This is a genomic window from Bradyrhizobium manausense (assembly GCF_018131105.1).
Classification (GTDB): Bacteria; Pseudomonadota; Alphaproteobacteria; order Rhizobiales; family Xanthobacteraceae; genus Bradyrhizobium; species Bradyrhizobium manausense_B.
The window spans coordinates 4,050,748-4,106,527 of sequence record NZ_JAFCJI010000001.1; the positions used below are offsets into that span (position 1 = coordinate 4,050,748).

A 55,780-nucleotide genomic window follows, 5' to 3' on the forward strand; every position below is an offset into this window, starting at 1 on the left:
ATCATGAAGGCCTTGGAGAAGCCGCCGATGAAGTCGGAGCCGCCGGTGAAGGCGAGGCTGTAGCCGTACACGGCCCAGATCACGGTGACGACGCAGACGGTGTAGAATACCTGCATCAGAACCGAGAGCATGTTCTTGGAGCGAACGAGGCCGCCGTAGAACAGCGCGAGGCCCGGGATGGTCATCAACAGCACGAGCACCGTCGATGTCAGCATCCAGGCGTTGTCTCCCTTGTTGACCGTCGGCTCGGCATAGGCTGCGGTCGCAGCGAACAGGCCGACTGCGAGAGCCGCCAGTCCCGCGCCATAGGGACGCTTGAACGTCATTTCATTTACTCCTGATTGGATTTTGGTTGAGCGCGAAATCAAAGGGCCGCGGCGTCGGCCTCGCCGGTGCGGATGCGAACCGCGTGATCGAGATTGATGACGAAGATCTTGCCGTCACCGATCTGTCCGGTCTTCGCGGCAGACGTGATCGCGTCGATGGTCTTGTCGACCTGCTCGGAGGCAACGGCGACTTCGATCTTGATCTTGGGCAGGAAGCTCACGGCATATTCGGCGCCGCGGTAGATTTCCGTGTGGCCCTTCTGACGGCCATATCCCTTGACTTCCGTCACCGTGAGACCGTGAACGCCAATGGCGGTCAGGGCGTCACGGACTTCTTCCAGCTTGAATGGCTTGATAACCGCCATAACAATTTTCATGGGTCCTATCCCCGCTTGGCCCGGTCCGGACATGGCCGGGCACTTCTCGACTGGTTCGCCACGAGGGAGAAAGTTCACTACGCGGGCACAGCCGGACCCTTTAGAATCAAATGCCGTGCCAGATCGGCCTGCGTGCCTAACGCGTTATGAAAACGGAGCTTTTTGCGGGTGACGGGTGTTCCGCTGCAGTGCGCTAATACGTCGCGCTTAATCCATGATCATGCCTGATCAAAAAGCAGGCATGACAGGCTGCCGACACAATTGCTGCTCAAGCGTCGGGCAATCATAGGGTATCTGATGACGGAGAGCGCCTGTCGGCGGCTCTCACTGCTGGGCGGCTTCGCGCTCTGCAAAAACCCGGTCGACGAGGCCCCATTCGACCGCCTGCTGCGCGGTCATGAAGTGGTCGCGGTCCAGGGTCCGTTCGACCTCTTCTTCGGTCCGTCCGCAATGCTGCGCGTAGAGCCTGGTAATGCGGCGCTTGGTCTCCTGCATCTCGTTGGCGTGGATCAGGATGTCGGAGGCCTGGCCCTGGAAGCCGCCGAGCGGCTGATGCACGTGAAGGCTGGCATTGGGCAGGGCTGCGCGGTGACCGGCCTCGCCGGCCATCAGCAGGAACGAGCCCATCGAGCGCGCGGTGCCCATGCACAGCGTGTGCACCGGCGCCTTGATGAACTGCATGGTGTCGTACATGGCGAGACCAGAGGTGACCACGCCGCCATAGGAATTGATGTAGAGATTGATCGGCCTGTTCGGATTCTCCGCCTCCAGGAACAGCAGCTGCGCGCAGACGAGGCCAGACATCGCGTCATTGACCTCGCCGTTGAGGAAGATGATGCGCTCGCGCAGCAGTCGCGAATAGATATCGAAGGATCGTTCTCCGCGCGCGGATTGTTCGACGACCATAGGGACGAGCTGAAGCATGTCGCGCATCGGCGACCTCCATGTCTGCAGGTGATGAAGTTCGTGTGCTGCTAGGCTGCTGCGCGCATCAGGCAGCAATTGCTGTTGGCCGGCTGCGGCAGCTTCGTGCTGACCTCGCAGGCCTGCTGGATGATGCGAAAGCGGGTGCCGCCTGACACGTTCGGCTCGATCCGGAAGATGACGTGGCTCTCGCGAAACGGCGGTTCGGAATCGCGCATCCGGTAGCGCACCTCTTTGCCCGGGATCGATGTTTCAGGTTCGGCGCCCGCAAGGTCGCAATCCGGCAGCCAGCGCTCGCGAAATTCCGGAATGGTCACGGCGCGCCAGACTTTTGTCGGCGGTGCATCGAAATCGAATTCGAGCACCAGCTTTGTATCGGGGCGATCAGGCTTTATGGCATCGCTCATTGATCCAGATCCTTACTGATCCATGTCGTTCAAGAGATCGGCGAGTGCTTCCATGCGCTTCGGCCAGTAGGCGCGGTAGCGCGCAAGCCAGGCCCCGATGGCGACGATTCCGTCGGGATCGACTTCGTAATTCACAAAGCGGCCCTGCCGCTGCTCGCGCACGAGGCCTGCCGCACGCAGCACGGACAGATGCTGCGACATCGCCGGTTGGCTGATCTCCAATCCGTCGCGCAAGGCGCTGGCATTCAGGCTTCCGCCAGCGAGCTTCTCAAAGACTTTTCGGCGCGTCGGGTCGGCCAGCGCCTTGAAGATGTCAGCTTCGATCATGGCAACACATAAGCACGTGCTTATGTGTTGCGCAAGCCCCGATTATTGCAGCGCTTCGCCATGCTGGGTGATGTCGAGACCCTCGAGCTCCTGCTCGCGCGAGACGCGCAACGGCACGAACAGGCCGACCAGCTTGAGCAGGACAAAGCTCACGCCCGCCGACCAGACAAAGGTGACGGCGATACCGTAGAACTGGATCAGTAATTGCTGCGGATGGCCCTCGAGCAGGCCGGCGGTGCCGCCGATCGCGCTGGTCGCGAACACGCCGGCGAGCAGCGTGCCGGTCAGTCCGCCGATGCCGTGGACGCCGAACACGTCGAGCGAGTCGTCATAGTTGAAGCGGTGCTTCAGCCAAGTACAGGCCCAGTAGCAAATCCCGCCGGCGGCGATGCCGATGACGACGCCATGCCACGGCGCCACGAAGCCCGAGGCCGGCGTGATGGTGCCGAGGCCGGCGACAGCGCCCGAGATCATGCCGAGCACGGACGGCTTGCGCCGTGTCGACCATTCGATCGCGCCCCAGGTCAGCGCGCCGGAGCAGGCCGCGAGATGCGTTGCGATGATCGCCATTACCGCGCGCGAATTGGCCGCGCCCGCCGAGCCGCCGTTGAAGCCGAACCAGCCGACCCACAACAGGCCCGTGCCTATCACCGCGAGCGACAGATCGAACGGCGACAGGTTTTCGCTGCCGTAGCCGTGACGCCGTCCCATCACTTTTGCCGCGACGAGACCGCCGGTGCCGGCCGACAGGTGCACGACGAGGCCGCCGGCGAAATCCAGCACGCCCGTGCTGTTGAGGAAGCCGCCGCCCCACACCCAGTGCGCCAGCGGAATGTAGACGAAGATGAACCAGGCCGCCGAGAACAGGAGATAGGCGGAGAACCGCATCCGGTCGGCGACGGAGCCTGCGACCAGCGCCACCGTGATGATCGCGAACGTCATCTGGTACAGCATGAACAGCGCTTCCGGAATCGTCTTCGCCGCCGGATTGACGCTGTCCATGGTCATGCCGGCGAGGAACCAGCGGTCGAGCGAGCCGATCCACGGACCGTCGCCGACGAAGCAGAGCGAATAACCGAACGCGACCCAGAGAATGGAGATCATCGCCACCGCAGCGAGGCTCTGCGCCATGGTCGCGAGCACGTTCTTCTTGCGCACCATGCCGGAGTAGAACAGCGCGAGCCCCGGGATCGTCATCATCAGCACCAGCGCCGTGGCGACGATCATCCAGGCGGTGTCGGCGGCGCTGATTTCGGAGGCCGCGGCGCGCGCCGGCGAAGCCATGACGGACACAAATCCGATCGGCGCAGCCATAGCGGCCACGCGGCGCAACAATCCCGCCATGTCATTTCCCCCCGGCATAGTGATGGCATCGCACGTGCGGCGTCGTTGCCCGTGCGATCGAAAGACGTGTCTAGAGCGCGTCGCTGTCGGTCTCGCCGGTGCGGATGCGCAAGGCGTGGTCGATCGGCGTGACGAAGATCTTGCCGTCGCCGATCTGCCCGGTGCGGGCCGAGGCGGTGATCACGCCGACCGCCTTGTCGGCGATGTCGGAGGCAACCGCGATCTCGATGCGCAGCTTCGGCAGGAAGTTCACGACATATTCCGCGCCGCGATAGATCTCGGTGTGGCCCTTCTGGCGGCCGTAGCCCTTCACCTCGGTCACAGTCATGCCGTGGACGCCGATCGCCGTCAGCGCTTGGCGGACTTCATCGAGCTTGAAGGGTTTGATGATCGCGACGACGAGTTTCATGGTTAGGCCTATTCCCCGGGGATGCGCCCGCCGTATGTCCCCGGCGCTGCGTCAATCTGGCATCTTTCCGGGCAAATGGCACAAAAAACTTGCAGATTGAAGCGGAAAAACGTTTGGCCAAGGATGGTCATGTGAACGGCCACCTCTGTACAGGCCAAGCGTTCATCCGCCACAATGCATTTTTGGCATGGATGCGGTGAACCCGCGCCGGCCGAGCGGTACATAAGTATTTTGGGGGGCGCATCATGGCGAATTGGTTCTACGCATCCGAGGGCAAGCAGCAGGGGCCCTATCCGGAGGGGCAATTCCGCGACCTGATCGCGCAAGGCGTCGTTCGTCCCGATACGCTGGTGTGGTCCGAGGGCATGGCCGGCTGGCAGAAGGCCGCCGAAATTCCCGGTCTGGTCTCGGGTGGCGGCGCGCCGCCGATCATTCCCGCCGGTGGCCCGCCGATGATGGGCGGCGGAGGCTATGCCGGTGGCGGCTACGCCGGTGCCGGGAGTGCTGCGGGCGGATCGCTGTCGATCGATTTCGGCATCGTCGACTTCATCTGGCGCACGCTCGTGCTGCTGATCGGCTCGTGCTTCATCATCCCGATTCCGTGGCTGTTCGTCTGGTACACGCAATGGATCGTGTCCTGCGTGAACGTTCCGGGACGGCCGAACCTCTCCTTCACCGGCACCGCGATGACGATCGTGCCCTGGTTCTTCGGCTTCTTCGTTCTGGCCGTCGTCGTCGGCTACACCGGCATCCAGGTGCTGAACCTCGTGCTCTTTATCGTCGAGATCGTCCTCTACTGGATGCTGATCAAGTGGATGGTGTCGAACATCGCCTCCAACGGGCAGCCGCTCGGGCTCAGCTTCACCGGCTCGATCGTGGGCTATATCGGCTGGAACCTGCTGTTCGCGATCTCCATGATCACCATCATCGGATGGGCCTGGGTCGCCGCCGCCCAGCTGCGCTGGATCTACCGCAATATCCAGGGCACGCGTCGCGAAATCATCTTCAAAGGCAGCGGGCTCGGGATTCTCTGGCGCGGAATCGTGGCTGCGATCCTGTGCAGCCTGATCATCCCGATTCCGTGGGTCTACCGCTGGATCATGAACTGGTTCGCATCCCAGACTGAACTCGCACCGCGCAGCGCGATGTAAGCGCGATCAGAACATCTCAAGCGCGAGTGAACTCGCGCTTGAGATCATCAGCTGCGCCGCTCGCGCACGGAGCCTTCCTGCGCGACGGAGGCGACCAGCGTGCCGTCGGGCTTGAAGATCGAGCCACGGGTCAGGCCGCGGCCGCCTTGCGCGCTCGGCGAATCCTGCGCGTAGAGCAGCCATTCGTCGGCGCGGAACGGGCGGTGAAACCACATCGCGTGGTCGAGGCTCGCCGGCATCATCCGCTTGTCGAACAGCGTGCGGCCATAGCGCGCCATGATCGCATCCAGCAGCGAGAAGTCCGACGCATAGGCCAGCGCGCACATGTGCAGCGCCGGATCGTCGGGCAGCGTGGCCGCGGTCTTGATCCAGACATGGATGCGGCCGTCCTCGATCTTCTGACCGAAGTAACGGCCGAGCTCGACCGGGCGCAGCTCGATCGGCCGATCGGATTCGTAATAGCGGCGGATGAAATCAGGCATCTCGCGGAACATCGGCTGCTTCGCCACCTCCTCCGCCGTGAGCCTCTCCGGCGGCGGCACGTCAGGCATCGTCTCCTGATGGTCGAACGCGCTCTCCTCCCCGGCATGGAACGACACCATGATGGAGAAGATCGCGTTGCCATGCTGGATCGCGGTGACGCGGCGCGTCGAATAGCTCTTGCCGTCGCGCAGCCGCTCGACCTGGTAGATGATCGGGATCTGCGGATCGCCCGGCAGGATGAAATAGCAATGCAGCGAATGCGGCAGCCGGCCCTCGACGGTGCGGCAGGCCGCCACCATCGCCTGTCCGATCACCTGCCCGCCGAACACCCGCTGCCAGCTCGTCTTCGGGCTGTTGCCGCGGAACAAATTCACCTCGAGCTGCTCGAGGTCGAGGATCGAAATCAGATCGATCAGGCTTTTGGACATGGTGGTGCTTTCTTGCCGTCATTTCGGCGCGGGCTGTCGCCCCGGAATGACACAGTCGGGCCGTTCCGCCCTTGTTTCACCGCACTGTTTCGCCCACCTCAAGTCTGCTAGCAAGACCAAGAGTGAGCCAGGGATTTGGGATGTCGGCACAGGGTAGCATTGTCATCGGCGGCGGCGCATTTGCGGGCCTGGCGCTCGCGCTGGCGCTGCGCCAGGGGCTCGGCCCCGAGATCCCCGTCATTGTCGCCGATCCCGCGCTCGCCACGCGCCCGAGCCGCGATCCCCGCGCGACGGCGATCGTGGCCGCCTGCCGCCGCCTGTTCGAGGCGCTCGGGGCCTGGGACGACGTCAGCGCCGAGGCGCAGCCGATCCTCGACATGGTCGTCACCGATTCCAAGCTGGAGGACGCCACCCGTCCGGCGTTCTTGAATTTCGCCGGCGATGTCGCGCCGGGCGAGCCCTTCGCGCACATGATCGAGAACCGCCGCCTGATCGATGCGCTGGTCGTCCGCGCCGAGGCCGCCGGCATCGATCTCCGTGCGACGATTGTGGCGTCGTACGATGCGAGCGCCGCTGGCGTCGACGTGACGCTCGGCGATGGCAGCAAGATTGCCGCCAGTCTGTTGGTCGCGGCTGACGGCGCGCGGTCAAAACTGCGCGAGCGCGCCGGCATCGCCACTCATGGCTGGGAATACGACCAATCCGGCATCGTCGTCACCGTCGGCCACGAGCGCGATCACGAGGGCCGCGCCGAGGAGCATTTCTTGCCCGCGGGACCGTTTGCGATCCTGCCTCTGTCAGGCAAGCGCTCCTCGCTGGTGTGGACCGAGCGTCGCGCCGAGGCCGCGCGCATCATTGCGCTCAGCGACGAGGAATTTCACGGCGAGCTCGAGCAGCGTTTCGGCCTGCATCTCGGCGAGGTGAAAGCGCTCGACAAGCCGCGCGCGTTCCCGCTGTCGTATTTCGTCGCGCGCTCCTTCGTCGCCGAGCGCCTCGCGCTGGTCGGCGATTCCGCGCACGTCATCCACCCGATTGCAGGGCAAGGCCTCAACATGGGGCTGAAGGATGTCGCTGCGCTAGCCGAGGTCGTGGTCGATGCCGCGCGGCTCGGCATGGATCTCGGCGGCGCCGACGTGCTCGAGCGCTACCAGCGCTGGCGCCGCTTCGACACCATGGCGATGGGCGTCGCCACCAACTCGCTGAACTTCCTGTTCTCGAACCAGTCGACCTTGCTGCGCACGGTGCGCGACATCGGCCTCGGCATCGTCGACCGCACGCCGCCGCTGAAGAACCTCTTTATCCGCCAGGCGGCGGGTCTGACGGGAGAAATTCCGCGGTTGTTGAAGGGCGAGGCGCTGTAAGGCGGTCGCCTTAAGCGTCGCACGCGCCACGTTATGCGTCCCCGCGTTCGCGGGGGCAACAGGAGAGTGTGTAGCGCAGCCATCGCGCTACGAATTCCTCAATCGATCTTCCGCGCCTCTTCCGGCAGCATGATCGGGATGCCGTCGCGGATCGGATAAGCGAGCTTGGCGCTGCGCGAGATCAGCTCCTGCCCGGCTGAGTCGAATTCCAGCGGACCCTTGGTCAGCGGGCAGACCAGGATCTCCAGCAGCTTGGGATCGACGCTGTTTTCGGGACGTTCGGTCGGCGCGTTCATGAGGGTCTCCGGCGATCGGCTGCCTGTAGCACAGAAAATCGCCTCCGCCCATGGCGTCGGCGCGGGCGTTCAGGCGGAGACCATCTTCTGGATCTCGTCGAGCAGGAGCTGGAACCGCGTGGCTGGCACCGGCGCAGCCGAAAGCGCAAAGCCGAGAAAGGTCCAGTACAGGATCTGCGCGCGCGCCTGCGCGGCTGCTGCAGGGAATCCGCGTCGTTCCAGCAGCGCCTCGATATAATCAAGCCGGCGGCGGTCGATGGCGCGGACGGCCGCTTGCGCCGCCGGATCGAACGCCGCCCAGTTGCGCACCGCGCGCTCGAGATCGAGCCGGGCGCCAAAGGTCCGGCGCAGCAGCGCCTTCAGCGGCTCGTCGCTGTCGGCCTCGACGCGCGCAATGATCTCTTCGGCCGCGATCTCGCGCCAGCGCTTCAGCACGGCCGCGTGGAACGCGCCGAGATCGGCGAAATGCCAGTAGAAGCTGCCGCGCGAGACGCCCATGGCCTTGGCCAATGGATCGGCCTTCAGCGCGGTAAAGCCGCTTTTGGTGAGCGCCTTGATGCCCTGGTTGATCCAGTCATCGGCGGAGAGCTGCTCGGTCATGTCGGGTTCCGGTGTCCGGCCATACACTAGTGTATTGACAGGCGGCAGGCCAGCGTCTATCTCACCATACACAGATGTATGGAGAACTCGATGCGTGATCTCTTGCTCCAATGCGCCGGCGTCGGGGCCGTCATCGTGGCCCTCATCCATGGTATCCTCGGCGAGACCAAGGTCTTTGCCCGCGCCACCATCGAGCCGGAACGGCTCCGCACCCTGATCCGTCTGGTCTGGCAGGCCTCGACCGTGGCCTGGATCGGCTGCGGCGTGCTGCTGGTCGCGACGCCCTGGATGGAGTCAGGCACGGCGCGCCACTGGATCGTCATCACCATGGTCTGCGTGTTCGGTTTCTCCGCCTGCGCCAACGCATGGGCGACGCGCGGCCGGCATTTCGGCTGGATGGCGCTGAGCGTGGTCGTCGTGCTGGCGATCGCCGGCTACTGATCGCCGCGACGGCGAGCCACGCGTTCAAGCGGAGTGACGTCATGGAAGACCGTGTTCGACTGACCATCGCGGACGATGTGGCCCACGTCCGCCTGAATCGTCCGGACAAGATGAATGCCCTCGACCCCCCGATGTTCGAGGCGCTCATTGCCGCGGGCACGGAGGTCGGTGCGCGCAAGGATGTCCGCGCCGTCATTCTCTCCGGCGAAGGCCGGGCCTTCTGCGCAGGCCTCGATCTGGATCGACTTCTGGCGACAACGCGAGGCGAATCCCTGATCCCGACCGTCGACCTGACGCAGCGAAGCCGCGACATGGCGAACTATGCACAGCATCTGGTCTGGCTCTGGCGCGCGCTGCCGGTGCCTGTCATTGCCGCAGTCCATGGCGTCGCCTTCGGTGGGGGCTTCCAGCTCGCGCTTGGCGCGGACCTCCGCTATCTGGCGCCGACGACACAGCTTGCCGTGATCGAGGCCAAATGGGGTCTGGTGCCCGACATGGCGGGCACGCAATTGATGCGCCACCTCGCGCGCGAAGACGTCGTGCGCGAGCTGACCTATACCGGCCGTGTGTTTCCGGCGGACGAAGCGCTGGCCTATGGTTTCGCGACGGGGGTCGCCGACGATCCGCTGGCTTCGGCATTGAAGGTCGCACACGAGATCGCAAGCCGCAGCCCGGATGCCGTCCGTGCCGCCAAGCGTCTCCTCAATCTGGCCGCGACCTCGGACGTCGCCACCGGTCTTGCCGCCGAGACCGCCGAGCAGGCCGCGCTGCTCGGGACGCCCAATCACATCGAGGCGGTGAACAGCAATATCGAGAAGCGGCCACCACGATGGAGCTGCGCATGAGTACCCAAGTCTCGAATACCCAAGGTTCTGTTACGCAAGGCTTCGATCTCCAGACTCTCCGGGCCGTCAATTCGTCTGCCGCCTTCAACCGCATGGCCAGGTTCGATGTTGCTGCGGCCGGCGGTGGCGAGGTGACGATCCGGATGACATGGCACGACGAGTTCTCCCAATATTCCGGACACCTCCACGCCGGCATGATTGCAGCCCTGCTTGACACCGCCTGCGGCTTTGCCGCTGCGACACTGGTCGGCTCGGTCACTGCGTCGCACTTTGCGATGAACTGTCTCAGGCCGGCCACCGGCCGTCATTTCATCGCCAAGGGGTCGACAGTGCGCGCCGGGCGCCGACAGGTGTTCGCGCGTGCCGAGTTGTTAGCTGCCGATGAGCATGACCAAATGTCTCTCGTCGCAACCGGAGAAACCGTGCTCGTTCCTGTCGGCGGACCGTCGGGCAAGGCTGACGGGAGCTGAAGCATGACGCTGACGCTCGTCACCGGAGGCACAGGGCATCTCGGCCGCGACATCGTCGATCGTCTCGTCGGCGACAGGCGTCATGTCCGCCTGCTTGCGAGATCTGCAGGCACGCGCTCGGATGTCGAATGGGCGGTAGGCGATCTCGCCACGGGCGCCGGCTTGCGGGAGGCCTTGCACGGCGTCGACACGGTCATCAATGCGGCGACATATTCGCCGATCGCCCGGCGCGGGGGCGTTCGGCCGGTCGATTTCTTCAAATCGCCCGCCACCGTGGATGTCCAGGGAACGGAGCGCTTGCTGTCGCTCTGCGAGCAGCAATGCATCCGGCACTTTCTGCATGTGTCGATTGTCGGGCTCGATGAAGCCACGCTGCCCTACGCGAGGGTCAAGCTTGCCGGCGAGCGACTGGTTCGCGCCTCCGCGGTATCATGGTCGGTCGTTCGTGCGATGCCGTTCTATTACCTGCTCGACAGGATGCTTGCTGGCCTCGCCTGGCTTCCGCTGTGGCCGATGCCGATGACGCCCTTCAATCCCGTCGATACGAGCGATGTCGCCGATCACGTCGTGGCCTGCGCCTTCGACGGGATACGCGGCGAGCGCGCGCAGATTGGCGGGCCTGAAGACCTTAGCGTTGCCGTGCTGGCCGGCCAGTATCGGGATGCGCGCGGGCTGCATCGAAAAATCCTTCCGATACCGATGTCCGAGACAAGAGCGCGCGGCATGGGCTTTGTCGTCAGTCAGGGTGCGCGCGGGCGCCTTGCCTGGGCGGACTGGCTGCAACGCCGGTACGCCGGTTCTTGCGACGAAGCCTAGCGCAATTCGCGGCACACGCGGACGAATCCGGTCCGTGAGGCTTAAGGCCGCAGTGAGCTGCGAAACACGTATTGTGCGCGGAGCGCGCTGATGTTTTGGCTGCCGTTAGAATATCTCTAACACAGCGATAGTCTGCACCCCGATTGACTTCACCTCGTCCTTTGCTTCCTTCGGGCGCGCTTCGCGCACACGACAGAGGAGGAGATATCAGTGAGAGTCATTCGTGTTCTTGCCATCGCGCTGACGGTCGGGATCGGCATGGGGTCGACGGCGATGGCCGACGGCTTCAAGAACTGCACCAAGCTCGACAAGGCGTCGTGGAAGCCGGCCACCGAGGCTGAAGCCAAGGCCAAGGCCTTGGGCTATGAGGTGCGCCGTTCCAAGATCGAAGGCTCGTGCTATGAGGTCTATGGCGTCAAGGAAGGCAAGCTTTACGAGTTGTTCTACAGCCCTGAAGATCTCAGCCTGAAGCACACGATCGCCAAGTAAGGGCCCGGCTTGAACGACAAAGCAGTGCGAGACGCGCGCGGGGTGTCCAATCGGACCCCCGCGGATCGAACGGTCGCGGTCTGGGACCTTCCCCTCCGCCTCTGGCACTGGGTTCTCGCGGCGTGCGTCCTGGCCGCGTGGTTCACGCCGACCGTCTACGACAGTCTTCATCGCATCGTCGGCTATGCTGTCATCGGGCTTCTCGTCTTTCGCCTGATCTGGGGTTTCAGGGGCAGCCGCTATTCGCGCTTTCGCATGATCGGTGTCAGGCTTCGTGCCGCGCCATCCTACCTGTGGAATCTGCGCCGCGGCATCACCGGCCGCTATATCGGGCTCAATCCCGCCGGCACGTTGATGCTGGTGGCGCTGCTGCTGTCACTCGCCGTCTCCGCGATCACGGGCGCGCTGTCGGTGACAGTCACCTTCTTCGGCGTCTGGTGGATCGAGGACACCCACGCCTACGCATCGGACGCCGTCATCGTCCTCGTCGTGCTGCACATCGTCGGCGTGGTGGCGATGGGCCTGCTACAGCGCGAGAACCTGATCCGCGCCATGATTTCCGGACGGAAGCACATCCGTCGGCACCAATGAAATTAGGCCGCGCCACCGAGTCGCGGCCTCGCGCACCCGCGTAGTTTCACGGAAATTCTTACCAGGTTACCCGCAAGGAGCGCCGGCTGGCGTCATTGCCGCGCAACGTTTACCCCGCGATAGGCATGCAACTGGGCATTGCGGAAAATTAACGCGGAACAAGCCCGACCCGATCAATCCTCGGTAGCATTGACGAGGGAGCGGTAGTGCATGTTCCGCGTTTTTTCCTGCCTGACGGCCGAGCACGATTGGCGGCTCGTCGTGCTCGCTGGCCTGGTTTGCTTCGCTGCAAGCATCGTCGCCGTCAGCATCTTTCATCGCGCGATCGCGTCGCGCGCCTGGACGCGGCTGATCTGGATTGCGATCGCCGGAGCCGCCATCGGCTACGGAATCTGGGCGACGCACTTCGTCGCAATGCTTGCCTACGAGCCCGGCGTCTCGACCGGCTACGGCCTTGTCCTGACGGCGCTGTCGCTCGCCGCGGCGATGATTCTGACGTCGGTCGGGTTCGGAGTTGCCGTCAGCAATTCCGGCCGCTGGCGCGCAGCTGCCGGCGGCGGCATCATCGGCGCCGGCATCGCAAGCATGCACTATATCGGCATGTGGGCCCTCGAAGTGCCGGGTCGTGTGACCTGGTCGCCGGGGCTGGTGCTCGTCTCGATCTGCCTCGGCATGGTGCTTGGCTATGCGGCGCTTGCCGTGGCCATGGGCCGCAAGGACAAGCGGGGGACCCTCGCCGCGGCGCTGCTGCTGACGCTCGCCATCGTGTCGCATCATTTCACGGCCATGGGCGCCGTGCAGATCGTTCCCGACCCGACGCTGGAAAACGACACGTTGTCGCTTTCGCCGAACTTCCTCGCCGTTGCGATTGCGGGTGTGGCCCTGTCGGTGCTCGGGATGAGCTTCGTCGGCGTCCTGGCGGATCGTCGCCTCGCGACAAGAACCAGCAGATTCGAGGAAATCATCAGCGAACTTTCGCGCGCCAGGCAACAGGTGGAAGAGTCGCAACAGGAGATCCAGGACCAGAAGCTCAGGCTGGATACGGCCATCAACAACATGGTCGAGGCCTTGTGCATGTTCGATGCGGAGAAGCGGCTTGTCGTCTGCAACGAACGTTATGCCCGGCTCTACCGATTGCCGCCGGAGCTGCTGAGAACAGGGACCCCGCACGCCGACATCATCAGACATCGCGTCCTGACTGGCATCCTCAAGAGCGACACCAGCGAGGGCGCCGCCGCGCAATTCCTCTCGAAACTGGCCGCGCTGCCGTTCGATGCAGTATCGAGCAGAATCGACGAGTTCACGGACGGCCGGTTGATCTGCGTGACGCGGCAGCCAATGGCCGGGGGCGGATGGGTGGCCACGCATCTCGATGTTACCGAGCAACGCCGGTCCGAGGCCAAGATCGCTCATATGGCGCAACACGATGCGTTGACCGATTTGCCAAATCGCGTGCTGCTGCGGGAGCGGATGGAGCATGCACTTGCCGTCACGCGCAATGGCGGCCTCGATCTGGCGGTGCTCATGCTCGACCTCGACCGGTTCAAGGAGGTCAACGATACGCTGGGACATCCGGCGGGCGATTCCCTGTTGCGCGCCGTCGCCGCGCGTCTGCGCGAATGCACCACGGAGACCGCGTTGATTGCCCGATTGGGCGGCGATGAGTTCGCCGTGATCGATTACGTGACCAATCCGGCCGTTGAAGCGGCCGCCCTCGCCGAGAACATCAGAAAGGCGCTTTGCGAGCCCTTCGATCTCGACGATCATCGCGTCACGGTCGGCACCAGCATCGGCATTGCCATCGCGCCGCGCGATGGCGACGATTCAGACGTGCTCATGAAGGGCGCGGATCTCGCACTCTACTCGGCCAAGAGCGGTGGACGCGGTGCATTCCGCTTCTTCGAGCCGGAACTCGACGAGCTCATGCATGCGCGACGCAACCTCGAGCGCGACATGCGGGATGCGCTTGCCGGCGGCGAATTCGAGCTGCACTACCAGCCGTTCGTCAGTACCGCGACCGGTGAGCTCCGCGGGTTCGAAGCCCTGCTACGCTGGCATCACCCGCGGCGGGGCCTGGTCATGCCCGGCGAATTCATTCCGCTCGCGGAGGAGGCCGGCCTGATCGTGCCGCTGGGAGAATGGATCTTGCGGACCGCCTGCAGCGAAGCCGCCAAATGGCCCGCCCATCTCAGGATCGCGATCAACCTGTCCCCGGCCCAATTCAGGAGCAAGGAGCTGGTCCCTGTGATCGTCGGCGCACTGGCGAGTTCGGGAGTCGCGCCACACCGGCTCGAGCTCGAGGTGACCGAGACGGTCATCATGCACGACAGCGAAGCCGTCTTCGCAACACTTGGTCAACTGCGCGAGCTCGGCGTGCGAATCGCGCTGGACGACTTCGGCACCGGCTATTCATCGTTGAGCTTTCTGCAGAGATTCCCGTTCGACAAGATCAAGGTCGACCGCAGCTTCGTCAACGAGTTGTCCAGCGCGAGCGCGGATGCGCACCATCTCGCGCGAGCAGTCGTTCGTTTCGCGGTCAGCCTCGGCAAGACGACGACTGCCGAAGGCGTCGAGACGAAGGAGCAGCTCGATATCCTGCGTGAAGAAGGCTGCGCCGAAACGCAAGGCTATTTTTTCGGCCGGCCGATGCCTGCATCCGGCATCACGAAAATGCTGAGGCGAGGCATCCGGGCAGCCGTCCGCGCGGCGTGAACCCTCGCATCCCTACTGCAATGGTGGATCGCCGCTGGTGCGCTTCTTGGCGAGGTCCATCTCGGTGACCGCGATCAGGATCTCGGCGCGTGTCTTCAGGTCAGGCGCTTCCAGCATCGCCTGCTTCTCGGCCGGGCCGTAGGGCGACATCATCGCCAGCGCATTGACCAGCGCCTCGTTGGGCGCGCTCTCGACACCTTCCCAATCGACCTTGAGATTGTTGGCCTTCAGGAAATCCGCCAGCGCCACCAGCAGCGCCTCGCGGTTGACCTCGTCCTCGCCTATGCGCGCGGTGAAATCGTCCGTGAAGGCGAAGAAATCGACCTTGCACTGCCGGTAGGCCGTGAGCACCTCGAGCTCCTCGACCACCTTGAAGCGCGCAACGCCGGTAAGCTCGAGGATGTAGCGGCCGTCACCGGATTCGGCGAGCTGGGTGATGCGGCCGACGCAGCCGACGCGGAATAATGTCGGCTTGTCGGAATTCTTCGGCGAATGCGCCACGTCAGGCTGGATCATGCCGATCAGGCGATGACCGTCGCGGAAGCAATCGTCGACCATCGAAAGATAGCGCGGCTCGAAGATGTTGAGCGGCATCTGCCCGCGCGGCAGCAGCAGCGCGCCCGGCAGCGGAAACACGGGAAGGATTTCCGGAAGGTCGGCGGGGCCGCGATATTCGATGTTGATCGGCATCTGGTCCCCGCGTGGCTAGAGCATGATCCGGAAAAGTGTGAAGCGGTTTTCCGACAAGATCATGCTCCGAAATGACCTGCGCTTACGAAAACAGGACCGTCGACAAGCGCTTTCGACCCTCGACGGTTGCATCATCCGCGCCGCCCCAGGCCTCGAAGAACTGCACCAGTTGCTTGCGGGCGCCGTCGTCGTTCCATTTGCGGTCGCGCTTGACGATCGCGAGCAGCTGCTCGGTGGCGGCCGCGCGGTCGCCCTTCGCGTTCAGCGCGGTGGCAAGGTCGAACCGCGCCTGATGATCGAGCGGGTTTGCGGCGACTTTCTGTTCGAGCTCGGCAACGGGTCCCAGCTGCTCGGCCTGCTCGGCGAGGTCGATCGCGGTCTGCACGGCCTTCACGGCCGGGTCGTTGCGCTTGGATTCCGGCACCATGGCCAGCGTCTGCTTGGCCTGCTCCATCGCGCCCGAGACGGCGTAGCATTTTGCGAGGCCCGCGAGCGCCGCGATGTTGGTGGCGTCATGCTGGAGTGCTTCCGCGTAGATCTGCGCGGCCGCCGCGGCATCGCCTTCGGCGAGCACGGCATCGGCTTCCTGCACGATCTCGGCAACATTGACCTCGCCCGGCGCGGTCACGCCCTTGGTCAGCTTCTCGATGAAGGCGTTGAGCTGGCTCTCCGGCACCGCGCCCATGAAGCCGTCGGCGGGCTGGCCGTTGACGAAGGCGATCACGGCCGGGATCGACTGGATGCCCATCTGGCCCGGGATCGCCGGATGCTGGTCGATGTTCATCTTGACCAGCTTGACCTTGCCCTTGGCGGCCTTGACCGCCTTTTCGAGCAGGGGGGTGAGCTGCTTGCAGGGGCCACACCACTCCGCCCAGAAGTCGATCAGCACCGGCTGGCGCTTCGATTCCTCGATGACGTCCTTCACGAAGGTCTGGGTGGTGGTGTCCTTGATCAGATCGGCCGCAGCCGGGCCCGCTCCGTTACCCTGGTCGATGATCGTCACGGGATCCCCTCGTCTGATGTCTGGAATGGCGGGTCTTTAGCACGTCGCCATCACATATGCTTCGTTACAGGCCCTAAAATTGGGCCGGGACGGCCGAATTTCAATGCATGGCAGCCGATTCGGCGGTTCCGGGCCGATTTCGGTCGGTTTGGCCGGGATCGGGCTCATATTGGGGCTCCGAATACGAGATGATGCTGCCGGTAGCTGTTGCATTCGCCTCCCGCTTTTGGCATACGACAGCCGTTGCCGGCGCGTCACGCGACCGACACAGGATGCGGGTGTAGCTCAGTGGTAGAGCACGACCTTGCCAAGGTCGGGGTCGAGGGTTCGAGCCCCTTCGCCCGCTCCAATTTTTCCCAAAGCATCCAGCCAGATCCGGTCGGACCGTGGTTTTCCACGCCGCTGGCGGCTGGCTTGGGTCTGACATGACAATTCTGGTCACTGGCAGTGCCGGCCACCTCGGCGAGGCGATCCTCCGGACGCTCCGGCGTCGCGGCTCACCTGCGCGCGGGATCGATCTGAAGACATCGCCCTTCACCGATGTCGTCGGCTCGATCGTCGATCGCGCCTTCGTCCGGGCGCAGATGGACGGCGTCACTACCGTCATCCACGCCGCGACGCTGCACAAGCCGCATGTGGCGACCCACAGCAAGCGGGCCTTTGTCGACACCAATGTCACCGGCACGCTCAATCTGCTCGAGGCGGCCAGCATCGTCGGCGTGACCAGCTTCGTCCTCACCAGCACCACCAGTGCCTTCGGTTCGCAGCTCCGGCCCGAGCCGGGGCAGGCGGCGGTGTGGGTTACCGAGGAGTTACCGTCGGTGCCGAAGAACATCTACGGCACCACAAAGCTGATGGCGGAGAATCTGTGCGAGCTGTTCTTTCGCGAGCGGGGCTTGCCCGTCGTGATCCTGCGGACATCGAGGTTCTTTCCGGAGGACGACGACGATCCCGCGATGCGGTCGGCCTATGCGCAGGACAACGCGCAAGCCAATGAATTGCTCTATCGACGGCTGGATATAACGGACGCGGTCAGCGCGCATCTGCTCGCCGCGGCGCGTGCGCCCGAGCTCGGCTTCGCCCGCTACGTCGTCTCGGCCACCAGCCCGTTCGCGCAGCGTCATCTCGCGGCGCTCGCCCGTGACGCGGCCGGTGTCGTGCGCGAGCTCTATCCGGATTGCGCACAGCTCTATGCCGCGCGCGGCTGGCGGCTCTTCCCCGAGATCGACCGTGTCTATGTCAACGAGCGTGCGCGGCGTGACCTTGGATGGGATCCCGAATTCGATTTCGCCCATGTGCTGCGCAGCCTGCGCGAGGAGCGCGATTTTCGCAGCGCCCTGGCGCGCGAGGTGGGAGCGAAGGGCTATCACGATGCGCTGTTTGACAACGGGCCTTACCCGATCGCCCAATAGTCGCCGCTTTTGTCAATTCGCACGATGAATCAGATGCGTGGCCGGCGTCACCGCGCAGCATCCGGTCTCGGCCGTTCTACGGTGCATGGGGTTGTTTTCGCATTTTTGTATTGATCGGCTCCTTCTGCCGTTCGCAATGAGGTGCGCGTCATTTCGATTCCGCGCTGCAGCGTAGGCGTTGTCGTCGCCGCGCGCGCCTGGAGAGACAATCAGTCTCAATTTTTACTGAGCGCAATCGCAGCGCACGCGGCGCGCTTTTCACCGCTCCCAGATGTGCTAACCTTTTTGCGTCTGCCACTCGACAGACTCCAACTTCGCCTCTCGACTATCAGAACAAAATAACGTGCAGCCCTGACGGCTGCCTTAGGGGAGTGACGCGATGAAATCGATGATCCATCGATCCGTGTTGGCGCTTGCAGCCGTAGCCCTTCTTGCAGGGACAACCGCTGGCCACGCGCAGGACAAAAGCAAGCCGCTGAAGAAATACGAATCCGGCAACAAGGAATTCTGGACCCATCCGCCGGATGACTGGTTCCTCGGCGACGAGACCGAGGCGCAGAAGGGCCTCGCTCCGCCCTCGGGTCCGCCGACCGGCGCCTCCGATGCCGAGCTCGCCAACATCATCAAGAAAGTGAAGCTGCCGGCGGGCTTCAAGATGGAGGTCTACGCCTCCGGCGTGCTGGCCGCGCGACAGATGGCCTGGGGTGACAAGGGCACGCTGTTCGTCGGCTCGTTCGGCCTCGGCAACGTCTATGCCATCAAGGACAACAACGGAAAGAAAGAGGTCAAGACCATCCTCAAGGGGCTGAACATGCCCACGGGTCTGGCCGTCAAGGATGGCGCGCTCTACGTCATCGCGGTCGACAAGCTGATCCGCTACGACGACATCGAAAACAAGCTCGACAATCCCGGCGAGGGCAAGGTCGTCTATGACGACATGCCGTCCTATGCCGCGCATGGCTGGAAGTATCTCGCGGCCGACAAGGAAGGCTGGTTCTACATTCCGTTCGGACCGCCCTTCAACATCGGCATCCCGCCGACCAGCGTCTCGCAGATCCGGCGCGTCGATCCCAAGACCGGCAATGCGGAAGTCTGGGCGCTCGGCGTTCGCAACTCGGTCGGCGGCGACGTCGATCCGCGCACCGGCAAGTACTGGTTCACCGAAAATGCCCGCGACTGGGTCAGCGATGATCTCCCGTCAGACAAGCTCAACATGATCAGCAAGATGGGCGAGCATTTCGGCTATCCCTACTGCCACCAGGGCGACCTTCCCGATCCGAAGTTCGCGATGGGCCACAAATGCTCCGAGTTCACGCCGCCCGTGCTGAACCTCGGCGCGCACGTCGCTCCGCTCGGCATGAAGTTCTATACCGGCGACCAGTTCCCCGCCGAGTACAAGAACAACATCCTGATCGCCGAGCATGGCTCCTGGAATCGTCACAAGTACCAGGGCGCCCGCATCATGCGCGTGATCGTCGGACCCGACGGCAAGAACGCCAAGCAGGAAGTGTTCGCCTCCGGCTGGATCGAGGGTGACCAGGGCTATCTCGGTCGCCCCGATGACATCATCCTCGCCAAGGATGGTTCGATCCTCGTCGCCGACGACTGGGCCGGCGCGATCTATCGCATCAGCTACAGCAAGAAGTAGCGCACGACGACACGGGGCTGCGACCGGACGACGGCCGCAGCCTCTTTTATTTCAAGGACACGCCGTCGTTCCGGATTGCGCGCCAGCCCAAGTCCGGAACCCATAACCCCGTGTCGCGGTTATGGAGTCCGGGCTCGTGCTCCGCACGCCTCGGAATGACGAGCTAGATGGATCGGAATCCTCATCATGCGCCGGCAGTTCATCTCGCACCTAATCAGCGCGGCTGCGCTCCTCACGCTCGGCGCGCTCTCTGCAAGCGCCGCCGACAATACCGCGGTCCAGGAGAAGGCAGCCGTCTGTTCCGGCTGTCACGGCGAGAACGGAATTTCGCAGACCGAGAATATTCCCTCGCTGGCCGGCCAGCCCGATCAATTCCTGCAATGGCAGCTCGTGTTCTTCCGCGCCGGCTCGCGCAAGAACGAGCAGATGCAGCCGATTGCCCAGGAGATCAGCAACGAGGACGTTCGCAGTCTCGGCGCCTATTTCGCGGCCATGACGCCGCCGAAGGCCGCCGAAGACAAGGATCCGGACCTGTCGAAGAAAGGCGCGCAAGTCGCCGTCGGCCGCCGCTGTGCCTCATGCCACACGGATAGCTTTGCCGGCACCAAGGCTGTCGCGCGGCTTGCCGGGCAGCGCGAGGAATATCTGGTCAAGGCGCTGCATGACTACAAGAACAGCCAGCGTGTGGGTGGCGGCGGAGCCGCGATGGCCGATGTCGCCTATCACATGAGCGATGAGGAAATCACGGCCGTCGCGCACTATCTCGCGTACTTCAAATAGCGCGAAGTTCGAGCGGTAAACTCCGCCGTCGTCCCGGACAAGCGAAGCGCAGATCCGGGACCCATACCCACAGGACGTAGTTTGACGAAGGCTCGGAGCGGGAGCATCGCATCACGCTGCTCCCTGTGGTGATGGATCCCGGGCTCGCGCTGCGCTCGCCCCGGGATGACGCGGTTCTACCCTGCCCGCTGCTTCTCATACGCCTTGAGGTGCGTGTACGCGATGCGCAGCTTCGGCACCGGCACCTTGGCGGCATCGGCCCGCGCGATGAGGTCGCCGATCACGTGATCGGCTTCGACCGGAAAACCCGCCTTGACGTCACGGAACATCGAGGCCGTCATCGGTGAGCCCTCGGTTGTGAGGTTGCCCTTCACGCGCTCGAAGAACGGTCCGCCCGGCGTGTAGCCGGACGCGGCGGCAATCGAGCTGGTCTCGTCCAGCATGCCGAGCAGAAAATCCCGGCCGCCGGGGGCGGCGAGGATGTCGCCGACGGAGGTGCGCATCAGGCTGGTGGAAGCTGCGAGCGAGGAGAGGAACACCCACTTTTCCCACATGTCCTGCATGATGTTCTGGCTGGCGGTGGCGCCGGTGATGCCGCTCTTGAAGGCCTCGTCGATCGCCTTGACGCGGTCCGACGGTTTTCCGTCGCGCTCGCCGTAATTGATCGCCTGCATCGGCTGCAGCTGCACCACTTCGCGTTTCTCGTTCAAGGTCGCCGCGATGGCGCAGAGACCGCCGAGCACGCGCTCCTTGCCGAATTTTTGGTCGAGCGTGTCGAGATGCTTCATGCCGTTGAGCATCGGGATGATCGCGGTGTCAGGGCCGACGGCTGCAGCGAATGACTTGATGGCGTCGTCGAGGTCGAACGCCTTGCAGCTGAGCAGCACGACGTCGAATTCTTCCTTGAGCGCGTCGGCCTGAACGGTCGGCGGATTCTTCAAGGTCACATCGCCATTCGGGCTCTTGATGACGAGGCCATCGCTCGCGAGTTCGCTGGCGCGCTTGGGGCGAACCAGGAAGGTCACGTCGCGGCCGGCCTGCAACAGCCTGCCACCAAAATAGCCGCCGATGGCGCCGGCGCCGACCACGAGAATACGCATGCGAAAGTCCTTATTGTTGCTTTTCCATCGTCCCGGAGAATGCCAGAACGACCTCGCGGAGACCACCCGCTTTCTGGAGGTGCTGGATCACTTCCCCAGCACCATCTCCTCGACCTCGCGCAGCTGCTCCTTGCCGAAGAACATCTCGTTGCCCACGAAGAAGGTCGGCGAGCCGAACGCACCGCGCGCGACCGCTTCCTCGGTATTCTTGATCAGCTTGGCCTTCACCTCCGGCTCCTGGGCGCGGGCGAACAGCTTTTGCGCATCCAGACCGGATGACGCCAGCGCCTTCGCTGCAATTTCCGGATCGTCCATCTTATTCGGCTCGCGCCACATGTGATGGAAGGCCGCCTCGACATATGTCTCGAACACGCCCTCAAGCTGTGCGGCGATCGCGGTGCGCATCAGGTTCAGCGTGTTGACGGGGAAGTTCGGATTCCAGACGTAGGGCTGAACGTTGAAGCGCTTGAGAAAGCGCTCGGTCTCGACCTGCTGGAATTCACGCTTGTTCTTGACGCCGGCGAGCGTCTCGGCCGGCGATTTGTTGTTGGTCGACTTGAAGATGCCGCCGAGCAGGATCGGCACATATTCGAATTTGACGCCGATGCGCTGCTCGATCGCCGGGATCGCGAGATGGCTCAGATAGGCATTCGGGCTGCCGAAATCGAACAGGAATTGCGGGGCTGTGCGGGTCAAATGCGTTCTCCCTGACGTCACTTTTCACCCATTGTGGCGCAGGGCGCGCCACAGGTCTACCGTTTAATGACGGTCATAATATCTTGACCGTCAGACCAGCCGCTTGATTGCCTGCCTGCGCCACACCAAGAGGTAATAGCCCATCTGCAAAACGAACATGGCGCAGAACACGATGGGATAGGCGGCCCACACGCCCTTGAGACCGATCATGCGGCTGAGGATGACCGCGGATGGCAACTCGATCGCAACGATGGCGAAGATCGAGAGCAGCATCGGCGTCAGCGCGACGCCCGCCGCGCGCATCGCGCCGGAAAACGTCGTCGCAAGGCCGAACGGCACCGAGCTCCACAGGGCGACGAAGAGCAGTCCTTTCGCCAGATCGAGCACGGCGCCGTCGGTGATGAAGATGCCGAGGACGGCGCGTGGTGCGAGGTAGATCAACGCCACCAACCCGCCGGTCAACACGAGGTTGAACGCAAGGCCGGTGCGGACGATGCCGTCGAGCCGCGCCCGGTCGCCGCCGCCGATCGCTTGCGCACCGAGAATCGAGACCGCGATCGAAATCGACATCGCCGTGAACTGCGTGTAGCCCATCACTTGATTGACGGCGCCATAAGCCGCCGTAGCGTCGGAGCCATAGCCGTTGACGAGGCCAAGCAGCACGAGCTCGGCAATCGCCATCACCACCATGCCCACCGCACTCGGCAGGCCAATGCTGAGGATTTGTCCGAGCACCGCGCGATTGAGCCGCACATGGCGCAGCAGCGCGATGTCCGGCGCGATCGCGTGCTTCCTTCGCAGCAAGTAGACTGCGAGAACGATCAGCGTCACGGCGTTGGAGATCGCGGCTGCCCAGGCGGGACTGGTGATGCCGACCTCGCTGCGGATCAGTATCGGTGTCAACGTCAGTCCGATAGCTGTTGACAATGCCAGTGCCAACAGCGGCGTTACTGCGTCGCCGACACCGCGGATCATCGCGGTCATCAATAGGAAGACGAAGCCGAGCGGCATCGTCAGCAGCATGATGCGCGCGTAGCGGCTGGCCTGCTCGAGAATGTCCGCGGGCGTTGCGAGCACCATCATCAGTTGCCGGCTGAACAGGCCGCCGAGCAATCCGACAGATATCGCGAGCAGCAGGCCGACTGCGAGTGTCGTGCCGACGATGGTCTTGATTCTGTCGAGCTTGCCCGCGCCAAAGGCCTGACCGATCAGCACGGTGGCGCCTGTGCTCAGGCCCATGACGAAGGCAAACAGGAAGAAGAACACCGGGAAGAAGGTCGAGACCGCCGCGAGCGCGTCGACGCCGATCATGTGGCCGAGATAGACGTTGCTGACGGTGCCGAACAACGATTGCAGCGCGTTGCTCAGCATCAACGGTGCGAGGAAGCGCAGGAAAGTTTGCCAGAGCGGTTTTGGAGCGGACATGGGTTTGCCTTTCATCAGGGCGAGCGAAGCCGTTGCCGCGCAATGCGCGGCTCGGCCGTCGATGGGGTTGTTGGAGATCGCGCCTAGGCGCGGTCGCTGTAGGCGAGCTTGACGATGTGGTCGCGGATATCGGCCGGCCAGTCGGCGATCAGCCCGGTGAAACGGCGCCGGTCATCCGCGAACAGCGCGCGCGAGGCTTCCTCGAACTGCGCCAGATTGCCGGCCATGGTCGACATGAAGTGATAGGCCGCATCGCGCGCCTGTCGTTCGCGGTCCTTGTCGCCGCTTGCGCGCCGAGCCTCATCGACGAGCTTTCGCAAGGCGACCGAGGCGCCGCCGGGCTGCGCGCCGAGCCACTCCCAATGCCGCGGCAGCAGCGTCACCTCGCGCGCGACGACGCCGAGTTTCGGTCGACCGCGGCCGCGCGGCTCGGCCGACGGTGCAGCCTCCTCATCAACCGGCGGCGGGATCAGTTTCGCCAGACGCGCCAACACCTCGCGATCGCCGCCGCGCAGATCGAAGTCGATCGACCGGCCGGTGGCATCCTCGAAGATGATGATCGCCTCGTCCGGCCGCGGTGCCACGCGCTTGACGACCAGCGCGACCTCTCCAGCCGGCCCGGACACCAGGCGACGCTGACCCTGGAAGGCGGTGAAATTCTTCTGCATTGAAATCATTGCCAAATTGACGACGTTGGCGCCTTTAATATCCGGGTAAATAACCGCCGTCAATACACCCGGGTGAAAATATCCATCCTGATGGCTCGACATTGCGTCCCCGGGCTGGCAGGTACGCGGCCGACCTGACCACGCCTACCCTGGGGATCTTGCGATGCTGACCGTCCACCACCTCAACAATTCGCGTTCGCAGCGGGTGCTGTGGCTGCTCGAGGAGTTGGGCGTGCCCTATGAGATCGTGCGCTACCAGCGTCAGCCTGACATGCGCGCGCCGAAAGAGCTGCGCGCGATCCATCCGCTCGGCAAGTCGCCCGTCATCACCGACAACGGCAACACCATCGCCGAGTCGGGTGCGATCATCGAATATGTCATCGCGACTTATGGCAATGGCCGGCTCATCCCGGCGACGAACACGCCGGAGCGGCTGCGCTTCACTTATTGGCTGCACTACGCGGAGGGGTCCGCGATGTCGCCGCTCCTCTTGAAGCTGCTGTTCACGCTGATGCCGAAGCGCGCGCCGGCGCTGCTTCGTCCACTGGTGCGCAAGGTTTCGAACCAGGCGCTCACCGCCCTGGTCAATCCGCAGCTCAAGCAGCACATGGATTATTGGGAAGGCGAGCTCGGCAAGAGCGAGTGGTTCGCCGGCAGCGAGTTCACCGCGGCCGACATCCAGATGAGCTTTCCGCTGGAAGCGGCCCAGGCGCGCGGCGGACTCGAGCAAGGCCATCCCAAGGCGATGGCGTTCCTGGAGCGCATCCACGCGCGGCCGGCCTATGCGCGTGCGCTGGAGAAGGGCGGGCCGTATCAGGTGGGGCGGTAAGCTTCTCACCGCCCTCGGGGTAACGCCACCAGCTAGTCCGCATGCAGCACGCGCCCGCGCGTCTCCGGCAGCGCGAAGGCGGCGATGAAGAACAGCGCGTAGGCCGCCACTGCGAAGATCGCGATCGCATTGGCAAGCGACGTCGAGGCCGACAGCGCGCCGACGAGGAATGGAAACAGCGCGCCGATGCCACGGCCGAAGTTGTAGCAGAAGCCCTGTCCCGAGCCGCGCAGCCGCGTCGGATAGAGCTCGGTCAGGAATGCACCGACCCCCGAGAAATAGCCCGAGGCAAAGAAGCCGAGCGGGAAACCGAGCACCCACAGGATCTCGTTGGTGAGCGGTAGCTGCGTGTAGAGCAATACGATGGCTATGGCGCCGATCGAGAAGATCAGGAACAGATTGCGCCGGCCGATCCGGTCGGCAAGCCAGGCGCCGACGAGATAGCCGACGAAGGAGCCGATGATCAGTGTCGAGAGATATCCAGTCGAGCCGACGACCGACAGGTGCCGCTCCTTGGTCAGGAACTGCGGCACCCAGAAGGTGATGGCGTAATAGCCGCCCTGACAGCCGGTCGCGGCGAGCGACGCAAGGATCGTGGTCTTCAGAATTGGACCGGAGAAGATTTCCCAGAGCGCTGGACGATCGCCGCTTGCGGCCTGCCTGGCGCGCGCCTCTGCCGCGATCTCAGGCTCGGTGACGGAGCGGCGGATGTAGAATACCAGCAGTGCCGGCAGCGCGCCGATTACGAACATCCAGCGCCACGCCGTCTCCGCCGGCATCAGTGAAAACAAGATCGCTTGCGACAGCACTGCAAGGCCCCAGCCGACGGCCCAGCCCGATTGCACCGAGCCGACCGCGCGGCCGCGATATTGCGGCCGGATTGCTTCGCCCATCAGCACGGCGCCCGCGGCCCATTCGCCGCCGAAGCCGAAGCCCAGCACGGCGCGCGCGATCAGGAGCTGGTCAAAATTCTGCACGAGGGCGCAGACCAGCGAGAAGAACGAGAACCAGATGATGGTGATCTGGAGTGTTTTGACCCGGCCGATCTGATCGGCGAGATAGCCGCCGAGCCAGCCACCGACCGCCGACGCAAGCAGTGTCACCGTGCCGGCGAGGCCGGCGGAGGCTGGCGAGACCTTCCACAGCGCGATGATGGTACCGATCACGAGGGGGTAGATCATGAAGTCCATGCCGTCGAGCGCCCAGCCTGCCGCGCAGGCCCAGAAGGTCCGGCGCTCGGCGACGTTCATGTCGCGATAGAAGGCGAGAAGGCTGGTGTCGTCGATCTCGGCGCGTTCAATGCGCCCGGTCGGATCGGCTGCAGTCATGTGCGTTTCCCCGGCAAATTCTTCTGGCAGGGCGGTGGTAGCACGCACGGCGGCCGGCGCAAGCCGGTGTGCGCCCTCGTGCCATGCAGCGTCAGGACTACTGTCCCGCGGCTTCCGCACCGCGCGTGCGCGGGTCAGGCGCGCCGAGGGGCCCGTTCGGCGTCACCAGAATCGAATTCGCCGACGTCTGTCCCATCGGCTCGACGATGAGGTGGTCCATCGCCTTCAGCCCGGACAGCACGGCATCAGGAAAACCGTGCTCGACGCGCACCTCATCCGGCAGCCACTGATGATGCAGCCGCGGTGCGTCTACTGCGGCGGCGACGTCCATTTTGTAGTCGAGCACATTGACGATCACCTGGAGCACGGTCGAGATGATGCGGCTGCCGCCGGGCGAACCCGTCACCAGCACGGGCTTGCCGTCCTTCAGCACGATGGTCGGCGACATCGACGACAGCGGCCGCTTGCCGGGCCCAGGCAAATTGGCCTCGTAACCGACCAGGCCATAGGCATTGGAGGCGCCTACGGCCGCGGTGAAATCGTCGAGCTCATTGTTGAGCAGCACGCCGGTGCCGTCGGCGACCAGGCCGACGCCATAGCTGAAGTTCAGCGTGTAGGTGTTGCTGACGGCGTTGCCGCTGCTGTCGACGACCGAGAAATGCGTGGTGTTGCTGCCTTCGCGCGGGGCAGGCGGGGCCGAAGTGATCTCTTTCGACGGCGTGGCGCGTTCGGTGGATATGCTCGCGCGCAGCCTGGCCGCATAGTCCTTGGCCGTGAGCCTGTCGATCGGCGCGTTGACGAAGGCGGGATCGCCGAGATAGCGCGCACGATCCGCGTAGGCGCGCTTCATGGCCTCGATCAGCAGATGCAGCGATGCCGGTGAGCCCTGCTTCAAATCACCGAGCTGAAAACCTTCGAGGATGTTGAGCGTCTCGACCAGCACGACGCCGCCGGAGGAGGGCAGCGGCATCGAGACGATATCGTAGCCGCGATAGGTACCGCGGACCGGCGAACGGATCACCGCCCGATAGGCTTTCAGGTCGGCCGGCGTCATGATGCCGCCGGCGTCGGAGACAGCCTTTGCAACCTTCTCGGCGACCGCGCCTTCATAGAAACCCTGTGGTCCCTGCGCTGCGATTCTCGCCAGCGTGTCGGCGAGATCGCTCTGCACCAGCCGCTCGCCTTCGCGAAACGGCGTGCCATCGGGCTTCGCGAAAATTTTGGCCGAGGATGGCCAGCGTGCGAGTCGCGGGTACCAACCTGGCAGAGTATCGGCGATGTCGTCGGTGACGATAAATCCGTCGCGGGCGAGTGCGATCGCAGGTTCGAGCAATTGCGCCAGCGAGAACTTGCCCGAGCCATATTTCTCGAGCGCCAGCGCCAGTCCTGCGACCGTGCCGGGCACGCCGATGCCGAGCCCGGAATCGCGCGACTTGGCCGGATCTGGTTTGCCGTCGGGTCCGAGGAAAACTTGAGCAGTGGTCGCCGCCGGCGCGGTTTCGCGATAATCGATCGCGATGTCCTCGTTGCGTTCGGCGGAATGGATCACCATGAAGCCACCACCGCCGATATTGCCGGCGCGCGGATAGGTCACGGCCATCGCAAACCCTGTCGCGACGGCGGCGTCGACGGCATTGCCGCCGCGACGCAAGATGTCGGCTCCGACTTGCGCCGATATCTTCTCCTGGGCCACCACCATGCCGTGTTCGGCCGGGATGGCGTGTACCGTGTCGAGTGCGGGTGGGACATAGGCCCGCCGCGCATCCTGCGCGGTTGCCGATGCAAGACCAAACCCCAGAGTGGCGATGAGTGCTAAAAAAGTCCGCCGTGTCGCAAATGACGCCATCGTCAAATTTTCCGCCGAGCCCCCGGGCCAATTCAAACGCGTCGCTGCAATGCTATACGGTTTGCGCTATGAGAGGCAAAACTGTTCGTGATGAGGACCGCGTGATGACGACGATCGCCCCGGCTGCGCCCATCGCCGGCGCCCCGCGGACCTATCCGCCGCGCGCTGCCGTCGTCAGCTGGATCTTCTTCGATTGGGCCGCGCAGCCTTATTTCACACTGATCACGACCTTCGTGTTCGCGCCCTATTTCGCCACCAGCATCGCGCCGGATCCGGCCACCGGCCAATCGCTCTGGGGTTTTGCGATGGCAGCAGCTGGCATGGCAATCGCGCTGCTGTCGCCCGTGCTTGGCGCCATTGCGGATGCCTCGGGCCGCAGAAAGCCGTGGATCGCGGCGTTCGGCGCGGTGCTGGTGCTGGCCTCCTGTACGCTATGGATCGGCAAGCCCGGCGATCACGCAATCATTCCGCCGCTCCTGATCGCGGTCGCGCTGGCCAGCGTCGGCGCGGAGTTCGCCACCGTCTTCAACAACGCGATGATGCCGACCCTGGTGCCGCCAGAGCGCATCGGCCGGCTCTCCGGCACCGGCTGGGCCACGGGTTACGTCGGCGGCATCGTCAGCCTGATCATCGTGCTCGGCTTCCTCGCCGCCAATCCCGAGACCGGACACACGCTGCTCGGCTTCACCCCGCTGTTCGGTCTCGATCCCGTCACCCACGAAGGCGACCGTGCCGCCGGACCGCTGACCGGGCTCTGGTTCATCATCTTCGTGACGCCGATGTTCTTGTTCACGCCGGATTATCCGGCGAAGCGCCCGCTGCGTGAGGCGTTGCACGAAGGCCTGGCGGACCTGAAGCAATCGCTGAAGGATTTGCCGCGGCAGAAATCGCTCGCCGCGTTTCTCCTTGCGAACATGATCTACACCGACGGTCTGGTGTCGCTGTTCGCGTTCGGTGGCATCTATGCTGCCGGCACTTTCGGCTGGCACACGATCCAGATCGGCACGTTCGGCATCATCCTCGCCATCGCCGGCACGTTTGGCGCGTGGCTTGGCGGCAAGCTCGATGATTCCCTCGGCCCGAAGCGCGTCATTGCCGGCAGTATGCTGATCCTGCTGCTTTCGGTGGCGGCGATCCTCTTGGTCGACAAGGACAGCGTGCTGTTCGTCAAGGTCGCGCCGCCGGTGCCGGGCGGTCCGATGTTCGCTGCCGCCGCCGAGCGTGCCTATATCGTGTTGGGCTGCCTGATCGGCGCGGCCGGTGGCCCGCTTCAGGCTGCGTCGCGCACTCTGCTGATCCGCCTCGCGCCGAAGGATCGCATCGCGCAGTATTTTGGCCTGTTCGCACTGACCGGAAAGGTAACGTCGTTCATCGGTCCGCTGATGATCGGCGTGGTCACTGCGGCAACCGCGAGTCAAAAGGCCGGCATGGCCGTGCTGGTGGTGTTCTTCGTGACGGGGTTCGCGCTGCTGATGCGGGTGCGGGAAGAATAAATTTCATCGTCGTCCCGGCGAAGGCCGGGACCCATAATCCCGAATCGTGATTTGGCGAAGGCTGGTCGTTCCGCGGTATTGAGACCGGGACCCATCGATAAATCACGCGGTATGGGTCCCGGCCTACGCCGGGACGACAACTAACTCAGTGCCTGAAGTGCCGCGTGCCTGTGAACACCATGGCGATGCCGTGCTCGTCGGCCGCCTTGATCACCTCCTCATCGCGCATCGAGCCGCCGGGCTGCACCACGGCAGTGGCGCCGGCCTCGATGCAGGCGAGCATGCCGTCGGCAAACGGGAAGAACGCATCCGACGCCACGACCGAACCCTTGGTGAGCGGCTCGGCAAACTTCAGTTCATTGGCTGCATCCTGCGCCTTGCGCGCCGCGATCCGCGCTGAATCCACCCGGCTCATCTGGCCCGCGCCGATGCCGACGGTGGCGAGATCCTTGGCGTAGATGATGGTGTTGGACTTGACGTGCTTGGCCACCCGGAACGCGAATTTGAGGTCGCGCATTTCGGCGTCGGTCGGCGCGCGCCTGGTCACGACCTTGAAGGTCATGTCGTCGACCACGGCGTTGTCGCGGCTCTGCACGAGCAGGCCACCGGCCACCGTCTTGGCGGTGAGGCCGGGCGCCCGCGGATCAGGCAGGCTGCCGGCGAGGAGAAGGCGCAGATTCTTGCGCGCGCCGATGATCGAGATCGCCTCTTCGCTGGCGTCGGGCGCGATGATCACCTCGGTGAAGATTTTTGTGATCTCGCGCGCAGTGTCGGCGTCGAGCGCACGGTTCATCGCGATGATGCCGCCGAAGGCCGAGGTGGAATCGCAGGCGAGCGCCTTGCGATAGGCGTCGACGAGGTTCGCGCCTTCGGCAACACCGCACGGGTTGGCGTGTTTGACGATGACGCAGGCGGCGGTGCGCTTGGCGTCGAACTCGCCGATGCATTCATAGGCCGCATCGGTGTCGTTGATGTTGTTGTAGGAGAGCTCCTTGCCCTGAAGCTGCCGCGCGGTCGAAACGCCCGGGCGCTTGTCGGGGGTGGCGTAAAACGCCGCAGTCTGGTGCGGGTTCTCGCCGTAGCGCAGCGACTGGATCAGCTTGCCGCCGAAGGCGCGGAAATCGGGCGCGTCGATCTCGAGCTGGCGGTTGAACCAGTTCGAGATCGCGGCGTCGTAGGCGCCGGTGCGTGCATAGGCCTTTGCCGCAAGGCGGCGACGCAGCTTGAGTGTGGTCGCGCCGTTGTTGGCGGCGAGTTCGTCGAGCACGGCCTTGTAGTCGTCAGCTTCGACCACGACGGCTACGTCATCATGGTTCTTGGCGGCGGCGCGGATCATCGCAGGGCCGCCGATGTCGATATTCTCGATGCAATCCTCGAAGCCCGCGCCTTTGTCGACAGTCGCTTCGAACGGATAGAGGTTGACGACGAGCAGGTCGATCGGCGCGATGCCATGCGCCTTCATCGCCTCGGCGTGCTCCCTGTTGTCGCGGATCGCGAGCAGGCCGCCATGCACCTTCGGATGCAGGGTCTTGACGCGGCCGTCCATCATCTCGGGGAAGCCGGTGAGGTCGGACACGTCCTTCACCTTCAGGCCGGCAGCCGCAATCGCTTTTGCGGTACCGCCGGTCGAGACCAGCTCGACATCATGCGCGGCAAGCGCCTTCGCGAACTCGATCAGGCCTGATTTGTCGGAGACGGAGAGCAGGGCGCGGGTGACGCGGCGGGGGTGGTCAGTCATGAGCAAGATCCTCTGTTCAGGGAGTGTCTATGCCCAGGCGCGCGGCGGATATGTGTCGCGCTTCCCGATGGTGCTCCATCCAAGGTCGCCAGTCGCGCGAACGAGCGCTCGATAGCAGTTTTCGAGGCCCTTCACAACGATCAGATAGGGCCGAATCGCGGCTCTTTACAGCGGCAGTTCCGGTTCGCGCCGGGCGTTGCGGCGGGCATTGGTGATCGCCGGCGATGCGGTAGAGCGCACAAAACTCCAGCGGATCGAGGGCGCCTGGCGAGCATCCTGCCGGATCACGATCTGGGCCGTGCGGCGCGGACCGTCATTGCCGGCCAGGAATACGCTATCCTCGAGATCGACCTTGTCGTCGAGCGCTTCGAATGTCCAGACGTCGCGGTTCGGCAGCACCAGCATCACGCCGCGGGCGTCCGAGAGCCGGCTTGCCTTCACCGCGGGATGCAGATGGAAGCGCAGCGCGAAATCGGCGTCGGCACCTTTCAGTCGCGCGCCTTGCGGCGGCGAGAGCGTGTCTTCGCCGTCGATCCGCGCGCCGTCATTGGCGATCATCAGCACGCGACGGTGGATCACGCCGAACTTGGCGAGATAGCCGTCATGCGAGGTCGTCAGCAGCGTGCCGTCCTGCACGATTTCTCGATAGCTCTCCACCTCATGGGGGCCGCTGGTGATCGGCGCGCCGTGCAGCAGCCGCTTCATCGCCGACATCTCGACGAACTGGCAGGACGAGGTGTCGTGATAGGTCAGCGTCGAATGCGCCGCGGTGCTGCGCGCGAACGGCCGCCAATTATCGCGGCCCGTGGTCGGCATGCCGCAATTGGTCACGATGCGGCTGATGCCGGAGGACAGTTCGAACGACAGGCAACCGGCGTGTGCGTCGTGGCTGACGCCAGGCGGCGGCGGCGGTCCAGTGTCGATGATGAGCGTCGTCGGGCCGGCATCGAGCCGCTGGAAGCCGGTGTGCGGCATATTCGCCATCGGCGCGCCATGGGCGTCATCATAGGCGAGCAGCGTGGCGAGCAGGTCCGACGACGTCGCGCTCATGCCGTTGAATAACGCGAAATTGCCGTCGCCGTGCCGGAAGAAACGCAGCATCGGCATCATGCGGTCGATCGCGTTGAGCAGCGCCGGCGGCGGCGCGATGTTGCGCGCGGCAAAGGTCTGCCGCAGCGGCAACAGGTCGATCAGTAATTCGATCAGCGCGCCCGGATTGCGCGAGATGTGGCCGCCATCAGGGAGAATCTGCCGCTGCAATTCGTCGGAGAGCTTCTTCGACGCGCTGCGGATATGGCTGGCCTGGTTGGCGAGGCAGAGCGTCGTGTAACATAGCGCGATCAACACCTGGAGCTTCGGCACCCCGTCCGGGATGTTGACCATGGTGTAGCGCAGGAAGCGGATCTCGCGTGCGAGCGCGCGCAGGTAACGGCGGTAGAATTTGTTGTCGGTGTCGTTGAGCACCAGCGGCGCCTGCGACAGCAGCGAGATCACGCGCCGTGCCAGCACATCGGCACGGCGGGCAACGGGCCGGCGCTTGTTGGCGGGATTGCTGATCCAGTCCTCGACCAGCGCGCGCGCATTCGCCCGGGTCAGCGCGGTGTCGGCGGCACGCAGGTGCCGCAGCCAGCCGAAGCCGAGCAGCGCGACCTCCCAATCCTCCGAGGGTGGATCGAGATCGAAGATCGAGCGGCCGTGGCAGTTGACGATCTTGCCGGCGAAGACGAAGCGCCCGGCATAGATCTCGGCGGCGCGGGTCGCATCGGCGGTGCGCAAATCATGTGGTGCGATGATCAGCCGGTCGGTCCGGCCGGGCCAGACCCGCGAGAGCGCAACGGAACCGCCGCTCGCACGCGCGAGCATGTTCCGCGCGAAGCGGTTCATGACCAGCGTCGAGATACGTCTGCGTTGAGCGACCGACACGCCTTGCCTTGAAGGGGGAGAGGATTCCGACGAATCCTTATTAATCCCAAAATCGGGCGGCCGACACCACCTTGAAAGCCCTCGAATCAGGGGAGTGGTAGCAAAATCCGGTGCAAAATCAGGATTTAACGAGCCGGGCCGCGAAAAACCCGTCGAGCCCGCCGAGCTTCGGGTCGGCGTGCGGCAGGTGGCTCGGCAGGGTCCGGAGATCGCCGTCGGCCGTGATGGTCTCACTGAGCCCGGAGACCTCGCCGGTCTCGATCGGCATGCGGCGAAGCGCAGGCTCGGCCGCCAGGAGTGTAGCGACGGCCTGCTCGCCTTCTTCGGGTTCCAGCGAACAGGTGCAGTAGACCAGCGTCCCGCCCGATTTGAGCAGCGAGACGGATTTCTTGAGCAGTCGCTGCTGGAGAACGGTCATCGCGGCGACGTCGGACTCCTGTCTCAACCACGCGACATCGGGGTGCCGACGGATCGTTCCGGTCGAGGTGCAGGGCGCATCGATCAGGATTCCGTCGAAGCCTTCAGCCGGTCCCGCCCATTCGACGGCGTCGGCTACGACAGTCTCGGCCTGAAGCGACAGCCGGTTCAAATTTTCGCGCAGGCGCGCCACGCGGGCGGGCGATCGGTCGATCGCCGTGACGCGCGCGCCGGCCTGCGCCAATTGCGCGGTCTTGCCGCCGGGGGCGGCACAGAGATCGGCGATGGACTTTCCTGAGATGTCGCCGAACAGCCGGACCGGCAGCGCGGCGGCGGCGTCCTGCACCCACCATTGTCCTTCGGCAAAGCCGGGCAGCATGGTCACCGAGCCGTGCAGCAGTGTGCGAACCGATCCGGTCGACAGCACTTCGCCGTGCAGCCGGCTCGCCCATTGCGCGGCGTCGGACTTCACCGTGAGATCGAGTGACGGCTCGTGGCCGAGCGCAAGGGCCATGTCGCGTGCGGTCGCCTCGCCGTAATGCGCGCTCCAGCGCGCCAGCAGCCAGGGCGGCAGATCCAGCGATTGCGCGGCGACCTCCTCGACCAGCGCCTGGCCCTCGCGCGCGCAGCGGCGCAGCACGGCATTGACGAGGCCGGCATAGCGCGCGGCGCGCCGGTCGGATTGCACCAGGCGCACGGAGAGATCGACGGCGGCGTGATCGGGCACGTCCATCCAGAGGATCTGGGCGGCGCCGATCAGAAGCGCGCTCTGCGCCCGCGGCGCGTCGGATGGGATGCCCTTGTCGAGCAGGCGCGACAGCACGTGGCCGAGCGTGCCGAGGCGCCGCAGGATGGTCGCGACCAGGCGCCGCATCAGTGCGCGGTCTCGATCCGCGAGCGTCTTCAGTCCAGGATGGGCGCCGGAGCCGTCGAGCTGGTCGTCAAGTGTGCGGTGCTTGTGCAGGACGCCGTCGACGATGTCGGCAGCAATCCGCCGCGCCGCGAGACCAGGCACTTCGGATGGAGGGGCAAAACGTTGAGATGGCATGCGGACGTAAGGTTCTGAGCGAGCGGCAGTTCCGCCGAAATGGGCGCATGCCTTGAGATCACCTTCTGTGACATGCGAATATGCCAAATGTAAGAATGGCATCTGGCGATTTCAGCCCTCAGCCGCCATTTCAGCAATGCGTTATTGGACGTCGCGCGCATGACGATCCTGCGCTAGGACCCCGAACGATGAATGACCAACCTCCTGCTTCGAACCGCAAGCCCTTGCCACCGGCGGCCCAGCGCGCGCTGGCCGAAGCCCAGGCACGCCGGCAAGCCGCCGCGGCGCATGCGGCGGCCGCGCCGAAGGAATTGCAGGGGCCGAAGGGGCCCGAGCCCACGCGCTACGGCGATTGGGAGCGCAAGGGCATCGCCTCGGATTTCTGAGATCCGCCTTTTCAGGTCACTTGCCGGTCCGGCCGACTCAGCCATAGCGTGCGCGGATGTCGCGCTTCGACCCAGGCAACTTCTATCGGCCTCAGTACGGCGGCTCGCCGTTTGGCCGTCGCTTCTCCGGACTTTTGCCGTGGATGTTTGTGGTCGGCATTGTAACGGCGATCGTGCTCACGTTCAGGCACGGGACCAACTGGCCGGTTCCGTATCGGGCCGATGAACGCGCACAGGATGCCGAGATCATCCTGCAGCAATCCGGCAGTTCCGATATTCGCCTGCCGATCGATGTTGTCCGCACCATCGATGGCGACACTTTCCTTGCGCGCGTGCATCAACGCGACGGACGCGATCTCGTCGCGCGGATTCGCCTGCGCGGCATCGATGCACCCGAGATGAAGGCGTCTTGTCGGAACGAGCTGGACAGGGCGGAAGCCGCCACCGAGGCGCTGCGCAATCTGCTCGGCCAGGGCGGCGTCACCATCTACAATCTCGGCTCGGAAAAATACGGGCGCGTTCTTGCCGATGTCGCGACCAGGCGCACCACCAACGTGTCGGCCGCGATGCTCGCGGGCGGTTACGCGCGCAGCTACAATGGCGGCCATCGCGACGGCTGGTGTGCGCGAGGCTGGCGCTTCTGGTGACAAAAAAGCCGCGTCTGGTGACGCGGCTTTCGTTATTCCTGCTTGATCTTTCGATCAGCGCGTCACGACCACCGTCGTGCCGACCGAGACGCGGCTGTAGAGATCGGTGATGTCGTCGTTGAGCATGCGAATGCAGCCATAGGAGACGAAGCCGCCAACGGAGCCCGGCACGTTGGTGCCGTGGATGGCGTATTCGCCGCCGGCCAGCGTCATCGCTGCAACGCCCATCGGGTTGCGCGGCGAGCCGCCAGGAATGACGTCGGGGATGCTCGGCTTGTCACGCTTTACTTCGGCGGGCGGCGACCAGGCCGGGTTGCGATATTTGCCGTCGATGCGGGTGGTGCCGGCCCACTGCTTGCCGGATTTGCCGACGCCGACCGGATAGCGCATGGCGTGGCCGTCATCGAGGATGAGATAGAGCCGGCGTTCGTTGGTCTTGACCACGATGGTGCCGGGGGAATAGTCGGCCAGGTGGGCGCCCACCATTTCCGGCCGCGCCTCTGCCGCCGTCGACATCACGACCCCTGCCCCGATGGTGGCGGCCAGCGCCACGGCAATCCTCATCGACATCGATTTTCCCCTAGCCCGAACAGATCGTCCAAAAATGACGCAGAACCCGGCAATCGCCGGCTCGCCCAGATATTCTTAACCGCGCCTGTTAACCGGATGGTTTCCACGCACGGCTGCCAAGGGCGAGCCAGCAGGGGGAACAAAGGAAATGTTCGAAACAAAGTAAATGACTTGAAAACAACACTCGGCGGCAAAGATACCGCCGCGCTGGCGCGCGCTCTGACAAGTGCGTGAAAGTGTGCACGGCGGTTGTTGTGGGGGAGCTATGGCCCGGCTCGTGTCCCGGACGCGACGCAGCGCGAAGCGGGTGCGACGCGGAGCCGGCACCAAGCACTTCTTTTCCACGTGGATAGATGGGCCCCGGCTTTGCAGCGCACCGCCAAATGCGCGCTGCGCTGCGTCCGGGGCACACGGCCTTGTATTACGCCGACTTCTTGTTCTGCCGGTTCTTGACGAGATCATCGACCACGGCTGGATCGGCCAAGGTCGAGGTGTCGCCGAGGCTCCCCGGCTCGTCCTCGGCGATCTTGCGCAGGATGCGGCGCATGATCTTGCCGGAGCGGGTCTTGGGCAGGCCGGGCGAGAACTGGATCTGGTCGGGCGCGGCGATCGGGCCGATCTCCTTGCGCACCCAGGTGACGAGCTCCTTGCGCAGTTCGTCGCTCGGCTCGACGCCGGCCATCAGGGTGACATAGGCGTAGATGCCCTGGCCCTTGATGTCGTGCGGGTAACCGACTACGGCGGCTTCCGACACCTTCTCATGCGCGACCAGCGCGCTTTCGACTTCCGCGGTGCCCATGCGGTGGCCGGAGACGTTGATGACGTCGTCGACGCGGCCGGTGATCCAGTAATAGCCGTCGGCGTCGCGGCGGCAGCCGTCGCCGGTGAAGTACTTGCCCTTGTAGGTCGAGAAATAGGTCTGCTCGAAGCGGGCGTGATCGCCATAGACGGTGCGCATCTGGCCCGGCCAGGATCGCGTCAGGCAGAGGTTGCCTGACGTCTCACCCTCCAGCACCTTGCCGTCGGCATCGACGATCTCCGGCGCCACGCCGAAGAAAGGCTGCGTCGCCGAGCCCGGCTTCAGCTTGGTCGCGCCGGGCAGCGGCGTGATCAAAATGCCGCCGGTCTCCGTCTGCCACCAGGTGTCGACGATCGGGCAGCGGTCGTCGCCGACGACGCGGTGATACCATTCCCAGGCTTCGGGATTGATGGGCTCGCCGACCGAGCCGAGCAGGCGGAGCGAAGCGCGCGAGGTCTTCTTCACGGGCTCGTCGCCCGACTGCATCAGCGCGCGGATCGCGGTCGGTGCAGTGTAGAAGATGTTGACCTTGTGCTTGTCGATGACGTTCCAGAATCGCGAATTATCAGGGTAATTCGGCACGCCTTCGAACATCAGCGTGGTCGCGCCATTGGCGAGCGGCCCGTAGAGAATGTAGCTGTGGCCGGTGACCCAGCCGACGTCGGCGGTGCACCAGTAGATATCGCCGTCGTGATAATCGAACACATATTGATGGGTCATCGAGGCGAACACGAGATATCCGCCCGAGGTGTGCAGCACGCCCTTGGGCTGGCCGGTGGAGCCCGAGGTGTAGAGGATGAACAGCGGATCCTCGGCGTGCATGTGCTCGACCGGGCATTCCGTCGTCACCATTGCGGCCGCCTCGTGATACCAGAGGTCGCGCGTCGGGTTCATGTCGATCTTGCCGCCGGTGCGCTTGACGACGACGACCCAGTCGACGCCGTCTGCTTTGGCGATTGCCGCATCGACATTGGCCTTCAGCGCCACCTTCTTGCCGCCGCGCAGGCCTTCGTCCGCGGTGATGACGATCTTGGACTGGCAGTCGTTGATGCGCTGGGCGAGGCTGTCGGGCGAGAAGCCCGCGAACACCACCGAGTGAACAGCGCCGATCCGCGCGCAGGCCAGCATCGCGTAGGCCGCTTCGGGAATCATCGGCAGATAGATGGTGACGCGATCGCCCTTCTTGACGTTGCGGGTGCGCAGGATGTTGGCCATCCGGCAGACCTCGTCGTGCAGCTCCTTGTAGGTGATGTGCTTCGACTGCGAGGGATCGTCCCCTTCCCAGATGATCGCGGTTTGGTTGCCGCGCTTGGCGAGATGGCGGTCGATGCAGTTATGGGCGACGTTGAGGATTCCGTCCTCGAACCATTTGATCGAGATGTTGCCGGGCGCGAAGGAGACGTTCTCGATTTTGGTCGGCGCGTGCATCCAGTCGACGCGCTTGGCCTGCTCGGCCCAGAAGGCGTTGGGGTCTGCGATCGAGCGGGCGTACATGTCCTTGTACTTGGCCTGGTCGACCCAGGCGCGCTTGGCCCATTCCGCGGGGACGTCGTAAATCTTCTCGGACATGCTTCCCTCCACATACGGCAAGCCGGGGATCGCAGACTGGCGAGCCGACTTCATCGTTGAACGATTATGCGTCGGGCTAACCGGCCCCGACAAGGAGCACAAGCTGGACCTTCGATGAGCGGCCGGACATGCGGAGAATCCAGCCTCGACGGCCAATTGTCGTGAATCTGAAACAGGCCGGGCGCCGGCGTTTGGCTCTTTACCCAAATCTCCGGAACAGGCCCGTGCAGGGCGCCCATGCGCCGCAGGAGGTATTTAGAGACCGCCTTTCACTGATTCGGGACTCGCAATGCGGTTCGGAACACCCTAAGTGGCTAACCCGGGTCCCAAGAGACCTCCAGGCAAGGCTTGGAACAAAAAACAGAACAGCGGCATTGAACGGTAGCAAACAGGGCCAAGGCTTAAGACTATGATGGATCAGCAGAATCTCGGGACGATGCGGCCTGCTTCGGCCGATCCTGCTGCCATTGCGCTAGCCAAGGCCCTCGGACAATGGCCGAAACCGTCGGGTTCCACCCGCGCCAGCCCGAAAAAGGTGTTCGATGCGGCGCCTGCGGCGACGGTCGAAGCGCTCGCCAAGGAGCTCGGCCTGCGGCTCGGCGACCAGAACGAGCTGAAAATCCGCCGTGTCAGGCGCGGCAAGGGCTATTCCTTTGTCCGCCCCAACGGCGCCCATATCCGCGACGCCCGCACCATTCGCCGGTTGCACGCCATGGCGGTGCCGCCGGCCTATCGCGAGGTGCGCTATTCGGCCGATCCGAGCTCGCATCTCCAGGCGGTGGGACGCGATGCCGCGGGCCGTCTGCAATATCGCTATCACGCCGACTGGGAGAAGGTCCGCGAGCACCGCAAGGCGCATCGCCTTGAAAAGCTCGTCGGTGCCCTGCCGAAAATTCGACGCAAGGTCTCGGCGTTCCTGTCGGGCGAGGAGCCGACGCGCGAATTCGCGCTCTCGGCCGTGATCGAACTGATCGCGCGCACCGCGATTCGCCCCGGCAACGAATCCTATGCGCGCCTCAACGGCACGCGCGGCGCCACCACGCTGCTGAAGTCCAACGTCACGCTCGAAGGCGATAGTTTCGTGCTGACCTTCAAGGCGAAGGGCGGCAAGGCGGTACGGAAAGAGTGCGACGCGGCCAAGCTGGTGCGCGCCATCGGCATTCTGCAGAGCGTGCCCGGCAAGCGCATGTTCCAGTATCGCGATGCTTACGGCATCGTGCGCGCTGTCAGCACCACGCAGGTCAATGCGTTCCTGCGCGAGATCGCCGGCATCAAGATTTCGCTGAAGGATTTCCGCACGCTGATGGCCTCGGCTGTCGTCGTCGAATCGCTGTCGCGGATCACGCCGGCGACCAGCCAGCGCGGCCGCAAGAAGCAGGTGCTGGACGCGATCCGCGCCGCGGCGGACAAGCTCTCCAACACGCCGGCGATCTGCCGCAAGAGCTACGTCCACGACACCATCGTCACGGCGTTTGAGGACGGCATCCTCGAGCGCTTCGCCGCGACCATGAAGGGCCAGCGCTCGCAGGCTCGACGTGAGCAGCTTCTGCAGCAGGTGGTGGCGACTGCGGCAGTATAGTCCGCCTCGCTACGTCTTGTCCGAAACACCCTTGTCCGGACCGGGATCGCGGCCCGCCGCCGCGCTCGTGAGCCGTTCCAGATAATGCGCCCATCCTCTTGCGTGCGCGGCCATCTGTTCCTCGGTCGGCAGCCCGCTATGGGTCATGCGCAGCAGCGTGCCGCCGTCGCGTTCGATCAGGTCGATCTCGATCAGGCTCGACCCCGGCGGCACTTCCTGGCCGCCCTCCCAGCCGAACGTGTAGGCCAGGCGATGCACGGGCACGACCTCGCGGAAGGCGCCGCGAGCGGCACCGCCGCGCGGGCCGATTCCCTTGAGCAGATAGAGCCCGCCGGGATGCGGCTCGGTGGTCGCATCCGAGCCCATCCAGCTCAGGATTTTCTCAGGGTCGGTCAAATAGGCGAACACGGTGGCGCGCGGGGCCGCGATCTGGGTCTCGCGTCGCAATACGAACGGCTCGGTCATCGGCGATCATCCCTGCGGTGATATCAGCACATGGCGGCGCCAAAGCAGCCCGTCAAGGATTGCCCGTGACAAAGACCGCTCTCCTTCGTCATCATTGGGATCATGCAATTCTCTCCGACTCTCGCCTGGCTCGTCGATGCCGCCTCGGATTGTCCCGGCGCCGACCGCCTGCTCGCGGAACTCGGCGCGCATCTGCTCGCCGACGGCGTGCCGCTTGCGGCAGGCAGCCTGACGCTGGAGGTGCCGCATCCGCTGATCGCGAAGCGGACGTGGCTGTGGCGGGCGGACAACGGCCGGGTGATCGAGGCGCTGGGCTTTGCACCGGCCGGATTGGCGCCCGATTTACCCGATGATGCGGGCCGCCGCTGGCTGCGCGACATCGCAGGCGGCGAAGTGCATGAAGACGTTGTCGGGCGTGATGGGCCGCTGCTGGGCTGGATCGGGCCGCGCCCATTCACATCAGACCAAGTCGAGCAACTGCACCAGGCCGCGCGCTTTGCCGCGACACCGCTCGCCGTGCTCGCTGCACGCGCCACGTTGCGGGCGACGCTGGAAGCCTATCTCGGAAGGCGTAGCGCCGAGCGGGTGTTGGCGGCGCCTCTGCGGCGCGATCTCGGCGAGACCATTCAGGCGGCGCTGCTCTATGCCGATCTGCGCGGCTTCACCACCCTGTCGGAAACCAGTCGGCCGGCCGATGTCATCGCCGCGCTCGATGCCTGGTTCGACCGCATCGCCGGCGCCGTTCACGCCTTCGGCGGAGAAGTGCTGAAATTCATCGGCGACGGCGTGCTTGCGATCTTTCCGGTGGTCGAGGCCTCACCGCGCCGCGCCTGCGAGGCGGCTTTGCGTGCCGCCGGCGCGGCCGAAGCCGGGATGGCGTATCTCAACGCGGAGCGCGCTGCGCAAGGCTTGCCGCCACTCGCGTTCGGCGCCGCGCTTCATCTCGGCGAGATGCTCTGGGGCAATATCGGCGCCGCCAATCGGCTGGATTTCACCGCGATCGGTCCCGCCGTCAACCTCGCCAGCCGGCTCGAAGGCCTGTGCAAGCCGCTCGGCAGGACCGTGCTGGTCTCGGGCGCGCTCGCCGCCGAGACGGAAATGCCTTTGGTCGCGCTCGGACTGCACAAGCTGCGCGGCATTGCTTCGCCGTGCGAGGTGCTCGCGTTGCCGGAGACGCAGGCCCGGACGCCGTAGCCCTTAAATTCCGCCCATCTTGCAGACGAGCTTCCATTCCTCGGCCGTGACCGGCTGCACCGACAGGCGCGAATATTTCACCAGCGCCATCTCGGCGAGTTTCTTCTCGGTCTTGATCGCCGCCATCGTCACCGGTGTCTTCAGCGGCTTGTCGGCCTTGATGTCGACGCAGACGAACTTTTCAGTTTTGTCGGTCGGATCGGGGTAGGCCTCCTTGATGATCTCAGCGATGCCGACGATCTCCTTGCCCTCGTTGGAATGATAGAAGAACGCCTTGTCGCCCTTCTTCATGTTCACCAGATTGATGCGTGCGGTGTAATTGCGCACGCCGGTCCAGGCCTCGCCCTTGGCGCCCTTCGCGACCTGCTGATCCCAGGACCACACCGATGGTTCGGATTTCACCAGCCAGTACGCCATGTTCATTCCTCTGCCTTGAAGGGGCGCGTCAACAATCCCGAGATCGCGGCGTCGATCGTGCTCCTGCCGCTCAGGATCGAAGCGACGGCTTCTGATACAGGCATCTCGACGTTTTGCGAAGCGGCGAGCTCGATCAGCACCGGTGCGGTGGATTCGCCTTCGGCCAGCTTGCCGGCCGGCGGCTGCTCGCCGCGTCCGAGTGCCAGCCCGAGTGCGAAATTGCGCGACTGCGGGCTCGAACAGGTCAGGATCAGATCGCCGAGACCGGACAAGCCGGTGAGCGTCTCACCGCGCGCGCCGAGCGCGCGACCCAGACGGGTCAGCTCGGCGAAACCGCGCGTCGTGAGCGCGGCCTGGGCGGAGGCGCCGAGTTTGCGTCCGACCGAGATCCCGACCGCAATCGCGAGAACGTTCTTGGCGGCGCCGCCGATCTCGACACCGCGGACATCAGTGGTGTGATAGGGCCGGAAGGTCGCCGATCCCAGCGCCTGCACCATCCGGCTCGCCAGCGCTTCATCCTTTGCCGCCAGCGTCACCGCCGTCGGCAGGCCGCGCGCGACGTCGTCGGCAAAGCTCGGGCCCGACAAGATCGCGGGCTGCGCATGCGGCGCGGCCTCGGCGATCACGTCGGTCATGAATTTGTGGGTGCCGTGCTCGATGCCCTTGGCGCAGGCGATGATCGGAACAGGCGCTGTGACGTGCGAGGCCAGCATGTTGACCGCGCCGCGCAGATGCTGCGCCGGGGTCGCGATCAGCAGCATGTCGGCACGCGCGGCGAGCGCCAGCTCGCTCGTCACTATGATATCAGGTGCGAGGCGTACGCCGGGCAGTCGCGGATTGTCACGGCTCGATGCGATCCGCGTCGCGTGTTCTGCGTTGCGGGCCCACAGCGTGACGTTCCGCCCAGCACGTGCGGCGACCGTTGCCAGCGCCGTGCCCCAGGCGCCCGCGCCGATCACCGCGACGGAGCGGAACGCGGTCATGGTCAATACCCCGCCCGCGTCTTGCCGTAGCCATCAGGCGCGGTGGCGTTGGCGTCGAGCAGCCAGCGCGCGCGCGGCTGCGCCTCCATCGTGTCGGTGATGCCGAGTGCGAGTCGTTCGGCACCGGCCCAGGCGATCATCGCGCCATTGTCGGTGCAGAGCGCGGGCGGCGGCATGATCAGCTGCGTTTGAGCGTCCCTGGCAACGTCAAAAAGTGCGCCACGGATCGCCTGATTGGCGGCGACACCGCCGGCCGCGACCAGCGCGCGCGGCGCGCCGAACTGTTCGCGAAACAGCCTGAGGCCGACCCGCAGCCGGTCGGCCGTCGAATCCAGCACGGCGGCCTGAAAGCTCGCGCAGAGATCGTTGATGTCCTGCGGCGCGATCTCGGTCAGCCGGCTCGCTTCGGTGCGAACCGCCGTCTTCAACCCTGACAGCGAGAAATTGGCGTCGGGACGCCCCTGCATCGGCCTTGGAAACGCAAAGCGCGTCGCATCGCCGTTGGCCGCCGCGCGCTCGACCTGCGGACCGCCCGGATAGGGCAGACCCAGCATCTTCGCGACCTTGTCGAAGGCCTCGCCGATCGCATCGTCGACGGTGGTGCCGAGCCGCACATATTGGCCGACGCCGGTGACCGCGACGATCTGGGTATGGCCGCCGGAAGCGAGGAACAGGCAATATGGAAACTCCACGCCATCGGTCAGGCGCGGCGTCAGCGCATGCGCCTCGAGATGGTTGACCGCGACCAGTGGCGTGTCATGCACCATCGCAATCGCCTTCGCGGTGGTGAGCCCGACGATGACGCCGCCGATCAGTCCCGGTCCCGCGGCGGCCGCGACACCGTTGAGCTGGGCGAATCCGATGCCGGCCTCGCTCATGGCGCGGTCGATGATGCCGTCGAGCAGGTCGATATGGGCGCGTGCGGCGATCTCGGGAACGACGCCCCCGAAGCGGGCATGCTCCTCGACTTGCGACCGCACGACATTCGACAGGATCCTGCCGCTTCCGCTCGGCGCGCGCTCGATCACGGCCGCCGCGGTCTCGTCGCAGGTGGTCTCGATGCCCAGTACCAGCATTGGCGAATTGTTATCCAATTTGCGCCCTTGCGCTCATCCATAAAGCAGCGTTCTGGTAACGCGGTAGCATTCCGGGGTCGGCTTGCGCAATCGTCACGCGCGGTCATCCCTCGAATGCGTCACCGCCACGCGGTCCGGGAACACAAGCGATGTCCATTCTCGTCACACGGCCGCATCCCGATAATGAGGCGACGGCGGAAAATTTGCGCGCGCGGGGTCATGTGGTGCTGCTCGCGCCGGTGCTCAAGTTCGAGCCGGTCGCTTTCCGTGACGAGAGCGAGGCGGGCTACAGCGCTGTCATCGTCACGTCGGCCAATGCGATCCGCGCCGTCGCGCCGCAATTGCGCGACCTCGGCCTCGTGGAGCTGCCGCTGTTCGCGGTGGGCGAGCACACCGCTTCCGTGGCACGTGACATCGGCTTCACCGAGGTGATCGTCGCCGGTGGCGATGCCGCTTCCTTGCGCGACAAGGTGATGCAGGGCGGGCGCAACAAGCTGGTGAAGAAGAAAAGCACGCTGCTTTATCTCGCGGGCGCCGACCTGTCGCGGGATCTCGGCGGCGATCTGGGCGCGGAAGGGTTCAGCGTGGTCACGCAGACGACTTACCGCATGGCTCCGGTCAAGGTGCTCCCGCGCGAGGTCTGCGAAGGCTTTGCCGCGCACGGCATCGAGGCGGTGCTGCATTACTCCCGGCGCAGCGCGCGCGCCTTCCTGGATGCGGCGCGGGACGAAGGCGTCGAAATCTCGGCGCTGGCGATCCCGCAATGCTGCCTGTCCGAGACGGTCGCCAGCGTGTTGCGCGATGCCGGTGCGTCGCAGGTTCTGGTGGCCGCGGACCCGGACGAAAATGCCCTCTTCAACGCCTTGGAGCGTGCTTTGCGGACCCGTTTGGCGTAAGAGGACGGGCCGAATCCGACGCAATCGGGCTCGTCTCTGGTATGCAAGTGTGAGGAACCGTCACGATGGCCGACGACAAGCCTGAAGACGCAGGCAAGCCTGAAGACGCTGGAATGCCCCCCGAATCCGGCCGTGCCAAGCGCACCCCGCCCACCATCGACCTCGAAGCGACCGAAGTCTCCACCCAGCCGCAGGACGCGGCGGGCAAGCCGGAGGCGCAGCCATCGGCCGAACAGGCAAGCTCCGGGCCGGCCGCCGCTGAAGACGCCAAGGTCGAGACCGTCCAGTCTGAGCCGCAGCGCGAGGAGACGCAGGCCGCCGCTGCATCGAGCGCCATTTCTCCCTGGGTGATCGCGCCATTTTCTGGCGCCGTTGCGGCTGCCGTCGTGATTGCGGTCGGCTGGGCGCTGGGCTGGCCCGCGGTGCAGGCCCCGCCGGCCGCGCCGCAAGTGACGAGTGCCACCGTCGATGCGCTGAGCGGTCGCGTCGCTGCAGTCGAAGCCAAGGTGGGTAAGCCCGCCCCCGATCCCGCGATGGCCGCGCGACTCGACGCGCTGGAGAAATCCGTCGGAACGCTGCGCAGCGACTTCGCCAATTTGCGTGCGCAGTCCGACAAGACTGCAAGCGCATTGAACGATGCCAAATCCGCGCCGCGTGATGCGTCGGCCTCGTCCGGCCTCGCGGCTCTCGGCGACCGCATTGCCCAGCTCGAGCGCGCCAGCACGACCGCGCGCGCCGAGCTCGCGCAGCAGGGCGAAAAGATCGCCGACGCCAAGCCGATGGACGACCGGCCGTTGCGCTATGTGGTCGCCGCCACCCTGCTCGACGTCGCCGTTCGCCATAACGACCCCTATGAGGCGCAGCTCGTCACGGCGCGGTCGTTCGCAGCCAAGCCCGAGATGCTGAAGCCGCTCGATGCATTTGCATCGTCGGGAATTCCGACGCCGGTCGCGCTGACCCGCGAGCTCCTCAACATCGTGCCGAAATTGTCGCCGCCGCCTGAGGCTCCCCCCGCCGGCGCCGGCATTGTCGAACGGCTTCAGGCGGGCGCTTCAAAGCTCGTTCGGATCGAGCGCACCGATGGCGTCGGCACCGACCGCGGCGCCATCGTCGCGCGCATCACCGCAGCGGCGCTGCGCAACGATTTCGTCGAGGCGCGGCGCGAGTTGAAGGCGCTGCCCGAGGCCGATCGTGCGCCGGCGCGGGCGTGGCTCGACAAGGCCGATGCCCGCGACGCTGCGCTCGCGGCCTCCCGCAAATTCGCCGACGACGCTCTGGCTGGTCTCACCAAGCCGGCTCAATAAGATTCGCGCAACAATCCGCGCGTATAGGGATAGTCATGCTTCGCATCGTCCTCTTCCTTGTTCTGATTGCGCTCGCAGGTGCCGGCGCGGCCTGGGTTGCCGATCAGCCCGGCAATGTCGTGCTGACCTGGGGCGCGTACAAGGCTTCACCTAGCATTCCGGTGTTCGTGCTCTGCCTCGGCATATTCGCCGTCCTGATCGTGTTCCTCTGGAGCATCTTGACCGTGATCTGGCGGATGCCCGGACGGATCCGCCGCCGCCGTCACGACAAGCGTCACGCGCGCGGGCGCCACGCCATTACCCACGGCTTGCTCGCGATCGGTCATGGCGACACGGGGCTTGCCCGCCGTCACGCCGAAGCGGCGCGACGGCATGCGCCCGATGATCCGCTGGCGCTGCTGTTGCATGCGCAATCGGCCCAGCTCGACGGCAATCGCGATGAGGCCCAGCGCGCATTCCGCGCCATGGCCGAGCGCGAGGACACGCGCCTGCTCGGCCTGCGCGGCCTGTTCATCGAGGCGCAGCGGGCCGACGATGCAGTCGGCGCGGTCATGATCGCGGAGGAGGCGATCAGGCTGTCTCCGTCCTCCACCTGGGCCTCGCATGCGGTGCTCGGCTTCCGCTGTGCGCGGGGCGACTGGAGCGGCGCGCTCGCGATCCTCGATTCGAATCTGTCCGCGGGCCTGATCGACAAGCAGGCCTATCGTCGGCAGCGCGGCGTGCTGCTGACGGCGCGCGCGCTGGAACTGGAGACGATGGACCGCGACGTCGCGCGCGAGAACGTGATGGAAGCCGTCAAGCTCGCGCCGACCCTGGTGCCTGCCGCCGTGCTTGCTGCGAAATTCGAGAGCGAGGCGCATCAGGTACGCCGCGCCATGAAGCTTGTCGAAGCCGCCTGGCTTGCCAACCCGCATCCCGATCTCGCCGACGCCTATGCGCATGTGAAACTCGGCGATGCCGCCCGGCAGCGTTTGCAGCGGGTGGAGACGCTCGCGGCGAAAACGTCGGCAGACAAGGCCGGCCATGTCGAGGGTCAGCTTGCGATTGCGCGCGCCGCGATCGATGCATCCGAGTTCGCCCGTGCGCGCGAGGTGCTCGCGCCTTACGTCAACGATCCGACCCAGCGCGTGGCGCTGCTGATGGCCGAGCTCGAGCGCGCCGAGCACGGCGACAGCGGCCGTGCCCGCGCCTGGACCCTGCGTGCGGTGCGCGCCCGTCACGACCCGGCCTGGACCGCGGACGGCTATGTCAGCGAGCGCTGGCGTCCGGTCTCTCCAGTCACCGGCCGGCTCGATGCATTTCAGTGGCAGACGCCGGTGGCGAGCCTGCCCTCGGACAAGGGCACGACGATCGAATCCTCGGCGTTCGAGGAAGCCATGCTCGCCGCTCCGCCGCCGAAGCAGGTGGCGGTGGCCAATGAGGTGCCGGCGGAACCGGTCGTGATCGCGCCGGCCCCGGCCCCAACGCCAACCCCGGCTCCGGCCGCGCAGGACAACGCGCCTCCCGAGGCCAAGGAAGAGCCGGCGATGGCGCCTGAGCCGGCCCAGCCGGCCCCTGAAGCCGCCGAATCATCGCCCGTGGCTGAAACCCCGGTGTTCCGGACCCGCGCCGACCTCGGCAAGCCCGCGCAGGTGCCGATCCAGGCTGTCATCCCGATCGTCCGCGCACCCGATGATCCCGGTATCGATGACGACGGCCCGAGCGATGAATTTACGGAACAAATCGGCACGTCCAAGGCCCATGCAAAGGCCCAGGCCGGCGGCTGGCGCGGATTCTGGTCCCGCTGGGGCGCGTGAGGCGCATTTCGCCTGCCGCTTGTTCTTGCCAATTCGGGCCATGCCCGATATCAGGAGCGCGCGTATCGGGGCCGGCATCGCCGGCTCCCGGCAGGGTTCGCCGCAATAGCTCAGTTGGTAGAGCACGTCATTCGTAATGACGGGGTCGGGGGTTCGAATCCCTCTTGCGGCACCAGCTCCTCCATTGATTCCATCGTCACAGCTTGAATTCTTGTCGCATCCGACCGGCGCGCGTCTGACGCTCCGCAGGTGTCGTCGCGATGCGTTGTTGAAGTTGGAGACCGTGATCTCTCTCACATAGCCGCGCGCGACTCTCGCGTAGCTTCCCGGTCACGCAAACAAGGGGAGATTTTACATGCGCAAGATGATTCTGGTTGCCGCCATGGTCCTGGCCTCCGCATCTGCCCATGCCGGCGAGCGCAGCCTGTCGATGTCGCCCGTGACGGAGCCGACCTCTGCTCCGCAAGCCACCACGATTGCCGCTCCCGTCACGCAGACCAGCGAAGCCGTTCCGAGCAACCAAGCTTCGAATCGTCCGCCTGTTGTCTCGACTCTCGCGCCTGTTGCGTCGACGGCCCCCACAACGGCGACACGCGTGTCGACGATAAAGCCCGCCAAGCCTGCCAGGACCGCAAGGGCAAGTAAGCCGAGGCACAAGCCGTATTGGAGCGAGCGCCGCATCGTCGCCGAGCTGCATCGCTACGGCATTTATTGGTAAGCCGTTATTCGGTTAGAAAACAAAATGGCCGGGCGTGAGCCCGGCCATCATTGTATCGTCGCGGTGACGCGCTTAGCGCTGCGAGATTGTCTGCACCACGCTCGAGACCGGGCGCGCATTCGTCGCACTGCTGGACGCCGGCACCTTCAACTCCTTGAGCACCGCTTCGTCATATTCGGGCAGCGAGTCGAACGTCGTCTTGGCCTTGATCTGCACGACCTTGTAGCCGCCGGCCTTGAGACGTGCGAGCAGCGTCGGCAGCGCTTCGCCGGTGCGCTTCTGGAAGTCATGCATCAGGATGATACCCTTGCCGAGCTTGTCGAGCTTGGTCATCACGTTGCTGATGATCTTGTCCGGCGTGCTCTCCTTGCGGAAATCGAAGGAGTCGAGGTCGGTCGAGAAAATTCCGACGTTGCGGCTGCCGAGATAGCTCACCAGCGCCGGATTCTGCTGAAGTTGCGGGAAGCGAAAGAACGGCGAGGGATTGGTGCCCAGCGCCCATTTCACGGCGCTAAAGCCCTTCTCGATCTCGTCCTTGGCCTGCTGCTCCGTCATCTTCTTGCCGTTGAGATTGAGGTGCGACCAGGTGTGCGTGCCTACCGTGTGGCCCTGGGCCAGAACCTGGCGCAGGATCTCCGGATGCCAGGTGGCGTGCTTGCCGACCGAGAAGAACAGGCCCTTGGTGCATTCATCAGCCAGCGCCTTCAGGACAGCCGGCGTGTTGTGCGGCCAGGGACTGTCGTCGAAGGTCAGCACGACCTCCTTGTCGGCAAGGAAATCAAACTGCTTGTACTGCTCGAAGCCGAAGCCCGGACCGCCGGTGGTGTCGATCTCGACCACGCGCGACACGCCCAACGCATTCGGATTGGTGCAGGTCGACGTCTGCTGAACCGGTGCCACTGCCGGTACGGGCGCAGGCGCGGGAGCTGCGGCCAGAGCCGCGGGTTTGCCCGCGATCGCCGCGGTAGTCTCGACGTCGTCCTTGGCGGCGAGCTTGGCCGGCGCCGGCAGAGGATCGGCAGCGCGGGCGGCTGTTGTCTTAGGGGCGCCCTGGTCGGCGCGCGAGGAATAAAAGTACCAACCTCCGGCGATCACGACCGCCGCAAGGACACTGGCCAGCATCAGGCCTAACGCATTACGCATCGCTACTCTTTCCAAATACGCAACCAAACCAGCGGAATGTCCCGCGCGCCCGGCCATTAATGCGAAGGAACAGTTAACGTGACACCAACGCGACAGCGGTTGCGGAGGAATTTCAGGCAGGTGCGCCAAAGTGACCGATGTCACGGAGGGTGGGTCGCTTGTGACGGTCATCACAGTTGACCCAGTTTTGTTGGGGCATGGTCGCTCCCGTCAACAACGGGCCCGCATCCCGCGGCGCCAATGGGAGCTTCAAATGACCAAGTCTTTCTCTGCCAAAATCCGCGACACCGGCCTGGCTCTGGGCTTTGCCGCCATCGTCTCGATCATCTCGACCAGTTCGAGCTTCGCCTTCTCCGAGGCCACGAAGCAGGCCTGCTATAGCGACGCCTTCCGCCTCTGCGCGTCGGAGATTCCCAACATCCAGAAGACCACGGCGTGCATGATGCAGCGTAAATCCCAACTGAGCGCGGGCTGTCGCACTGCGGTCGAAAAGGAGCTGGGTGGCGGCGCCGCAAACAAGGTCGTTGACGCCTCGAACAACCAATAAGAGCGCACGCCGCAAAACCGGCGCCGTCTCACTCAAGCTCCCCGCATGATGCCCCCCGGCGTGTAGCCGGGGCCACGCGGCGGCAATAGTCTCCCTGTCAACATAGCCGTTGCGGCGTTGGCAGCGTCCCTCTAGCTTCGCGCTCACATTTTTCGGGTACGAGGCCTTATGCGATGACCAGATTTCTCTTCATTGTTTCCTTGATTCTGTGCGCATCCGCTGCGTCCGCGCAGCAGCAGCCCGGCCAAGACGCATGTGCGCGCGACGTCTCGCGTCATTGCCGCGCCGTGATGAATAATGGCGATGGCGCGGTGCTCGCCTGCCTGAAGCAGAATCGCGCCAAGCTGAGCAAGGCCTGCGACAAGGTGCTGACCGATCACGGACAGTAAGGATAAGAGCTAGCGACTGATACTGCTGCCCGCTGCGGTCGCGACGACAGGCAGCACCTCGCTTGCCGCGCGGTCCGGCGTCTCTTCCTTCCAGCGTACCGAGCCGAACGGCCGCTCCAGCATGCGGCGGATCCGCACCGGCTCGATGCCGATATGGAGCTCGTTCGCGCGCTGGTACAGCGCGCGTTCGGATTGGGTCGCACGGTTGCGCTGACGCAGATAGTCGAGCCAGGTCGGACAGTGATAGCGTTCGGTCCACAATTCCGGTTCGGCAATGTCGCGCGCGATCGACCAGCCATAGGCACCGTTACGCTGTCGCGACAACTGCACGTCCTGCATGATGTTATGGAAGGCGCGGGCGTTTTCCTGCGCGACGCGGTATTCGATCTCGACCACGAGCGGGCCGCTGCGCGCGGTGAGCGAGAGCTTGACCTCGGGGTCGGCCAGCACATCCGCGTCTTCATTGCGGGCGCCGACGCGCGGCATCGTCAGCCAGATGCCGAGCACCGGCGAGACCAGCATCAGGCCTGCCGCGGTCAGTAGCGCGACCTCGACGCCGGCAGAGTCGGTGAGGTGACCCCAGCCCCACGCGCCGACCGCGATACCGCCGGAGATCGAGGCCTGGAATGCCGCGAGCGAGCGTCCCGCGACCCAACGCGGCGCCGAGAGCTGCACGCCGATGTTGAACAGCGCCACCGCGGCCATCCAGACCGCGCCGGCCAGCACCAGCGCGGCCGCGGTGAGCACCGGCTCGGTGCTCAGGCCAATCGCCGCCATCGCAAAAGCCATCGAGATGGTGCAGGCGCGGATCGCCGCTTCGCCGCTCATGCGCTTGCGCAGCTCGTGGATGTTGAGCGCGCCGATCACGGCGCCCATGCCGAAGGCACCCAGCATGATGCCGTAGGTCTGCGCGCCGCCATGCAGGAGGTCGCGCGCGACCAGCGGCATCAGCGCCATGATCGCGCCGCCGATCAGGCCCATCACCAGAGTGCGCAGCAGCACGATCTTGATCGGCGGCGAATTGGTGATGTAGCGGAAGCCCGACACCATGGCACGGTTGAGCTTCTCCCGCGGCAAGCGGGACGGTTCGGTGGTCCGCCGCCAGAGCAGCAGCACCACCAGCAGCGGCAGATAGAGGATCGCGTTGCAGGCGAACGCCGCCACCGCGCCGAGCGCGGCGACGATCACACCGCCCACTGCGGGACCAAAGCTGCGTGCGATGTTGTAGCTGATGCCGTTGAGGGCTACCGCGGATGGCAGGGCTTCGGGTGGCACCTGCTCGCTGACAGAGGACTGCCAGGCGGGGCCGAACAGCGCATTGCCGCTACCGACCACGAAGCAGAAGGCCAGCAGCGATTCCGGGGCGATGAGCTTGAGCCCGGCGAGGATGGTGAGCGCGGACGCGCCGATCAGCGCGATCATGAGTGCGACCAGCGTCACGATGCGACGGTCATACATGTCGGCGATGGCGCCGGCCGGCATCGAGATCAGCATGATCGGCAGCATCAGGGCGGTCTGCACCAGAGCCACCTTGTCGGCCGAGGCCGCCATCTGCGTCATCGCCCAGGCCGCGCCGACGCCCTGGATCAGGAGGCCGAGATTGGAGAGCAGGCTGGCGAGCCAGATGCGCCGGAATATGGTGTACTGCAATGGCGCCGTGATGCCGTCGGCGGAACGTTGCTGGCGGTCGGTCTGCTCGGTCATATCCTCTTCCAAGTCGTCTGGCAGAAATGGCTTCAATGATTCCGGCGTCTTCAGTGATGCCTGCGAAAGTCCTTCGCTGTCCAGAGGTTAGGCCGCTATAAGCGGTGCAAAGACATGGTTTGCCGGGGAGGAACAGATGAAGTTGTCACGACGGACGATCCTGCAAGGTGCGGGTGGCCTGGCTTTCGCGGTTGCGAACTTCCGGATGGATGCGCTGGCGCAAACGCCCGCGGCGGCCCAAAGCACCGAGGTGCCGCCGATCCTGTTCGTCCACGGCAATGGCGATTACGACGCGCTCTGGATCACGACGTTGTGGCGGATGGAATCCAACGGCATCGCCCGCGACCGCATGATGGCGATCAATTTCACCAGTCCCACGGCGCGCGCCGACGACGGGGTCGAGCAGGCCAACCGCTCCTCGACCGAGGATCAGCGCCGCGAGCTTGCCGCGGCCATCGCGGAGCTGAAGCGCCGCACCGGTGCGGCACGTGTGGCGCTGGTCGGTAACTCGCGCGGCGGCAATTCCATCCGCAACGTCATCAAGAATGGCGGCGCCGGCGACGTCAGCCACGCCGTTCTGTGCGGTACGCCCAACCATGGTGTGTTTGCGCTCGATGATCTGCTCGGCAGCGAGTTCAACGGACGCGGCGCCTTCCTGCGTGGCTTGAACGAGGGCGACAGCGAGGTGACAGCAGGCGTCGCGTTCCTCACGTTGCGCAGCGACGGCATGGACAAATATGCGCAACCCGACGGCCGCTTCATGGGCAAGCCCGGCGTGCCGACCAACGTCACCTTCGAGGGACCGGAGCTGAAGGGCGCGACCAATCTCGTGCTCGGCACGATCGACCATCGCGAAACGGCCTATCACCCGCGAGCGTTCCGCGAGATCTACAAATTCATCGCCGGCCGCGAGCCCGCGCGTATTGCGGTCACGCCGGAACGGACCGTCCGCCTCAGCGGATTGGTCACGGGCGCTGCCGACGGCGCGCCGACCAACCGCCCTGTGGCCGGGGCGGGGGTCGAGATCCATCATGTCGATCGCGAGAGCGGGGAGCGCCGAGGCGATGTGGTGCACCGCTCGACGACGGGCGCTGACGGCCGCTGGGGACCGGCCACGGTCGATCCGTCCATGCCGCTCGAAATCATCCTGACCTCGCCCGACGCTCCGATCACACATTTCTACCGCTCGCCCTTCCCGCGCTCCTCCGACGTCGTGCATTTGCGCGCCGCGCGCCCATTCGCTCCCGCGGAGAAGGATGCCGGCGCTGTCGTGATCATGTCGCGTCCGCGCGGTTATTTCGGGCTGCCGCGCGACATCGTCCTGTTCGACGGCCAGCAGCCCGCCGACGTCCATCCGGGCGTGCCCACGGATGCGACGGCAACCTTGCGGCTTCCGCCCAGCGAGGTCGGGCGTAACATCGTGGCCCAATTCAACGAAGAACGAATTGTGGCACGCGCCTGGCCCGCGTCCGAGAACAGGATTGCGGTTGCCGAACTGACTTACTAGCTATTTGCTTGCGCAAGTCCCTACTGCGATGAGATCTGCGGGAGAGAGCCATGAACATCGCCAGCGTGCGTCGGCCCATCATCCCCCCGACCCCGCCGCGTGCGCCGGACAATTTGTCGTTCTTCGGCCGGATCGCGGCGATCAGGCAGAACATGATCGCGACCTGGGGTCAGCGCGCCTATGAAGAAGAGATCCTCAAGGGACGCTTCTTCCTGCACAAGAGCTTCATCCTGAACCAGCCGGATGCGATCAGGCACGTGCTGCTCAGCAACTACGAGAATTACACGCGGACGCCGGCGGGCATCCGCATGCTGCGCCCAGTGCTCGGCAAAGGCCTCCTGCTCGCCGAAGGCCATGACTGGACATTTCAACGCCGTACGCTCGCGCCGGCCTTTACGCCGCGCGCGACCGCCAATCTCGTGCCGCACATGACGGCGGTGCTCGACGAGACCATCGCGAAGCTGGATGCGCGCGCCAACGAGCCGATCGATCTGCGCGAGATCATGCAGCGCATGACGCTGGAGATCGCCGGGCGCACCATGTTCTCGTTCGGCATGGACCGGCACGGTGCAACCCTGCGCAACTTCGTCATGGAGTATGGCGAGCGGCTTGCGCGGCCCCACTTCCTCGACATGGTGCTGCCGGTGTCGTGGTCGACGCCCCTCGATCGGGCCCGCGCCCGCTTCCGCACGCGCTGGGTCGAATTCGTCGCGATGCTGATCGCCGAACGCCGTGCGGCTGGCAAGAAGGACGGTGCGCCGCCGCGCGATCTGTTCGATCTCATGGACGAGGCGCGCGACCCCGAGACTGGCAAGGGCTTCTCGGACGAGCAACTCGTCGACGAGGTCGCAACCATGATCCTGGCGGGTCACGAGACCACTGCGACTGCGCTGTTCTGGGCGCTGTATCTGCTTGCGCTCGACCCCGACACGCAGGAGGAGGTGGCGTCCGAGACTCGCGGCGAGCATCTCGACAGCATGGCCGATATCGACCGGCAGAAATTCACCCGTGCGGTGATCGACGAGACCATGCGGCTTTATCCGCCGGCCTTCCTGATTGCCCGGGCCGCGCGCGACAAGGACAATGCAGGCGGCGCCGAGATCAGCAAGGGCGATGTCATCATGATCGCGCCCTGGCTGCTGCACCGGCACGAGAAGCTGTGGGACCAGCCGAACGCATTCATTCCAAAACGCTTCATGTCGAAGGAGCCGCCCGATCGCTTCGCCTATCTGCCGTTCGGCGCAGGCCCG

Annotated in this window: 55 protein-coding genes, 2 tRNA genes and 1 riboswitch (2 of these 58 running past the window's edge); of the genes, 28 read left to right on the forward strand and 29 right to left on the reverse strand. The window is 64.9% G+C overall.

The annotated features are described in order from the left end of the window. From JQ631_RS19310 to JQ631_RS19340, 7 genes are all read right to left on the reverse strand, one after another. A protein-coding gene (locus JQ631_RS19310) for an ammonium transporter (protein WP_212328244.1) crosses the window boundary here: on the reverse strand, positions 1–326 show its 5' end (the start). It extends 1,123 nt beyond the left edge of the window; 326 of the gene's 1,449 nt are visible here — the first part of the coding sequence; its start codon is at positions 324–326; its stop codon lies beyond the left edge, outside the window. Between the two features lie 38 nt (positions 327–364). Then, positions 365–703 (reverse strand): P-II family nitrogen regulator, encoded by a 339-nt coding sequence (locus tag JQ631_RS19315; RefSeq protein ID WP_212328245.1) that lies wholly within the window; start codon positions 701–703, stop codon positions 365–367. A 324-nt stretch (positions 704–1,027) separates the two neighbouring features. After that, on the reverse strand, positions 1,028–1,636 hold the full coding sequence (locus tag JQ631_RS19320; RefSeq protein ID WP_212328246.1) for an ATP-dependent Clp protease proteolytic subunit: 609 nt from the start codon (positions 1,634–1,636) through the stop codon (positions 1,028–1,030). Positions 1,637–1,677: 41 nt separating this feature from the next. Then, a complete protein-coding gene (locus JQ631_RS19325; protein ID WP_212328247.1) occupies positions 1,678–2,034 on the reverse strand; it encodes an SRPBCC family protein in 357 nt (118 codons plus the stop codon). Between the two features lie 12 nt (positions 2,035–2,046). After that, a complete protein-coding gene (locus JQ631_RS19330; RefSeq protein ID WP_212328248.1) occupies positions 2,047–2,361 on the reverse strand; it encodes an ArsR/SmtB family transcription factor in 315 nt (104 codons plus the stop codon). Between the two features lie 42 nt (positions 2,362–2,403). Continuing rightward, the gene (locus tag JQ631_RS19335) at positions 2,404–3,705 is read right to left on the reverse strand and encodes an ammonium transporter (protein WP_212328249.1); all 1,302 of its coding nucleotides are present in this window, start codon (positions 3,703–3,705) and stop codon (positions 2,404–2,406) included. 70 nt (positions 3,706–3,775) lie between these two features. After that, positions 3,776–4,114, reverse strand: a complete 339-nt coding sequence (locus JQ631_RS19340; RefSeq protein ID WP_027535359.1) for a P-II family nitrogen regulator — start codon at positions 4,112–4,114, stop codon at positions 3,776–3,778. A 245-nt stretch (positions 4,115–4,359) separates the two neighbouring features. Here JQ631_RS19340 and JQ631_RS19345 point away from each other — a divergent pair, with 245 nt between their 5' ends. Further along, positions 4,360–5,265, forward strand: coding sequence for a DUF4339 domain-containing protein (locus JQ631_RS19345; RefSeq protein WP_212328250.1), 906 nt, complete (start codon positions 4,360–4,362; stop codon positions 5,263–5,265). A gap of 47 nt (positions 5,266–5,312) precedes the next feature. Here JQ631_RS19345 and tesB read toward each other — a convergent pair whose 3' ends face one another. Beyond that, positions 5,313–6,176, reverse strand: a complete 864-nt coding sequence (gene tesB, locus JQ631_RS19350; RefSeq protein WP_212328251.1) for an acyl-CoA thioesterase II — start codon at positions 6,174–6,176, stop codon at positions 5,313–5,315. A gap of 140 nt (positions 6,177–6,316) precedes the next feature. On the opposite strand from tesB, the gene JQ631_RS19355 reads away from it, so the two are divergent. Beyond that, a complete protein-coding gene (locus JQ631_RS19355; RefSeq protein ID WP_212328252.1) occupies positions 6,317–7,537 on the forward strand; it encodes a ubiquinone biosynthesis hydroxylase in 1,221 nt (406 codons plus the stop codon). Between the two features lie 98 nt (positions 7,538–7,635). Here JQ631_RS19355 and JQ631_RS19360 read toward each other — a convergent pair whose 3' ends face one another. Continuing rightward, positions 7,636–7,833, reverse strand: a complete 198-nt coding sequence (locus JQ631_RS19360) for a Trm112 family protein (protein ID WP_212328253.1) — start codon at positions 7,831–7,833, stop codon at positions 7,636–7,638. A gap of 69 nt (positions 7,834–7,902) precedes the next feature. Continuing rightward, positions 7,903–8,433: a TetR/AcrR family transcriptional regulator gene (locus JQ631_RS19365; RefSeq protein WP_212328254.1), complete on the reverse strand. Its 531-nt coding sequence runs from the start codon at positions 8,431–8,433 to the stop codon at positions 7,903–7,905. A 90-nt stretch (positions 8,434–8,523) separates the two neighbouring features. On the opposite strand from JQ631_RS19365, the gene JQ631_RS19370 reads away from it, so the two are divergent. From JQ631_RS19370 to JQ631_RS19400, 7 genes are all read left to right on the forward strand, one after another. Further along, entirely contained in the window at positions 8,524–8,874 is a 351-nt protein-coding gene (locus JQ631_RS19370) for a hypothetical protein (protein ID WP_212328255.1), read from the forward strand. A gap of 41 nt (positions 8,875–8,915) precedes the next feature. After that, positions 8,916–9,719: a crotonase/enoyl-CoA hydratase family protein gene (locus tag JQ631_RS19375; RefSeq protein ID WP_212328256.1), complete on the forward strand. Its 804-nt coding sequence runs from the start codon at positions 8,916–8,918 to the stop codon at positions 9,717–9,719. Further along, positions 9,716–10,189 carry a PaaI family thioesterase gene (locus JQ631_RS19380; protein WP_212328257.1) on the forward strand — a complete coding sequence of 158 codons (474 nt, stop codon included), beginning with the start codon at positions 9,716–9,718 and terminating at the stop codon, positions 10,187–10,189. The genes JQ631_RS19375 and JQ631_RS19380 overlap by 4 nt, the downstream gene beginning before the upstream one ends. Positions 10,190–10,192: 3 nt before the next feature. Next, a complete protein-coding gene (locus JQ631_RS19385) occupies positions 10,193–11,005 on the forward strand; it encodes an SDR family oxidoreductase (protein ID WP_212328258.1) in 813 nt (270 codons plus the stop codon). 210 nt (positions 11,006–11,215) lie between these two features. Next, complete coding sequence (locus JQ631_RS19390) at positions 11,216–11,494, forward strand: PepSY domain-containing protein (protein ID WP_212328259.1); 279 nt, start codon at positions 11,216–11,218, stop codon at positions 11,492–11,494. A gap of 9 nt (positions 11,495–11,503) precedes the next feature. After that, positions 11,504–12,085 (forward strand): cytochrome b/b6 domain-containing protein, encoded by a 582-nt coding sequence (locus JQ631_RS19395; RefSeq protein ID WP_212328260.1) that lies wholly within the window; start codon positions 11,504–11,506, stop codon positions 12,083–12,085. A 210-nt stretch (positions 12,086–12,295) separates the two neighbouring features. Continuing rightward, the gene (locus tag JQ631_RS19400) at positions 12,296–14,797 is read left to right on the forward strand and encodes an EAL domain-containing protein (RefSeq protein WP_212328261.1); all 2,502 of its coding nucleotides are present in this window, start codon (positions 12,296–12,298) and stop codon (positions 14,795–14,797) included. 12 nt (positions 14,798–14,809) lie between these two features. Here the strand turns inward: JQ631_RS19400 and JQ631_RS19405 are convergent, their stop codons facing one another. Both JQ631_RS19405 and trxA read right to left on the reverse strand, forming a co-directional pair. Then, on the reverse strand, positions 14,810–15,487 hold the full coding sequence (locus tag JQ631_RS19405; protein WP_212328262.1) for an LON peptidase substrate-binding domain-containing protein: 678 nt from the start codon (positions 15,485–15,487) through the stop codon (positions 14,810–14,812). 82 nt (positions 15,488–15,569) lie between these two features. After that, positions 15,570–16,490 carry a thioredoxin gene (gene trxA, locus JQ631_RS19410; protein WP_212328263.1) on the reverse strand — a complete coding sequence of 307 codons (921 nt, stop codon included), beginning with the start codon at positions 16,488–16,490 and terminating at the stop codon, positions 15,570–15,572. 274 nt (positions 16,491–16,764) lie between these two features. Between trxA and JQ631_RS19415 the strand changes: the two genes are divergently transcribed. The 4 genes from JQ631_RS19415 to JQ631_RS19430 all read left to right on the forward strand — a co-directional run bounded on the left by JQ631_RS19415 (position 16,765) and on the right by JQ631_RS19430 (position 20,330). Beyond that, positions 16,765–16,839 (forward strand) — tRNA-Gly (locus JQ631_RS19415). 76 nt (positions 16,840–16,915) lie between these two features. Then, entirely contained in the window at positions 16,916–17,902 is a 987-nt protein-coding gene (locus JQ631_RS19420; RefSeq protein ID WP_212328264.1) for an NAD-dependent epimerase/dehydratase family protein, read from the forward strand. 379 nt (positions 17,903–18,281) lie between these two features. Next, complete coding sequence (locus JQ631_RS19425) at positions 18,282–19,550, forward strand: PQQ-dependent sugar dehydrogenase (protein WP_212328265.1); 1,269 nt, start codon at positions 18,282–18,284, stop codon at positions 19,548–19,550. Between the two features lie 186 nt (positions 19,551–19,736). Further along, positions 19,737–20,330, forward strand: a complete 594-nt coding sequence (locus JQ631_RS19430) for a c-type cytochrome (protein ID WP_212328266.1) — start codon at positions 19,737–19,739, stop codon at positions 20,328–20,330. 176 nt (positions 20,331–20,506) lie between these two features. On the opposite strand, the gene panE is transcribed toward JQ631_RS19430, so the two are convergent. The 4 genes from panE to JQ631_RS19450 all read right to left on the reverse strand — a co-directional run bounded on the left by panE (position 20,507) and on the right by JQ631_RS19450 (position 24,219). Beyond that, positions 20,507–21,430: a 2-dehydropantoate 2-reductase gene (gene panE / locus JQ631_RS19435; RefSeq protein ID WP_212328267.1), complete on the reverse strand. Its 924-nt coding sequence runs from the start codon at positions 21,428–21,430 to the stop codon at positions 20,507–20,509. Between the two features lie 87 nt (positions 21,431–21,517). Then, the gene (locus JQ631_RS19440; protein WP_212328268.1) at positions 21,518–22,126 is read right to left on the reverse strand and encodes a 2-hydroxychromene-2-carboxylate isomerase; all 609 of its coding nucleotides are present in this window, start codon (positions 22,124–22,126) and stop codon (positions 21,518–21,520) included. A gap of 90 nt (positions 22,127–22,216) precedes the next feature. Then, on the reverse strand, positions 22,217–23,551 hold the full coding sequence (locus JQ631_RS19445) for an MATE family efflux transporter (RefSeq protein ID WP_212328269.1): 1,335 nt from the start codon (positions 23,549–23,551) through the stop codon (positions 22,217–22,219). Between the two features lie 83 nt (positions 23,552–23,634). After that, positions 23,635–24,219 (reverse strand): DUF2239 family protein, encoded by a 585-nt coding sequence (locus JQ631_RS19450; RefSeq protein WP_212328270.1) that lies wholly within the window; start codon positions 24,217–24,219, stop codon positions 23,635–23,637. Positions 24,220–24,382: 163 nt separating this feature from the next. On the opposite strand from JQ631_RS19450, the gene JQ631_RS19455 reads away from it, so the two are divergent. Continuing rightward, positions 24,383–25,048 carry a glutathione S-transferase family protein gene (locus tag JQ631_RS19455; protein WP_212328271.1) on the forward strand — a complete coding sequence of 222 codons (666 nt, stop codon included), beginning with the start codon at positions 24,383–24,385 and terminating at the stop codon, positions 25,046–25,048. Positions 25,049–25,080: 32 nt separating this feature from the next. On the opposite strand, the gene JQ631_RS19460 is transcribed toward JQ631_RS19455, so the two are convergent. Beyond that, complete coding sequence (locus tag JQ631_RS19460) at positions 25,081–26,376, reverse strand: MFS transporter (protein ID WP_212328272.1); 1,296 nt, start codon at positions 26,374–26,376, stop codon at positions 25,081–25,083. Positions 26,377–26,473: 97 nt separating this feature from the next. Beyond that, on the reverse strand, positions 26,474–28,222 hold the full coding sequence (gene ggt, locus JQ631_RS19465) for a gamma-glutamyltransferase (RefSeq protein ID WP_212328273.1): 1,749 nt from the start codon (positions 28,220–28,222) through the stop codon (positions 26,474–26,476). A 104-nt stretch (positions 28,223–28,326) separates the two neighbouring features. Between ggt and JQ631_RS19470 the strand changes: the two genes are divergently transcribed. Further along, positions 28,327–29,715, forward strand: coding sequence for an MFS transporter (locus JQ631_RS19470; RefSeq protein ID WP_212328274.1), 1,389 nt, complete (start codon positions 28,327–28,329; stop codon positions 29,713–29,715). Positions 29,716–29,860: 145 nt separating this feature from the next. On the opposite strand, the gene purH is transcribed toward JQ631_RS19470, so the two are convergent. The 3 genes from purH to JQ631_RS19485 all read right to left on the reverse strand — a co-directional run bounded on the left by purH (position 29,861) and on the right by JQ631_RS19485 (position 34,841). Beyond that, complete coding sequence (gene purH, locus JQ631_RS19475; RefSeq protein ID WP_212328275.1) at positions 29,861–31,453, reverse strand: bifunctional phosphoribosylaminoimidazolecarboxamide formyltransferase/IMP cyclohydrolase; 1,593 nt, start codon at positions 31,451–31,453, stop codon at positions 29,861–29,863. 24 nt (positions 31,454–31,477) lie between these two features. Next, positions 31,478–31,559: riboswitch (ZMP/ZTP riboswitch) on the reverse strand. Positions 31,560–31,618: 59 nt separating this feature from the next. Then, entirely contained in the window at positions 31,619–33,337 is a 1,719-nt protein-coding gene (locus JQ631_RS19480) for a heparinase II/III family protein (protein ID WP_212328276.1), read from the reverse strand. A 157-nt stretch (positions 33,338–33,494) separates the two neighbouring features. Beyond that, the gene (locus JQ631_RS19485) at positions 33,495–34,841 is read right to left on the reverse strand and encodes an RsmB/NOP family class I SAM-dependent RNA methyltransferase (protein ID WP_212328277.1); all 1,347 of its coding nucleotides are present in this window, start codon (positions 34,839–34,841) and stop codon (positions 33,495–33,497) included. A 188-nt stretch (positions 34,842–35,029) separates the two neighbouring features. Here JQ631_RS19485 and JQ631_RS19490 point away from each other — a divergent pair, with 188 nt between their 5' ends. Together JQ631_RS19490 and JQ631_RS19495 are read left to right on the forward strand one after the other, a co-directional pair. Next, positions 35,030–35,227 carry a DUF1674 domain-containing protein gene (locus JQ631_RS19490; protein ID WP_212328278.1) on the forward strand — a complete coding sequence of 66 codons (198 nt, stop codon included), beginning with the start codon at positions 35,030–35,032 and terminating at the stop codon, positions 35,225–35,227. Between the two features lie 56 nt (positions 35,228–35,283). Continuing rightward, positions 35,284–35,874, forward strand: a complete 591-nt coding sequence (locus JQ631_RS19495) for a thermonuclease family protein (RefSeq protein WP_212328279.1) — start codon at positions 35,284–35,286, stop codon at positions 35,872–35,874. 54 nt (positions 35,875–35,928) lie between these two features. Here JQ631_RS19495 and JQ631_RS19500 read toward each other — a convergent pair whose 3' ends face one another. Both JQ631_RS19500 and acs read right to left on the reverse strand, forming a co-directional pair. Continuing rightward, positions 35,929–36,444 (reverse strand): L,D-transpeptidase, encoded by a 516-nt coding sequence (locus JQ631_RS19500; protein ID WP_212328280.1) that lies wholly within the window; start codon positions 36,442–36,444, stop codon positions 35,929–35,931. Between the two features lie 421 nt (positions 36,445–36,865). Continuing rightward, positions 36,866–38,812: an acetate--CoA ligase gene (gene acs / locus JQ631_RS19505; protein WP_212328281.1), complete on the reverse strand. Its 1,947-nt coding sequence runs from the start codon at positions 38,810–38,812 to the stop codon at positions 36,866–36,868. Between the two features lie 409 nt (positions 38,813–39,221). Here acs and JQ631_RS19510 point away from each other — a divergent pair, with 409 nt between their 5' ends. Continuing rightward, on the forward strand, positions 39,222–40,391 hold the full coding sequence (locus JQ631_RS19510; protein ID WP_212328282.1) for a DNA topoisomerase IB: 1,170 nt from the start codon (positions 39,222–39,224) through the stop codon (positions 40,389–40,391). A gap of 9 nt (positions 40,392–40,400) precedes the next feature. Here JQ631_RS19510 and JQ631_RS19515 read toward each other — a convergent pair whose 3' ends face one another. Beyond that, complete coding sequence (locus JQ631_RS19515; protein WP_212328283.1) at positions 40,401–40,856, reverse strand: SRPBCC family protein; 456 nt, start codon at positions 40,854–40,856, stop codon at positions 40,401–40,403. 102 nt (positions 40,857–40,958) lie between these two features. On the opposite strand from JQ631_RS19515, the gene JQ631_RS19520 reads away from it, so the two are divergent. Continuing rightward, positions 40,959–42,050 carry an adenylate/guanylate cyclase domain-containing protein gene (locus tag JQ631_RS19520; protein WP_212328284.1) on the forward strand — a complete coding sequence of 364 codons (1,092 nt, stop codon included), beginning with the start codon at positions 40,959–40,961 and terminating at the stop codon, positions 42,048–42,050. Between the two features lie 3 nt (positions 42,051–42,053). On the opposite strand, the gene JQ631_RS19525 is transcribed toward JQ631_RS19520, so the two are convergent. The 3 genes from JQ631_RS19525 to tsaD are packed head-to-tail and all read right to left on the reverse strand — an operon-like array spanning position 42,054 to position 44,526. Further along, a complete protein-coding gene (locus JQ631_RS19525) occupies positions 42,054–42,467 on the reverse strand; it encodes an EVE domain-containing protein (protein WP_212328285.1) in 414 nt (137 codons plus the stop codon). A 2-nt stretch (positions 42,468–42,469) separates the two neighbouring features. After that, entirely contained in the window at positions 42,470–43,450 is a 981-nt protein-coding gene (locus JQ631_RS19530) for an NAD(P)H-dependent glycerol-3-phosphate dehydrogenase (protein WP_212328286.1), read from the reverse strand. 2 nt (positions 43,451–43,452) lie between these two features. After that, on the reverse strand, positions 43,453–44,526 hold the full coding sequence (gene tsaD, locus JQ631_RS19535; RefSeq protein WP_212328287.1) for a tRNA (adenosine(37)-N6)-threonylcarbamoyltransferase complex transferase subunit TsaD: 1,074 nt from the start codon (positions 44,524–44,526) through the stop codon (positions 43,453–43,455). Positions 44,527–44,675: 149 nt separating this feature from the next. Between tsaD and JQ631_RS19540 the strand changes: the two genes are divergently transcribed. The 5 genes from JQ631_RS19540 to JQ631_RS19560 all read left to right on the forward strand — a co-directional run bounded on the left by JQ631_RS19540 (position 44,676) and on the right by JQ631_RS19560 (position 49,240). Beyond that, positions 44,676–45,422, forward strand: a complete 747-nt coding sequence (locus JQ631_RS19540; RefSeq protein WP_212328288.1) for a uroporphyrinogen-III synthase — start codon at positions 44,676–44,678, stop codon at positions 45,420–45,422. A gap of 65 nt (positions 45,423–45,487) precedes the next feature. Continuing rightward, entirely contained in the window at positions 45,488–46,726 is a 1,239-nt protein-coding gene (locus tag JQ631_RS19545; RefSeq protein WP_212328289.1) for a COG4223 family protein, read from the forward strand. Positions 46,727–46,761: 35 nt separating this feature from the next. After that, positions 46,762–48,522, forward strand: coding sequence for a heme biosynthesis protein HemY (locus tag JQ631_RS19550; protein ID WP_212328290.1), 1,761 nt, complete (start codon positions 46,762–46,764; stop codon positions 48,520–48,522). Positions 48,523–48,621: 99 nt separating this feature from the next. Continuing rightward, a tRNA-Thr gene (locus JQ631_RS19555) sits at positions 48,622–48,697 on the forward strand. A 180-nt stretch (positions 48,698–48,877) separates the two neighbouring features. Then, complete coding sequence (locus JQ631_RS19560) at positions 48,878–49,240, forward strand: hypothetical protein (RefSeq protein ID WP_212328291.1); 363 nt, start codon at positions 48,878–48,880, stop codon at positions 49,238–49,240. Between the two features lie 72 nt (positions 49,241–49,312). On the opposite strand, the gene JQ631_RS19565 is transcribed toward JQ631_RS19560, so the two are convergent. Continuing rightward, a complete protein-coding gene (locus JQ631_RS19565; protein ID WP_212328292.1) occupies positions 49,313–50,383 on the reverse strand; it encodes a polysaccharide deacetylase family protein in 1,071 nt (356 codons plus the stop codon). Positions 50,384–50,636: 253 nt separating this feature from the next. On the opposite strand from JQ631_RS19565, the gene JQ631_RS19570 reads away from it, so the two are divergent. Continuing rightward, on the forward strand, positions 50,637–50,930 hold the full coding sequence (locus JQ631_RS19570) for a hypothetical protein (RefSeq protein WP_212328293.1): 294 nt from the start codon (positions 50,637–50,639) through the stop codon (positions 50,928–50,930). A gap of 173 nt (positions 50,931–51,103) precedes the next feature. Beyond that, complete coding sequence (locus JQ631_RS19575) at positions 51,104–51,319, forward strand: cysteine rich repeat-containing protein (protein ID WP_212328294.1); 216 nt, start codon at positions 51,104–51,106, stop codon at positions 51,317–51,319. A 9-nt stretch (positions 51,320–51,328) separates the two neighbouring features. Here JQ631_RS19575 and JQ631_RS19580 read toward each other — a convergent pair whose 3' ends face one another. Next, positions 51,329–53,023, reverse strand: a complete 1,695-nt coding sequence (locus tag JQ631_RS19580) for an MFS transporter (RefSeq protein ID WP_212328295.1) — start codon at positions 53,021–53,023, stop codon at positions 51,329–51,331. Between the two features lie 136 nt (positions 53,024–53,159). Here JQ631_RS19580 and JQ631_RS19585 point away from each other — a divergent pair, with 136 nt between their 5' ends. Both JQ631_RS19585 and JQ631_RS19590 read left to right on the forward strand, forming a co-directional pair. Beyond that, complete coding sequence (locus JQ631_RS19585) at positions 53,160–54,530, forward strand: hydrolase (protein ID WP_212328296.1); 1,371 nt, start codon at positions 53,160–53,162, stop codon at positions 54,528–54,530. A gap of 50 nt (positions 54,531–54,580) precedes the next feature. Continuing rightward, on the forward strand, positions 54,581–55,780 hold the 5' portion of the coding sequence (locus JQ631_RS19590) for a cytochrome P450 (RefSeq protein WP_212328297.1). Its footprint extends 168 nt past the window's final position; only the first 1,200 of its 1,368 coding nucleotides appear in the window; the start codon lies at positions 54,581–54,583; its stop codon lies off the right edge, out of view.

Coding starts and splice junctions, on each gene's coding strand:
- JQ631_RS19315 (WP_212328245.1), bottom strand. CDS start 703: ATGAAAATTGTTATGGCGGTTATCAAGCCATTCAAGCTGGAAGAAGTC.
- JQ631_RS19320 (WP_212328246.1), bottom strand. CDS start 1,636: ATGCGCGACATGCTTCAGCTCGTCCCTATGGTCGTCGAACAATCCGCG.
- JQ631_RS19325 (WP_212328247.1), bottom strand. CDS start 2,034: ATGAGCGATGCCATAAAGCCTGATCGCCCCGATACAAAGCTGGTGCTC.
- JQ631_RS19330 (WP_212328248.1), bottom strand. CDS start 2,361: ATGATCGAAGCTGACATCTTCAAGGCGCTGGCCGACCCGACGCGCCGA.
- JQ631_RS19335 (WP_212328249.1), bottom strand. CDS start 3,705: ATGGCGGGATTGTTGCGCCGCGTGGCCGCTATGGCTGCGCCGATCGGA.
- JQ631_RS19340 (WP_027535359.1), bottom strand. CDS start 4,114: ATGAAACTCGTCGTCGCGATCATCAAACCCTTCAAGCTCGATGAAGTC.
- JQ631_RS19345 (WP_212328250.1), top strand. CDS start 4,360: ATGGCGAATTGGTTCTACGCATCCGAGGGCAAGCAGCAGGGGCCCTAT.
- tesB (WP_212328251.1), bottom strand. CDS start 6,176: ATGTCCAAAAGCCTGATCGATCTGATTTCGATCCTCGACCTCGAGCAG.
- JQ631_RS19355 (WP_212328252.1), top strand. CDS start 6,317: ATGTCGGCACAGGGTAGCATTGTCATCGGCGGCGGCGCATTTGCGGGC.
- JQ631_RS19360 (WP_212328253.1), bottom strand. CDS start 7,833: ATGAACGCGCCGACCGAACGTCCCGAAAACAGCGTCGATCCCAAGCTG.
- JQ631_RS19365 (WP_212328254.1), bottom strand. CDS start 8,433: ATGACCGAGCAGCTCTCCGCCGATGACTGGATCAACCAGGGCATCAAG.
- JQ631_RS19370 (WP_212328255.1), top strand. CDS start 8,524: ATGCGTGATCTCTTGCTCCAATGCGCCGGCGTCGGGGCCGTCATCGTG.
- JQ631_RS19375 (WP_212328256.1), top strand. CDS start 8,916: ATGGAAGACCGTGTTCGACTGACCATCGCGGACGATGTGGCCCACGTC.
- JQ631_RS19380 (WP_212328257.1), top strand. CDS start 9,716: ATGAGTACCCAAGTCTCGAATACCCAAGGTTCTGTTACGCAAGGCTTC.
- JQ631_RS19385 (WP_212328258.1), top strand. CDS start 10,193: ATGACGCTGACGCTCGTCACCGGAGGCACAGGGCATCTCGGCCGCGAC.
- JQ631_RS19400 (WP_212328261.1), top strand. CDS start 12,296: ATGTTCCGCGTTTTTTCCTGCCTGACGGCCGAGCACGATTGGCGGCTC.
- JQ631_RS19405 (WP_212328262.1), bottom strand. CDS start 15,487: ATGCCGATCAACATCGAATATCGCGGCCCCGCCGACCTTCCGGAAATC.
- JQ631_RS19420 (WP_212328264.1), top strand. CDS start 16,916: ATGACAATTCTGGTCACTGGCAGTGCCGGCCACCTCGGCGAGGCGATC.
- JQ631_RS19425 (WP_212328265.1), top strand. CDS start 18,282: ATGAAATCGATGATCCATCGATCCGTGTTGGCGCTTGCAGCCGTAGCC.
- JQ631_RS19430 (WP_212328266.1), top strand. CDS start 19,737: ATGCGCCGGCAGTTCATCTCGCACCTAATCAGCGCGGCTGCGCTCCTC.
- panE (WP_212328267.1), bottom strand. CDS start 21,430: ATGCGTATTCTCGTGGTCGGCGCCGGCGCCATCGGCGGCTATTTTGGT.
- JQ631_RS19445 (WP_212328269.1), bottom strand. CDS start 23,551: ATGTCCGCTCCAAAACCGCTCTGGCAAACTTTCCTGCGCTTCCTCGCA.
- JQ631_RS19450 (WP_212328270.1), bottom strand. CDS start 24,219: ATGCAGAAGAATTTCACCGCCTTCCAGGGTCAGCGTCGCCTGGTGTCC.
- JQ631_RS19455 (WP_212328271.1), top strand. CDS start 24,383: ATGCTGACCGTCCACCACCTCAACAATTCGCGTTCGCAGCGGGTGCTG.
- JQ631_RS19460 (WP_212328272.1), bottom strand. CDS start 26,376: ATGACTGCAGCCGATCCGACCGGGCGCATTGAACGCGCCGAGATCGAC.
- ggt (WP_212328273.1), bottom strand. CDS start 28,222: ATGGCGTCATTTGCGACACGGCGGACTTTTTTAGCACTCATCGCCACT.
- JQ631_RS19470 (WP_212328274.1), top strand. CDS start 28,327: ATGACGACGATCGCCCCGGCTGCGCCCATCGCCGGCGCCCCGCGGACC.
- purH (WP_212328275.1), bottom strand. CDS start 31,453: ATGACTGACCACCCCCGCCGCGTCACCCGCGCCCTGCTCTCCGTCTCC.
- JQ631_RS19480 (WP_212328276.1), bottom strand. CDS start 33,337: ATGAACCGCTTCGCGCGGAACATGCTCGCGCGTGCGAGCGGCGGTTCC.
- JQ631_RS19485 (WP_212328277.1), bottom strand. CDS start 34,841: ATGCCATCTCAACGTTTTGCCCCTCCATCCGAAGTGCCTGGTCTCGCG.
- JQ631_RS19490 (WP_212328278.1), top strand. CDS start 35,030: ATGAATGACCAACCTCCTGCTTCGAACCGCAAGCCCTTGCCACCGGCG.
- JQ631_RS19495 (WP_212328279.1), top strand. CDS start 35,284: ATGTCGCGCTTCGACCCAGGCAACTTCTATCGGCCTCAGTACGGCGGC.
- JQ631_RS19500 (WP_212328280.1), bottom strand. CDS start 36,444: ATGTCGATGAGGATTGCCGTGGCGCTGGCCGCCACCATCGGGGCAGGG.
- acs (WP_212328281.1), bottom strand. CDS start 38,812: ATGTCCGAGAAGATTTACGACGTCCCCGCGGAATGGGCCAAGCGCGCC.
- JQ631_RS19510 (WP_212328282.1), top strand. CDS start 39,222: ATGATGGATCAGCAGAATCTCGGGACGATGCGGCCTGCTTCGGCCGAT.
- JQ631_RS19515 (WP_212328283.1), bottom strand. CDS start 40,856: ATGACCGAGCCGTTCGTATTGCGACGCGAGACCCAGATCGCGGCCCCG.
- JQ631_RS19520 (WP_212328284.1), top strand. CDS start 40,959: ATGCAATTCTCTCCGACTCTCGCCTGGCTCGTCGATGCCGCCTCGGAT.
- JQ631_RS19525 (WP_212328285.1), bottom strand. CDS start 42,467: ATGGCGTACTGGCTGGTGAAATCCGAACCATCGGTGTGGTCCTGGGAT.
- JQ631_RS19530 (WP_212328286.1), bottom strand. CDS start 43,450: ATGACCGCGTTCCGCTCCGTCGCGGTGATCGGCGCGGGCGCCTGGGGC.
- tsaD (WP_212328287.1), bottom strand. CDS start 44,526: ATGCTGGTACTGGGCATCGAGACCACCTGCGACGAGACCGCGGCGGCC.
- JQ631_RS19540 (WP_212328288.1), top strand. CDS start 44,676: ATGTCCATTCTCGTCACACGGCCGCATCCCGATAATGAGGCGACGGCG.
- JQ631_RS19545 (WP_212328289.1), top strand. CDS start 45,488: ATGGCCGACGACAAGCCTGAAGACGCAGGCAAGCCTGAAGACGCTGGA.
- JQ631_RS19550 (WP_212328290.1), top strand. CDS start 46,762: ATGCTTCGCATCGTCCTCTTCCTTGTTCTGATTGCGCTCGCAGGTGCC.
- JQ631_RS19560 (WP_212328291.1), top strand. CDS start 48,878: ATGCGCAAGATGATTCTGGTTGCCGCCATGGTCCTGGCCTCCGCATCT.
- JQ631_RS19565 (WP_212328292.1), bottom strand. CDS start 50,383: ATGCGTAATGCGTTAGGCCTGATGCTGGCCAGTGTCCTTGCGGCGGTC.
- JQ631_RS19570 (WP_212328293.1), top strand. CDS start 50,637: ATGACCAAGTCTTTCTCTGCCAAAATCCGCGACACCGGCCTGGCTCTG.
- JQ631_RS19575 (WP_212328294.1), top strand. CDS start 51,104: ATGACCAGATTTCTCTTCATTGTTTCCTTGATTCTGTGCGCATCCGCT.
- JQ631_RS19580 (WP_212328295.1), bottom strand. CDS start 53,023: ATGACCGAGCAGACCGACCGCCAGCAACGTTCCGCCGACGGCATCACG.
- JQ631_RS19585 (WP_212328296.1), top strand. CDS start 53,160: ATGAAGTTGTCACGACGGACGATCCTGCAAGGTGCGGGTGGCCTGGCT.